Source organism: Streptosporangium sp. NPDC001681, assembly GCF_040298085.1.
Classification (GTDB): Bacteria; Actinomycetota; Actinomycetes; order Streptosporangiales; family Streptosporangiaceae; genus Streptosporangium.
Genome location: NZ_JBEOZN010000035.1, coordinates 1 through 57,671, shown reverse-complemented (window position 1 = coordinate 57,671; position 57,671 = coordinate 1). Strand labels below are relative to the sequence as shown.

General features: G+C 66.8%; 51 protein-coding genes and 1 tRNA gene. 31 read left to right on the top strand and 21 right to left on the bottom strand.

The features are described from left to right. Nucleotides 1–77: 77 nt before the first annotated feature. Nucleotides 78–497, top strand: coding sequence for an ester cyclase (locus tag ABT130_RS18165; RefSeq protein ID WP_350956716.1), 420 nt, complete (start codon nt 78–80; stop codon nt 495–497). A gap of 191 nt (nt 498–688) precedes the next feature. Here the strand turns inward: ABT130_RS18165 and ABT130_RS18160 are convergent, their stop codons facing one another. Next, the gene (locus tag ABT130_RS18160) at nt 689–1,654 is read right to left on the bottom strand and encodes a GNAT family N-acetyltransferase (RefSeq protein WP_350956714.1); all 966 of its coding nucleotides are present in this window, start codon (nt 1,652–1,654) and stop codon (nt 689–691) included. An 89-nt stretch (nt 1,655–1,743) separates the two neighbouring features. On the opposite strand from ABT130_RS18160, the gene ABT130_RS18155 reads away from it, so the two are divergent. Beyond that, the gene (locus ABT130_RS18155; RefSeq protein ID WP_350956712.1) at nt 1,744–2,181 is read left to right on the top strand and encodes a hypothetical protein; all 438 of its coding nucleotides are present in this window, start codon (nt 1,744–1,746) and stop codon (nt 2,179–2,181) included. After that, nucleotides 2,178–3,842 carry a GNAT family N-acetyltransferase gene (locus ABT130_RS18150; protein WP_350956710.1) on the top strand — a complete coding sequence of 555 codons (1,665 nt, stop codon included), beginning with the start codon at nt 2,178–2,180 and terminating at the stop codon, nt 3,840–3,842. The genes ABT130_RS18155 and ABT130_RS18150 overlap by 4 nt, the downstream gene beginning before the upstream one ends. 173 nt (nt 3,843–4,015) lie before the next feature. On the opposite strand, the gene ABT130_RS18145 is transcribed toward ABT130_RS18150, so the two are convergent. The 3 genes from ABT130_RS18145 to ABT130_RS18135 form a co-directional block, all read right to left on the bottom strand. Next, entirely contained in the window at nt 4,016–5,563 is a 1,548-nt protein-coding gene (locus ABT130_RS18145) for an SDR family NAD(P)-dependent oxidoreductase (RefSeq protein WP_350956708.1), read from the bottom strand. Nucleotides 5,564–5,579: 16 nt separating this feature from the next. Further along, nucleotides 5,580–5,655, bottom strand: a tRNA-Val gene (locus ABT130_RS18140). Between the two features lie 137 nt (nt 5,656–5,792). After that, nucleotides 5,793–6,095: a nucleoside triphosphate pyrophosphohydrolase gene (locus ABT130_RS18135; protein ID WP_350956707.1), complete on the bottom strand. Its 303-nt coding sequence runs from the start codon at nt 6,093–6,095 to the stop codon at nt 5,793–5,795. Nucleotides 6,096–6,506: 411 nt separating this feature from the next. Between ABT130_RS18135 and ABT130_RS18130 the strand changes: the two genes are divergently transcribed. The 6 genes from ABT130_RS18130 to ABT130_RS18105 all read left to right on the top strand — a co-directional run bounded on the left by ABT130_RS18130 (nt 6,507) and on the right by ABT130_RS18105 (nt 18,272). Beyond that, the gene (locus ABT130_RS18130) at nt 6,507–8,876 is read left to right on the top strand and encodes a DUF262 domain-containing protein (RefSeq protein ID WP_350956705.1); all 2,370 of its coding nucleotides are present in this window, start codon (nt 6,507–6,509) and stop codon (nt 8,874–8,876) included. A gap of 735 nt (nt 8,877–9,611) precedes the next feature. Continuing rightward, complete coding sequence (locus ABT130_RS18125; RefSeq protein ID WP_350956703.1) at nt 9,612–10,913, top strand: DNA sulfur modification protein DndB; 1,302 nt, start codon at nt 9,612–9,614, stop codon at nt 10,911–10,913. Between the two features lie 624 nt (nt 10,914–11,537). Next, the gene (locus ABT130_RS18120) at nt 11,538–12,677 is read left to right on the top strand and encodes a cysteine desulfurase family protein (protein ID WP_350956738.1); all 1,140 of its coding nucleotides are present in this window, start codon (nt 11,538–11,540) and stop codon (nt 12,675–12,677) included. Nucleotides 12,678–12,730: 53 nt separating this feature from the next. Further along, a complete protein-coding gene (locus ABT130_RS18115) occupies nt 12,731–13,831 on the top strand; it encodes a DUF4007 family protein (RefSeq protein ID WP_350956701.1) in 1,101 nt (366 codons plus the stop codon). A 2-nt stretch (nt 13,832–13,833) separates the two neighbouring features. After that, entirely contained in the window at nt 13,834–17,439 is a 3,606-nt protein-coding gene (locus ABT130_RS18110) for an ATP-binding protein (RefSeq protein ID WP_350956699.1), read from the top strand. Continuing rightward, entirely contained in the window at nt 17,436–18,272 is an 837-nt protein-coding gene (locus ABT130_RS18105; RefSeq protein WP_350956698.1) for a phosphoadenosine phosphosulfate reductase domain-containing protein, read from the top strand. The genes ABT130_RS18110 and ABT130_RS18105 overlap by 4 nt, the downstream gene beginning before the upstream one ends. Before the next feature lie 279 nt (nt 18,273–18,551). On the opposite strand, the gene ABT130_RS18100 is transcribed toward ABT130_RS18105, so the two are convergent. Continuing rightward, nucleotides 18,552–19,847: an NsdA family TPR-like regulatory protein gene (locus ABT130_RS18100; protein ID WP_350956696.1), complete on the bottom strand. Its 1,296-nt coding sequence runs from the start codon at nt 19,845–19,847 to the stop codon at nt 18,552–18,554. 366 nt (nt 19,848–20,213) lie between these two features. On the opposite strand from ABT130_RS18100, the gene ABT130_RS18095 reads away from it, so the two are divergent. Further along, nucleotides 20,214–20,705, top strand: coding sequence for an ATP-binding protein (locus ABT130_RS18095; RefSeq protein ID WP_350956694.1), 492 nt, complete (start codon nt 20,214–20,216; stop codon nt 20,703–20,705). 590 nt (nt 20,706–21,295) lie between these two features. On the opposite strand, the gene ABT130_RS18090 is transcribed toward ABT130_RS18095, so the two are convergent. The 3 genes from ABT130_RS18090 to ABT130_RS18080 form a co-directional block, all read right to left on the bottom strand. Next, on the bottom strand, nt 21,296–21,736 hold the full coding sequence (locus tag ABT130_RS18090) for a GNAT family N-acetyltransferase (RefSeq protein ID WP_350915327.1): 441 nt from the start codon (nt 21,734–21,736) through the stop codon (nt 21,296–21,298). A 194-nt stretch (nt 21,737–21,930) separates the two neighbouring features. Further along, the gene (locus tag ABT130_RS18085) at nt 21,931–23,112 is read right to left on the bottom strand and encodes an HNH endonuclease (RefSeq protein ID WP_350956692.1); all 1,182 of its coding nucleotides are present in this window, start codon (nt 23,110–23,112) and stop codon (nt 21,931–21,933) included. 193 nt (nt 23,113–23,305) lie between these two features. Further along, nucleotides 23,306–23,845: an RICIN domain-containing protein gene (locus tag ABT130_RS18080; RefSeq protein WP_350956690.1), complete on the bottom strand. Its 540-nt coding sequence runs from the start codon at nt 23,843–23,845 to the stop codon at nt 23,306–23,308. A 346-nt stretch (nt 23,846–24,191) separates the two neighbouring features. On the opposite strand from ABT130_RS18080, the gene ABT130_RS18075 reads away from it, so the two are divergent. Beyond that, nucleotides 24,192–24,680: a P-loop NTPase family protein gene (locus tag ABT130_RS18075; protein WP_350956688.1), complete on the top strand. Its 489-nt coding sequence runs from the start codon at nt 24,192–24,194 to the stop codon at nt 24,678–24,680. A 128-nt stretch (nt 24,681–24,808) separates the two neighbouring features. Then, nucleotides 24,809–25,324, top strand: coding sequence for a DUF4240 domain-containing protein (locus ABT130_RS18070; protein ID WP_350956686.1), 516 nt, complete (start codon nt 24,809–24,811; stop codon nt 25,322–25,324). Nucleotides 25,325–25,329: 5 nt separating this feature from the next. Here the strand turns inward: ABT130_RS18070 and ABT130_RS18065 are convergent, their stop codons facing one another. Then, nucleotides 25,330–25,614, bottom strand: a complete 285-nt coding sequence (locus tag ABT130_RS18065) for a putative quinol monooxygenase (protein WP_350956684.1) — start codon at nt 25,612–25,614, stop codon at nt 25,330–25,332. Nucleotides 25,615–25,912: 298 nt separating this feature from the next. On the opposite strand from ABT130_RS18065, the gene ABT130_RS18060 reads away from it, so the two are divergent. From ABT130_RS18060 to ABT130_RS18020, 9 genes are all read left to right on the top strand, one after another. Further along, a complete protein-coding gene (locus ABT130_RS18060; protein WP_350956682.1) occupies nt 25,913–26,824 on the top strand; it encodes a helix-turn-helix domain-containing protein in 912 nt (303 codons plus the stop codon). Nucleotides 26,825–27,112: 288 nt separating this feature from the next. Next, nucleotides 27,113–27,598, top strand: a complete 486-nt coding sequence (locus ABT130_RS18055; protein WP_350956680.1) for a hypothetical protein — start codon at nt 27,113–27,115, stop codon at nt 27,596–27,598. Nucleotides 27,599–27,686: 88 nt separating this feature from the next. After that, nucleotides 27,687–27,938 (top strand): AbrB/MazE/SpoVT family DNA-binding domain-containing protein, encoded by a 252-nt coding sequence (locus tag ABT130_RS18050; RefSeq protein ID WP_350915349.1) that lies wholly within the window; start codon nt 27,687–27,689, stop codon nt 27,936–27,938. Between the two features lie 3 nt (nt 27,939–27,941). Beyond that, nucleotides 27,942–28,352 (top strand): type II toxin-antitoxin system VapC family toxin, encoded by a 411-nt coding sequence (locus ABT130_RS18045; RefSeq protein WP_350956679.1) that lies wholly within the window; start codon nt 27,942–27,944, stop codon nt 28,350–28,352. 334 nt (nt 28,353–28,686) lie between these two features. Further along, nucleotides 28,687–29,640: a serine hydrolase gene (locus tag ABT130_RS18040; RefSeq protein ID WP_350956677.1), complete on the top strand. Its 954-nt coding sequence runs from the start codon at nt 28,687–28,689 to the stop codon at nt 29,638–29,640. Nucleotides 29,641–29,806: 166 nt separating this feature from the next. Beyond that, nucleotides 29,807–30,148, top strand: coding sequence for an ArsR/SmtB family transcription factor (locus ABT130_RS18035; RefSeq protein WP_350915353.1), 342 nt, complete (start codon nt 29,807–29,809; stop codon nt 30,146–30,148). Nucleotides 30,149–30,404: 256 nt separating this feature from the next. Then, nucleotides 30,405–30,923: a SigE family RNA polymerase sigma factor gene (locus ABT130_RS18030; RefSeq protein WP_350956675.1), complete on the top strand. Its 519-nt coding sequence runs from the start codon at nt 30,405–30,407 to the stop codon at nt 30,921–30,923. Beyond that, the gene (locus tag ABT130_RS18025; RefSeq protein ID WP_350956673.1) at nt 30,920–32,029 is read left to right on the top strand and encodes a hypothetical protein; all 1,110 of its coding nucleotides are present in this window, start codon (nt 30,920–30,922) and stop codon (nt 32,027–32,029) included. Before ABT130_RS18030 ends, ABT130_RS18025 begins: the two co-directional genes overlap by 4 nt. Before the next feature lie 106 nt (nt 32,030–32,135). Beyond that, nucleotides 32,136–32,648: an O-acetyl-ADP-ribose deacetylase gene (locus ABT130_RS18020; RefSeq protein WP_350956671.1), complete on the top strand. Its 513-nt coding sequence runs from the start codon at nt 32,136–32,138 to the stop codon at nt 32,646–32,648. Between the two features lie 95 nt (nt 32,649–32,743). On the opposite strand, the gene ABT130_RS18015 is transcribed toward ABT130_RS18020, so the two are convergent. Further along, complete coding sequence (locus ABT130_RS18015; protein ID WP_350956669.1) at nt 32,744–33,754, bottom strand: GNAT family N-acetyltransferase; 1,011 nt, start codon at nt 33,752–33,754, stop codon at nt 32,744–32,746. Nucleotides 33,755–34,096: 342 nt separating this feature from the next. On the opposite strand from ABT130_RS18015, the gene ABT130_RS18010 reads away from it, so the two are divergent. Continuing rightward, nucleotides 34,097–36,130: a hypothetical protein gene (locus ABT130_RS18010; protein WP_350956668.1), complete on the top strand. Its 2,034-nt coding sequence runs from the start codon at nt 34,097–34,099 to the stop codon at nt 36,128–36,130. A 4-nt stretch (nt 36,131–36,134) separates the two neighbouring features. Here the strand turns inward: ABT130_RS18010 and ABT130_RS18005 are convergent, their stop codons facing one another. Next, complete coding sequence (locus tag ABT130_RS18005) at nt 36,135–36,587, bottom strand: DUF4345 domain-containing protein (RefSeq protein ID WP_350956666.1); 453 nt, start codon at nt 36,585–36,587, stop codon at nt 36,135–36,137. Beyond that, nucleotides 36,584–37,402: an NmrA family NAD(P)-binding protein gene (locus ABT130_RS18000; RefSeq protein WP_350956664.1), complete on the bottom strand. Its 819-nt coding sequence runs from the start codon at nt 37,400–37,402 to the stop codon at nt 36,584–36,586. The genes ABT130_RS18005 and ABT130_RS18000 overlap by 4 nt, the downstream gene beginning before the upstream one ends. 140 nt (nt 37,403–37,542) lie before the next feature. On the opposite strand from ABT130_RS18000, the gene ABT130_RS17995 reads away from it, so the two are divergent. The 4 genes from ABT130_RS17995 (at nt 37,543) to ABT130_RS17980 (ending at nt 43,145) form a co-directional block, all read left to right on the top strand. Continuing rightward, the gene (locus ABT130_RS17995; protein ID WP_350915371.1) at nt 37,543–38,541 is read left to right on the top strand and encodes an AraC family transcriptional regulator; all 999 of its coding nucleotides are present in this window, start codon (nt 37,543–37,545) and stop codon (nt 38,539–38,541) included. Between the two features lie 507 nt (nt 38,542–39,048). Next, nucleotides 39,049–39,495, top strand: a complete 447-nt coding sequence (locus ABT130_RS17990; protein WP_350956663.1) for a hypothetical protein — start codon at nt 39,049–39,051, stop codon at nt 39,493–39,495. A gap of 34 nt (nt 39,496–39,529) precedes the next feature. Further along, nucleotides 39,530–42,271 carry a M48 family metalloprotease gene (locus ABT130_RS17985; RefSeq protein ID WP_350956661.1) on the top strand — a complete coding sequence of 914 codons (2,742 nt, stop codon included), beginning with the start codon at nt 39,530–39,532 and terminating at the stop codon, nt 42,269–42,271. 52 nt (nt 42,272–42,323) lie between these two features. Beyond that, nucleotides 42,324–43,145 carry a neutral zinc metallopeptidase gene (locus tag ABT130_RS17980; protein WP_350956659.1) on the top strand — a complete coding sequence of 274 codons (822 nt, stop codon included), beginning with the start codon at nt 42,324–42,326 and terminating at the stop codon, nt 43,143–43,145. A gap of 30 nt (nt 43,146–43,175) precedes the next feature. On the opposite strand, the gene ABT130_RS17975 is transcribed toward ABT130_RS17980, so the two are convergent. Further along, nucleotides 43,176–44,237 (bottom strand): class I SAM-dependent methyltransferase, encoded by a 1,062-nt coding sequence (locus ABT130_RS17975; protein WP_350956657.1) that lies wholly within the window; start codon nt 44,235–44,237, stop codon nt 43,176–43,178. A gap of 206 nt (nt 44,238–44,443) precedes the next feature. Next, nucleotides 44,444–45,337, bottom strand: coding sequence for a phosphatase PAP2 family protein (locus tag ABT130_RS17970; RefSeq protein ID WP_350956655.1), 894 nt, complete (start codon nt 45,335–45,337; stop codon nt 44,444–44,446). A gap of 471 nt (nt 45,338–45,808) precedes the next feature. Between ABT130_RS17970 and ABT130_RS17965 the strand changes: the two genes are divergently transcribed. Together ABT130_RS17965 and ABT130_RS17960 are read left to right on the top strand one after the other, a co-directional pair. Continuing rightward, complete coding sequence (locus ABT130_RS17965; protein WP_350956654.1) at nt 45,809–46,501, top strand: response regulator; 693 nt, start codon at nt 45,809–45,811, stop codon at nt 46,499–46,501. Next, nucleotides 46,495–47,706 (top strand): sensor histidine kinase, encoded by a 1,212-nt coding sequence (locus ABT130_RS17960; protein WP_350956652.1) that lies wholly within the window; start codon nt 46,495–46,497, stop codon nt 47,704–47,706. Before ABT130_RS17965 ends, ABT130_RS17960 begins: the two co-directional genes overlap by 7 nt. On the opposite strand, the gene ABT130_RS17955 is transcribed toward ABT130_RS17960, so the two are convergent. After that, the gene (locus tag ABT130_RS17955) at nt 47,655–48,356 is read right to left on the bottom strand and encodes a hypothetical protein (protein WP_350956650.1); all 702 of its coding nucleotides are present in this window, start codon (nt 48,354–48,356) and stop codon (nt 47,655–47,657) included. The genes ABT130_RS17960 and ABT130_RS17955 overlap by 52 nt on opposite strands. Nucleotides 48,357–48,651: 295 nt before the next feature. On the opposite strand from ABT130_RS17955, the gene ABT130_RS17950 reads away from it, so the two are divergent. The 3 genes from ABT130_RS17950 to ABT130_RS17940 all read left to right on the top strand — a co-directional run bounded on the left by ABT130_RS17950 (nt 48,652) and on the right by ABT130_RS17940 (nt 52,098). Beyond that, on the top strand, nt 48,652–49,245 hold the full coding sequence (locus tag ABT130_RS17950) for an RNA polymerase sigma factor (protein WP_350956737.1): 594 nt from the start codon (nt 48,652–48,654) through the stop codon (nt 49,243–49,245). Continuing rightward, entirely contained in the window at nt 49,238–50,275 is a 1,038-nt protein-coding gene (locus ABT130_RS17945; RefSeq protein ID WP_350956648.1) for a CU044_5270 family protein, read from the top strand. Before ABT130_RS17950 ends, ABT130_RS17945 begins: the two co-directional genes overlap by 8 nt. A gap of 113 nt (nt 50,276–50,388) precedes the next feature. Beyond that, a complete protein-coding gene (locus ABT130_RS17940) occupies nt 50,389–52,098 on the top strand; it encodes a heparinase II/III family protein (protein WP_350956646.1) in 1,710 nt (569 codons plus the stop codon). 146 nt (nt 52,099–52,244) lie between these two features. Here the strand turns inward: ABT130_RS17940 and hydA are convergent, their stop codons facing one another. The 6 genes from hydA to ABT130_RS17910 form a co-directional block, all read right to left on the bottom strand. Further along, the gene (gene hydA / locus ABT130_RS17935) at nt 52,245–53,654 is read right to left on the bottom strand and encodes a dihydropyrimidinase (protein WP_350956644.1); all 1,410 of its coding nucleotides are present in this window, start codon (nt 53,652–53,654) and stop codon (nt 52,245–52,247) included. Next, nucleotides 53,651–54,055 (bottom strand): allophanate hydrolase-related protein, encoded by a 405-nt coding sequence (locus tag ABT130_RS17930; RefSeq protein WP_350915395.1) that lies wholly within the window; start codon nt 54,053–54,055, stop codon nt 53,651–53,653. The genes hydA and ABT130_RS17930 overlap by 4 nt, the downstream gene beginning before the upstream one ends. 10 nt (nt 54,056–54,065) lie before the next feature. Beyond that, nucleotides 54,066–54,869: an ATP-binding cassette domain-containing protein gene (locus tag ABT130_RS17925; RefSeq protein WP_326637650.1), complete on the bottom strand. Its 804-nt coding sequence runs from the start codon at nt 54,867–54,869 to the stop codon at nt 54,066–54,068. After that, on the bottom strand, nt 54,866–55,726 hold the full coding sequence (locus ABT130_RS17920) for an ABC transporter ATP-binding protein (RefSeq protein ID WP_350956642.1): 861 nt from the start codon (nt 55,724–55,726) through the stop codon (nt 54,866–54,868). Before ABT130_RS17920 ends, ABT130_RS17925 begins: the two co-directional genes overlap by 4 nt. Then, complete coding sequence (locus ABT130_RS17915) at nt 55,723–56,592, bottom strand: ABC transporter permease (protein WP_350915399.1); 870 nt, start codon at nt 56,590–56,592, stop codon at nt 55,723–55,725. Before ABT130_RS17915 ends, ABT130_RS17920 begins: the two co-directional genes overlap by 4 nt. Then, nucleotides 56,589–57,671: ABC transporter permease (locus tag ABT130_RS17910; protein WP_350956640.1), on the bottom strand; the 1,083-nt coding region annotated here is incomplete at its 5' end. The genes ABT130_RS17915 and ABT130_RS17910, both read right to left, overlap by 4 nt.

Sequence of the window (57,671 nt, the reverse complement as noted above, 5' to 3'; positions counted from 1 at the left end):
GGCTTCCGTTAAGAGGTGGCCGGCCGGAGGAGAAAAGCCGCGTCGTATGCATCCACTCGCGGCGAGGGGGCGACACCATGACCGATGCCCGGGAAGTGCGCGACAGGTACACCGCCGCGTTCAACGCCCATGACATGAACGCGCTGCTGCGCACCGTCAGTCCGATCGGGGTGACCGTCAGCCCGGAAGGCCTGTCCCAGGGGCACGAAGAACTCGCCTCATACCTAAGACAGTTCTGGGAGGCCTTCCCGGACGTTCACGCAGTGGTCGTGGAGTCGTTTGACGTCGATGATGTGGCGATTGACGAGCTGTTGATGGTGGGCACCCATACGGGACCGTACATGTTGCCCGATGGGCAGGTGATCACGGCGTCGGGTCGCCCCATATCGCTACGCTGCTGCTACATCTGCACGATTGAGAACGGGCTCATCGTGAGCCTGCGCCTCTACTTCGATCAGTCAGAGTTGCGCGCCCAACTCGGTCTCCCCTGTGAGTGACCTCCCGGTGGGGCGTCTCCGAACCTTGACCGGGCTTTTCCTGGCCGGAACGCCTGCTCCCCGCCGCGGGGCCACCTGACGCTCCGTTCCTCAACGGAGGGCGCGAGCGGCCGAGAGCCTGAGGCTGTCAGGGCGGCCTCCCCGGCCTCCTGGACCGGTGTGGATCTGTGCTTCCGATGAGGAACCTCGCACTAGGAAACCAGCGGGAGCCCGTAGACGACCGTACGGTGCGCTATCTCGAACCCGGTGCGGGTGTAGATGCCAAAGGCCCCGGTCTGGTTGTCCGCGTCCACCCCCAGCCCGGCCTTGTCGTACCCCTGCGCGCGGAACTCGCGCAGCGCGTGCGCGAGCAGCGCGCTCGCCACCCCACGCCCCCGCCACTCGCGCAGGGTGCCGATGATCTGGATCCACGCCTCGCGGACCCCGGTCACCTCGGTGTCGGCCTCGAAATAGTGGGTGAGCAGAATGCCCACGCTCTCCCCCGACGCGTCCAGCGCGACGAAGGACCCCTCGGGCCGGAACACCTTCACCCCGACGATGGTGTTCCGCCAGGACTCCGGGGTGTGCTGGACACTCCCCCAGTGGTCGACGAACGAGCGGTTACGCACCTCCCGGACGGCGTCCTCCAGATCATCCCGGTAGGCGACGATCTGGAGCCCATCCGGCAGCGAGACCTCCGGCAGCTCGGCACCCAGGTCGAGGGCCATCCCGTAGAACCACCGGGCCGGCTCCATCCCGGCCCTGGTGACCAGCGCCCGCAAGCCCTCGTTGCGGGTGTCCACCTCAACATAGAGTTCGAGCGGCTGCCCGGGAAAGCGGCGCTCGTGCAGCACCGGGGTGTTGCCGACCGCCCACTCCAGCAGGTGACCCCCCAGCCCTCGGCGCCGATACTCCGGATGCACCCCGCCCCACAGGCTCATCCGATGCACCGGCTCGGCCGCGGCCCGAGCCATGGTCACCCCGTACGCGACCAGCCGGCCGGACTCCCACGCCCCCAGCGTGCCCTCGACGGGATCGAGCAGCGGATTGACGAGCTCCTCGGCGAGGTCGTCCGCGGACTCTCGCCCCCCGACCTGATCCACCGCATCGATCGCCACCAGCAACTCCGCCCACGCCCCGACGTCGTCCTTGCCCAGCGGGGCCCACTCGACGGTCATGGTTATCGAGCGTAGAAGCAGACCACCCGGCCCGGCGACCGATTTTCCCGCGACGAGGCTCTCGACACCGGGACACCACGGTCGCGACCGTGATCGGTCAGGGGCGCACGCTCACCGTCATCGCCCGGGAGGTCATGCTGACGCTGCTCATCGTCCACGGTCCCATGAGTGCCGAGGACCTCGATCGGAACATGATTGAGGTCCTCGGCCAGGAACGGGGCACCCTCGGTGGCCTCGCCCAACCGGTCCTTGACGAGCGAGTGGCCATGCGCCACCGGCCGTGGGCACTCGACTGCCATCACCTCGCGCGCCCGCTCGGCGCACCGTTCGCGCTCACAGGGCAGGGCACCGCCACCGCCACAAGGCCGCGTTGCGCGCCCACGCCCTACGGCCACGCCAAACGCTCGGCCTGGGCTGACAGCAAAGGATGCCGCGATATCCGATGGCCCGTTCATATCCGGACATGGCACTGTATGACGATGTCCGAGAAGGTGAACGTCCGCGAAGCCGTCCGAGCGGCATCATGAGCTTCGGCACCTACGCGCGCCGGGTCCGGAATCAGGATCTGCCGTACGGCCTGCGCTACACCTCCCTCAGATACGCGGTCGAGCGTTACATGCCCGTTGGATACAACGCGACCTGGGACTACATCACCGGCCGCGCCGGACGGATACGGACGGACGAGACCGCCCTGCTCCGCGCGCTGGACATCCTGGAGACCAGTCGGAAAGCCCGGCTGGCGGAGATGGCGGCGTTCACGCTGCGCCGTACGACGGAGAAACGTGATCGCCGCACCGTATCCGCCGACGAGCACCGTTACCGGCACGGCTGGCGCTGGCCGGGCCCTGACGCGCACGAGGCGATGCACCAAACGGTGCAAACCCTGTGGACCCAGTACGAGCGGCTGCCCTTCCCGGAGGTACCGCCCGCGGACAAGGCCGATCTGGCCATGCTGGACTTGACCGTCGCGGGCTGCGTATGGACCTACCTGCGCCGGGGCGGAGCCCTGCATCCCGACCATCGGGACATCCTGCGGTCCTGCCTGGCCGACCTGCGTGCCGTACGGCTCGGCTACTCCCTGTCCTTCTCCGAGGCGTTCACCTATTTCCTTCGGCTGCGCAAAATGGCCGAACTCGTGGCATACGACGCGCTACCGCTCGTACGTCGGGCATGGCACGGCGACGCGGAGCGGATCGCGGACGTCTTCCTGGCCGCGCGTGGCCAGATGACCTACCTGCCGCGGCTGCACACCGACGAGGAGACCCGGGCCTGGATCGCCGGGGTCGTGGTCGCCCGCCACGAGACATGGGTGGCCGAACTACACGGCCAGGTCGCCGGATTCGCCGCACTGGACGACCAGTGGCTGGCACACCTGTACGTCGCGCCGGAGGCCCAGGGCCACGGCATCGGCTCAGCCCTGCTCGCCCAGACCAGGAAGGTACGGCCCGGCCCGCTCAATCTGCACGTGTTCCAGCAGAACACCGGCGCCCGCCGCTTCTACGAACGGCACGGCTTCACCCTGGTGGCGCTGGGAGACGGCGGCGACAACGAGGAGAACCTCCCCGACGCCCACTACCGGTGGCGAGCCAGCGCCGAGCCGCGGCAGCCGGAACCGGCTGGCGGGCTCAACGAATCCCTCACGTGCGCCTTCCCTCTCGCACTGGCCGACGACGTTCGCACTGCTGTGGGGGTCATGCCGATCGCCGGACACTGCCCGGCGACGTCCTTTGAGGTGACCGTCGGCGAGGACCGCGTCGCCGTTCCCGAGCGGATCTACCATCCCGAACCCACCTCCGAGGCGCTCAGTGCTCTGTCCCCCGTCCAGCGGGTGATCCTGCACTGCCTCTACACCCGTCACCACGACGGGTTCGTCCGGCAGCGCCACCTCGCTCAGATCGTCGGCTCACTGGAGCCATGGGTCATCCCGTACGTGGCGCGACTGGTCGGAGAGTACGTCGTGGAGATCGTGGGGGATGTCCACCGCATGTTTGATGATCTCGGTCGGCCCGGCTCCGCCGTCCACGCCGCCTACGGGCGATTTTTCGCCGACAATCCGGACTTCCTGACAGTGACGGAACAGCGGGTGATCAGCTACTGGAGCTGCTACCACACCAGCGCCTACCCTCGGCTGCGCGAATACCCGGGCTACCTGCTGGTATCGGCCCTACGGGCGGCGGCCTCGGCTTGATCGAGCGGATTCGTTGGCCGCCACAGCCGTCCGCCGGGATCAGCCTCGGCACCCGCCGGGCCGAGAGGATTGCCACTGACGAACAGTCGCCCGATACCTCCGGCGGACAGCACCCGGTCAACGAGCATCGCGAGCCCGCGACACCTCCGTACGATCCCGGTCATGAGGTCCGCCTACCACGGGGCCTGCGCGTAATCCTTGAGGAAGACGCCGTGCACCGGGTCGCCCGCCTCACCGCGCACGATCGGGTCGTAGACCCGCGCGGCACCGTCGATGACGTCCAGCGGCGTCCGGCGGTCGAGCCACTCCCGCACCGGCACCGGGTTCTCGTCGGTGATCCAGCCGGTGTCCACGCTGCACATGTACACACCCTGCCGTGCCAGATCGGCGGCGCTGGTACGGGTCAGCATGTTCAGCCCGGCCTTGGCCATGTTGGTGTGCGGGTGACGGCCGGTCTTGTTCGCCACCGCGAACTGTCCCTCCACCGCCGACACGTTCACGATGTACCGGCGCGGAAAAGGCGCGGCGAGCAGCAACGGCAGCAGCCGGTCGATCAGCAGGAACGGCGCGACCGCGTTGACCAGCTGAACCTCCAGCAGCTCGGCCGGGTCCACCTCACCGATCCGCACCGACCAGGAGTTGCGCACCGACATATCCGGCAGCAGACCGGACGCGTCCGGCACTCCCAGATTCACATCCCCGGAAGGCGAGACCGACAGTCGCTCGGCCTCGTCCACCGAAGTCGAGACCAGCAGACCCCGGGTCTCATCCCCGAAAGGGGGTACCGGAAGACCTGGCAGATCCCAAGCCCCATCACCTGACGGCACCGAAAGACCCAACAGATCCCGGAGCCCGTCACTTGGCGACGGCAGCGAAAGACCCGGCAGACCCCAGCCCTCATCACCGGAAGGCGGCAGCGGAAGACCCGACGGAGCCCGGTTCCCGTCACCGGAGAGTCGCACCGTAGGACCCGGCGTGAACCCCGGCACCGTCGACGCCCCCGGCGGAAGTCCGGCCCGCTCCCCCTCGACCAACGCGGCGTAGGCCGACAGCGGCCGGCGCAGGGTCTGCGCGGCATTGTTGACCAGGATGTCCAGCGGATCCCCGGCCGCCAGGAACCGGTCAGCGAGCGCGATGACCTGGCGAGGGTCGCACAAATCGACCCCCACGACCTCCAGGCGCCCGCCCCAGTCACCCGCCGCCGCGAACCTGCTGACCGCGTCGGCCGGAAAACGGGTGGTCACCGTGACATGGGCGCCGTCACGGAGCATCTTCAGCGCGAGCTGATGCCCTATCTTCGTCCGCCCCCCGGTGACCAGCGCCCGCCGCCCCGACAGGTCGGTATGGGCCGTACGACGGGCCGCGTTGAAGGCCGCGCACGAGGGGCAGAGCAGGTGATACAGGCTGCCCACCCGAGTGAAGTGCTCCTTGCAGACATAGCAACGTCGCGCCCTGCGCAGCTCTCCGGCCGGCTCTCCCACCGGTCTCTCCGAGAGGGGAACGTCGATCACCCGGTCCGGACTGCCCATCGCGGTGGCCGCCAGCACCGCGGCGTCGGCCTCCTTCGCGGCATGATTACGCTCCTGCCTGCGGCGCTGCTGCCCGTCACGGACCAGTGCGAGCGCCGCGTGCGCGATCCACCTGCGATCCGGATCGTCCAGCGGGAGCCGCCTGGCCTCGCCAAGCGCTCGCAGGACCGTCCAGACGGTCTCGGAGTCCACGTCATCCTCCCGGGGGTGGGGCCGGTTGGATTCGAACCAGCGTCCTCTTCCCCTGTGAAAGAAAGCGCGACGGCCAACTGCGCTACAGCCCCCGCGCAGAACGGCTCGGTTTCGAACCGGCACCTGTGTTCACCCTACCGAGAAGATCAACCTATTTTTGATCATTCGCCGGACTCCGGAGGGCCGCGTTAGAGATGGGAGGAAGGACCACAGATTGCCCCGATCACCGTCATCCTTCGAGGTAGACACGTCCGAGGAACGCCCCCCGCTCGGCTCGTTTGACCTCGGCGACCTTCTCGATGTCCGCCCACTCGTGCCCGTGGACCTTCGCGATGGCCCGCAGCACTTCGAGCACGTCGGCGATCTCCTCCGCCACCTCGGTGACCGTGGCCTCGCGCAGCTCCGCCGCCTCCTCGAACAGCTTCTCCAGCAGCGCCTCGCGGTAGTCCGCCTCCCCGAGCACGGTCACCAACGGTTCCCCGCCGTGCTCCCGAATGATCTCCGGAATCCTGTCCCGCACGAGTTTCCCCACCTCAGAGCACTCCTCTCAGCCCGCACCCAGCTTCTTTCGGAAGCCCACAAGAATGCCAAGCTTCTTGTCGTACGGGCTCCGGTACATAAGCGGCGAAAATTCACTTTAAGGACAGGGGTCAGAAGCAGGGACAGCGTTCTTTTCTTGATCAATGAGATCCGCTGGCGAGAGCACAGGCACGAGACACAGGAGCCCCTCTTGCTTACTGACCGCACTAACAGTCAACTACACAAGTTACTTGAATACCAGCTTTTCGGACATCCTTAATGCCGGATATGCCCACACATATCACGGGATGAGCATTTCTTCACGATCGTAGATCGTTTGACTCCATAGAGCCCTTACCGTACGGCAAAGCTATGGCATAGTAGATCTGCAAAGCCCTCCCCCCGACGGCTCAGGAGCGAGCAGATGCCTATAGAAGCCAAAGATATATTCGAGGCAACATCACGCAGCTTCCGAGAGCTGATGAGCGAGAACGGGCTTGGGTTGTATATACCACCCTATCAGCGTCCTTATGGGTGGGACAAAGATAAGGTCGAAAGGCTAATCGACGACACTCTTCATGGCCTCGCAAGGCTCGGCCAAAGCGATGATAGCTTCACTTTTTTGGGTACAATTATTACGATCCATGACACCAATTACTCCACCATGCATCCGATCATAATGGACCAGGTTCCCGCAAAAGTCCTAACGGTCATTGACGGTCAACAGAGGATCTGCAGCCTCGTTCTCCTTTCCATTTGTTTACACAATCAAATAAAACTCCGTCATTCAAAAATTTTTACTACACCAGACCAAGACAAAGAGCCGTACGAGGAATGGCTAAATGGCCAAACCCTTGAGATTCTAAAGAATCTCTCTGCAACCATATTCGAGCGACAGTCGTACGGCGACACGCCAATCTATCCGCGAATAATACGCGCTTTTACTGACCAGTGGTCCAAAAAGGCCAACCAGTCAGTATATAAATCACCTATCGCACATCTAATATCAACATATTCGGCAACAATAGATGACGGCAACCAGGACAAGAAGGTTATTGATTTTCGTCCTAGTTCACGAGCCGACTTCATAGAAGGAGAAGTCGATCTTGTCAAGAGATACTCAGAAATCCGAACGATAATAAATTCCCTCGCAAGAGCCGAGTCAAATGAGAGCTTCGAGGATCTGCCAACCCTGAAGGAAATAGCTCAGAAAAAAGATCTCCAGAAAGCGCTACTCAACCATGAATTTCCCGACTACGTACTGGATGCGATGCAAGTATCTCCTTCTCGTGAATTTTCTGAGCTGATTCGCCTTCTCATCCTTGGGGCATATGTTCTGAATCGAATCGCGCTCACCGTAGTAAAGGGGAAGAACGAGAACTATGCCTTCACGATTTTCGAGTCTCTGAATACCACTGGCGAGCCACTTACGGCCTTCGAGACCTTCAAACCACGTGTTGTCAGCGCCGAAGGGCTTGGCGCTTACCGAGAATCAGAGTCTCGCAAATATATAAACGACATCACAGACTATCTCTCGAAATTCGCAGTAGGCACACAGTTGCAGAATGCCACACGGGACCTACTTATTTCATTTGCGCTTGCAGAGACTGGCGAAAAGCTACCCAAGCGACTTGCGGATCAGCGAGTTTACCTGAAAGACCAATATGAACGCCATGCCCAAGACTCTATCAAACGACTAAAATTCGTAAAACATCTTCGCGATACTTCTGATTTTATACAACATGTGTGGGAGCCAGAGCAGGGCGGAACTCCTAATTTCCGCAGACTCCCCACGGGGGCAACAACGGACACTATGCAACTATGCATCGCCTTCCTGAGAAAGTTTAATCACAGCATTGTGATTGGACCACTGGTGCGTTTCTACAGCAAAAGCCTAAACAGTCCTTCCTCGCTACAGCCAGAAGCCATACAAGATCTGGAATCAGCTATCCAAGCCATAACAGCTTTCTCTGTTTTCTGGCGCGCTTCACGCCGAACGACAGGAAACATAGATCAGGAATACCGTAAGATTATGACTGGTGTTGAAAGTACCCATATAGGCCCCCTTGCAAGAACGCTCCGCAAAGGGATATCTGGCAGCCGCGAGCCGGGAATAGACTTAGCCGGCCTGAGGCAAGAGTTGGTCTACCGACTTGCGCACGCCAAGAACGTTCAGATCGCAAACAGGCAGCAATGGGTCGATACCTCTTCACTGCTTCCAACCTATAAAATCAACCAGGCATTGACTCGTTTTCTACTGCTCAGCGCTTATCACGATACAGTGGAAGACAAGGAACAGCCAGGGCTAATAAATGTTGGCAAGGAACAGTCCAGCCCTTCCCTGACATTCTGGGGGTGGCGCGATGAAATTCATCTCAGCGTGGAACACGTAGTACCTCAAGACCAGAACGCATCATGGGGTGAGTACCTTGGCAACGACAAGGAGGTTATCCACAGAATCGGCAACCTAGTGCTCCTCCCCCAAGCCGCAAATAGTTCTGCAAGCAATCGTGGATGGAGCGAGAAGAGGGTGCTATATGCCGCACTCGGGGCGCGGTCAAAAGAAGATGCCTCAAAAATTTTTACAGAGGCATCAAAAGAAGGTATCGAATTTTCCGAAAACACCGGAAATCTCGTAGAGCTCTCCAAGTACATGCCCCATCTAGCAGCATTAGGCGAGAAGAACGACAAATGGGATAAGGATTTCATCCAGACAAGATCTCAGAGATTGCTTGAGCTTGCTTGGATGCGTTTGCGCCCATGGCTCGGCCCCGAAGATTTCCCTCCTGTTTAAGCGCTGGGGCTCCAAGAATTCTTTCGCTGCTCGCCACGGTGTTGGTGCTTAGTTCAGTCCCATGGGGCCAAGGCCCTAGATCGTCAAGCAACATCTGTTGAAAAGCATCCTGGATCTGCGACCGGGCACCTACCCCACTCCGATCGATGCCGATAGCAGGGGCAGCACGATGCTGATTTTGCCACGTCCACTATTGCATGTTTGTGGCTGACCAGGGCTATTACAGCGACCAGCTCACCAGGTAGGCCCAAGAGGCCTGTCGGTACAAATCTCACTGTGACAACGGTGTGCGCTTTGCCTGGCAGTGGGACTACCTATCACCCACGTGAAGTAGCTCGATTGTTGCGCCATGATCCGCATACTGTCCTTGCACCATGCCCAGAGCGACCCTGCCAGGAATCTTCAGACGCTACACCTGGACTCTTAGGTGTGTCAGCCTGATCGCCACACTACCTGTGTGTCTGTGACGCTGTCGGACCAAAGAGTCATAGATGGTCATAGAAGCTCATTGGTGCATGAATCCGACAGTATATCGAAACACTTCCGTGCTCAATGCGCGAACATTCCTTTGTAGCTTCTGTAACACTGGTTGGATGTTCAGCGCCTCTCTCGGCGGAGAGCGGTGCATTGCAACCCTGGCCGAGCCAAACGACAGTACCGCAGTAGAACACACATATGCCCCTACTCACTTCAGGCTCCCCGAACGATCACTAAAAGCCAAAAAGAAAGACGACAATGCCTTCCAAAACTGTAGTCCCAGCCTTTCAGGCAAAGGTCGGTAACTGGACCTACTACTCCTGCCTTATGAGCTACGCGACAGTTGCCCGCGAGATCAATTTCGCCCACGAGCTCGGCGGTAACAAAGATCTCGGGACCATGATTCAGCGTGGCGTTGGCGCCCGCACCGAGGAGATCACTAACTACCTTCTCACAAACGAAAACCGCTTCCTGGGCGCTATTATCGTGGCCGCCTGGGGTGGCGAGCCTAATTACATCCCGGTCGAGATCGAAAAAAGCATGGAAAACCAAGGCGTCCTGGATGGGATGGATCGCAACTTCGGCGTTCTGATCCTCGATGGAACGCACCAGTTCTTCGCGCTCGATGGTCAGCACCGCCTTCGTGCCATCAAGGATGCCGTTAAACGCGATCCTATGCTCGGCAAGGAAGACATCAACGTCATCGTTGTCCCACACCTCGACAGCGAGGAAGGACGTCGTCGCACGCGTCGGCTCTTTACTAATATCAACCGCAACGCCGTTAAAACAACCGCAGGCGAGAACATCGCACTGGACGAGGACGATGGCTTCGCAATCCTTACCCGCCGCATGCTCGACGAGCATCCTTTCCTCAAAGGTGACGGAGTCGTCCAGATCTTCACGAAGCAGGGGTACGATGGCGAGCTCCGCTTGGCCAGCCGCCAAGTTGGAGTTACTGCCAACTCCTGGACAACAATCGGTGTGCTGTATGACTTCATCACGGAAATCGGATTCAAGCTAGACCCGAGCATGAATCATGCTTCTCAGCGCGCTAAGGACGAGATTCTAGACGAAAGCTATGATCTTGTCACTCAGCGTATAGACGAACTCCTCATAGCGTGCGGCGACCTTCAGAGCCGCTATGAAGGGAGTACTGCTCCTCGTGAGCTTCGTGCCCCAAAGGGACGCGACGGTGAAGGACATGCATTTATGCGACCCGCTGTTCAAATGCAGGTAGCCAAGGCGGTTCGTCACATCATGGACGAAGGGCTAATCGACTGGTCAGAGTTGCTCAACCGGCTGGAAAGGCTGGATTGGCGTATAGCTTCTTCTCCGTTCTCAGCTGTGTGGTTGGACACGCCAGACAGTAGCCGCAAGGGCAAGATGATCACTGCAAAAGAAAATGCACAGCTACTCTACGAGCTTTTGCTCGTTCATCTGGCGCCAAACTCTCGGGCGCAAATCGATAGAGCCCTCAAATCTTACCGGACCCTTAAAAATATTCGTTATCCGGTCGGCGCCGATCAGCTCGCTCAGCATTTGCCCGGCATCGAATCATAGGGAGCCAGTCTCTGTCCTTACGCTTCCACTCTCCGTAGTCCCCACACATAGCCTGCCTATCTTGATCCCCACCTGCGGCACAACCATGAAATCGGGCTGTTCTGACCGTCGAATGGCATGTTCAGTATCGACCATCGAGATCTCTGGCACCCTGAAAAAGTTGCTCACCGACCAGCAGCAGATGCTCAGGGGGTACGAGCTCTCACGAGACCGCGAACGGACTCTTTCTTTACCGGACTCCTAGCTTCGACACGTTCGCGGTCTCGTGTCGACTTCGCAGCTCTCGCGAGGTCAGTCTCAGAACCAAACGGTGCATGTAGCGTCATATCGCCCAAGCCCAGATAGACTGAGGCTCATGTAGATATGCGGGAAGTTTTAACCCTTATGGCAGGTTATTAGCCTTACGCCACTAACAACTTGTTGTTAATCGACCACAAAACGTGAACGCCACTGCTTCCAATGACCGGCCTCGCCGCCCTTGGGCGTTGGTTAGGATCCCAAGGCACTCCTGGTGAGGTGAGAGATCTCAGTTACGGTGTCCTCCAGGTGTGAACGTTGGAGCATATCGCTGCTAGAGGGGCAGGGGCCATGGCAGGTGAACCGAGGGGCTCGAACGTGATCTACATGGATTACAACGCCACCGCGCCGCTGCGCCCGGAGGCTCTGGAGGCCACCCTTCTAGCTCTTCGAAGCGTCGGCAATGCTTCCAGCGTCCACCACCTAGGGCAGGACGCCGCCACCCGAGTCGACACGGCCCGTCGTCAGCTCGCCGAGCTGCTGAACTGCTCTCCCAGAGAGATCATTTTTACGTCCGGGGCGACCGAAGCGAACAACTTGGCACTGCGTGCTGCTTATGCCAGTGAGGGGTTGTTGGTGACCACTGCCGTTGAGCACCCGGCTGTGCTGGAAGCAGCTCGCGCCATCACGGGGAACACTCCCGAGACACTCACGGTGCTGCCGGTCGATGAGGACGGAGCCATCGACTTAGAGCTCTTGCACACAGCACTCGGCAGCGGCAAGGTGACTGTCGTCACAACCATGCTTGCGAACAACGAGACCGGCGTCCTAACCGACCTACTGCCCATCATCAAGGCAGCTCACGAAGCTGGGGCTTTAGTTCACACCGACGCCACGCAATATGTTGGCCGGCTTCCTCTCGACCTCAACGAGGTTGAGGTCGATCTGCTGTCTCTTTCGGCCCACAAATTCGGTGGCCCCCAGGGCGTGGGGGCGCTCTTCGTTCGCCGTGGTACGCCCCTGGCACAGCGCCCCTTACTAATCGGCGGTGGCCAGGAGCGTGGCTGGCGTGCGGGCACACTGAACGTAGCAGGGATAACTGGGCTTGGTGCAGCAGCTCAGGCCGCGCGGCTTCAGCTTGAGCAGGAAGCTGTCCGTACCTCTGAGCTGCGCGACAGCTTCGAGGAAAAACTGATTTCCCGCGTGCCCAACTGCCGGATCAATGGCACTCGTGTGCCCCGTCTGCCAGGCGTCACCAGTGTCACCTTCCCGGGCCTGCCAGCGGACGCTGTTCTGGCCGCTATGCCAGAGGTAGCCGCCTCCGATGGCAGCGCCTGCTCCTCCGGAGCCCCCGCCCCCAGCCATGTCCTGCTCGCCATGGGCCATAGCCGCGAAGACGCCGACTCCACCGTACGGTTCTCATTCGGCTATGCCACCACCGAGCACGACATCGAACGGGCTGCAGAAGCCATCGTCCGCGCTGTAATGCACGTCCAAACGGTGATGAACACTACCGAAAAACCTTGATCTGCCTTACCCCCGCACCCTCGCTTAGCTCGCTTTTCGAAAGGTTCTACCGCATGTCAGATAGTCGGCTCGTTGAAGCCGCCGAACCGAGGTTTGCGCGTCACGAAACTTTCGCCCCGCGCTTCGGATGGCTCCATAAGGCGTACATGCAGGTCAAAGAGAACAGCGAGATCTTTCACCGCGAGGACGCACCGGTCCTTCTTGGCGTGGGTAAGAACATGGTCAATGCCATGCGGTACTGGTCGCAGGCTTTCAAGCTCACCCAGGAGCATTCCCACGAGGAACCGTCTTACCGTGCCCTCGTCGCCTCCCCTACGTGGCGAGCCCGCTGGCTGCTTGACGAGGACGGCGCTGACCCCTACCTCGAAGACACGGGTAGCCTCTGGCTGCTGCATTGGTGGCTACTCTCGTCCGAACCTCAGATGAAGTGCTTGGCTCCCGCCTGGTACGTGATGTTCCACCTCGCCCCGTTCTCCAGGGTCACCGCGGCCGAGATGTCCGCTGTCGTCACCCGCCATGTCCGCGAGAACTACAGCGAAGACAAATGGCCCGCACCTGAGTCGATCAACCGCGATGTCGACTGCCTCATCAAGATGTACGCCCTCGATCAGGAGTTCAACCCGCTCTCCCCCGGCAGCTTCGAGGACCTGTTGGCCTGTCCCTTCCGCGAACTGGGCTTGCTGGAAGGCCAAGGTAAGGGCAAGGAGCGGACCTGGCACTTCACCAGCGGGGCCCGATCCAATCTGCCGGCACCGGTCTTGGCCTATGCCTGCCTGGATTACGCATCCCGATTCTCAGCGGGTGCCGGATCGATTTCACTGGCCCGGCTTGCCAACGAGCCTGGCGCCCCCGGTCGCGCGTTCCGTACACGGGAACCAGAGTTGATCAAGGCCATCGAGTCTCTTGTCAGCGAGCATCCTGATCTGCAGCTCGTCGAGGCTCTTGGCCAGCAGAGCCTGGCCTTTACCAGGGCACCACAAGAACTCGCCTGGGATGTTCTTGATGAGCACTACGAACAAGTTCGAAAGCGTGACGGCTTCCCGACGCCGCAGGAGTGGACCAAGCGGTACCCCGGCCTTGACGGCGGCAACCAAAAACGCTCACGTAAGAAGCTGCCCCAGCAGGCGCTGGAACTGATCGAGGAGAACGCGTAACCATGGCGAAGAAGAGCTCTCTACTCGCTCGCCAGGCCAAGGCCGCTCCTCAGATTCCGGCGGGCATCACCCTGGTCGGCTCTGAACTGCGCTCCACCAACCTTGAGCGAGATGTTCGCGAAGAGCACCTGGGCTCCCCTTACGTGGGAGCACGTGCCCTGGATGTCTTCGAGCGCGTCACCAATGCCGTTGCCGATCTCAAGCGCACCCGCGCCTGGTCCTTCACTGGCCCCTACGGCTCAGGCAAGTCCACCCTGTCGAACCTGTTCGATGCTTTCCTCGGGCATGACCAGTCCCGCCAGGCCGAAGCTCAGGCAGCGGTCGCCGCGACCAGCCCCGGCCATGCCACGCGGTTGGCTCGGGTACGTGATGAGCTTGCTCCGACAGGCTTCCTGGGTGCGATCGCCACCGCTCGTCGAGAGCCCCTAGCGGCAACTGTGTATCGGGCTCTGCAAACCGCCGTGGCGCGCAGGTGGCAGGAGCAGCCTCCGGAAGGTGTCGCGCAGGCTTTCGCTGCCTGCTCGGGGCGTGAGGTGCCAACGACGGAAAATCTCATCGATGCCGTCACCGCATTGTGTGCTGAAGCCCCCCTCCTGCTGATCATCGATGAGTTCGGCAAGACACTTGAGCATCTAGCCGTTAGCGGCGATTCCGGCAGTGCTGAGAGCGACGTGTTCCTGCTCCAGATGCTCGCCGAAAAGGGTGCCGGTCGCTCAGGGCTGCCACTGTTCATATTCACCCTCCAGCATTTGGCATTCACTGACTACGCGGCACGCTCAAGCACCATCCAGACCCAGGAGTGGGCCAAGATCCAGGGGCGATTCGAAGACATCACCTTCGCCCCGAACCTCGGTGATGCTGTTCATTTGATGCGGCGCCGCTTGGACCTTTCCGCGGTTCAGGAGCAGGGCCGTAAGCTCATTCAAGAGCAGGCTCAAGCATCAGCAGAAGCATGGCGTGGTCATGCCCTGAATGCCATCGTGGACATCTCCGCGGAGACGTTCGCCGGCCTCTACCCGCTGCACCCGATCACGGCTATCGCTGCTCCGCTTCTCGCAGCTCAGATCGGGCAGCATGACCGCAGCCTGACAGGCTTCCTCGCAAGCGATGAACCGAATACGGTCCGCCGTACTCTGGAGACACTGTCAACGGACACGCCCGAATATGTCTCCACGATCCGCCTGCCACAGCTGTATGACTACTTCTTCGCCTCCGGCCGTACCACCATCCTGGCCTCAACCAACGCCAGTCGCTGGCTGGAGGTCGACAACCGTCTTAACGAAGCACACGGTCTACCGCTCGAAGACCAGGATGTTCTCAAAGTCATCGGCATTCTGAACTTGATCGATGCCGATGGCGTACTGCGCGCCACTCCGGCCATGATCCAGTTCGCACTACATGACCCGGTCGATGCCCCAGACGCCGAACGTTTCGCTGCCTTGCAAGAACGGTTGCAGAAGCTTGTGGACGACGGGTTCGTCGTCCATCGCGCCTACAGCAATGAGTACCGCATCTGGCAGGGCACCGACGTCGACATCGACGCGCGGGTCAGGGAAATCGCTACCCGTATCGACCCCACCGATGTAGTCCAGTACTTCAACAAGCATTTGGGGGCGGTACTCCCGGCCGCCGTGGTCGCCGGCGGACACAGCCAGCGCACCGGAATGCTGCGCTACTTCATCACTGCGGTCAGTCACCAGACAGAGAAGCTGGACGGCCCCGAGGTCATAAAGAACGCAGCAGACGGATTGATCGTCTATCACCTCGGGTCGCTGGAAAACAGGCCCCTGGTCAACTCTCCGCTTCCCGTTCTGGTCGGCACCACAGAGAGCCCCGAAACGGTCCTGCAGGCAGGCATCAATCTCGTGGCGCTGGAGGAGCTTCTAGAAGATGATGCCCTTGACCACGTGGCTGCCCGAGAGGTCGCGGAGCGTGCTGCGACCATCTCTCGGAGTATCGGCATGCTGCTGAGCGAGGCGTTCAGTCCTCTGAGCCCGCGGTCCACCTGGTATCTCTGGGACAAGGGCACCGAGACCAACAGCGAGCCACGGGAACCCATCAGAGCCCGGAGTTATGCCGGTCTGGTTTCCAAAGCCTGTGACCAGGTCTACTCGTTCACCCCGCATATCCGTAACGAGATGGTCGGCCGCCATCAGCTCAGCAGCAATGCCGCCCGCGCCCGCCGTGAGCTGCTCACCGCTATGTTGCAGTATTCAGGGCGTCCCCTCCTTGGGTATGACAAGGACAAGTACACGCCTGAGCGGGCGATGTACCACGGCGTCGTGGAGTACCTCGGGCTCCACCGTGCCGCAGGGGAGTCCAGCAGCGACACCCAGTCCGACAGCATCCTTACTCATGGCATCTCGCGCCCGAGCTCGCAGAGGAACGACAGTGTCATGGCTGTCTGGGAGGCTCTCGAAGAGACGCTGACCAACGCGAAGCAGCCCACTCCCATCGTCGATATCTATCACCGGCTGATGGCTCCTCCTTATGGAGTCAAGGCAGGTGTCGTTCCGATCCTCGTGGTTACGGCGCTCATTCTGCGTGCTCAGGACGTTGCTCTGTTCGAGGAGGGCAGCTACTGCCAGAGGCTGACTCCGGAGATCGTTGAACGGCTGAATGTTCCATATCCGGAGCGCTTCACAGTCAAAGCCTCTCCTGTTGGACAGGGGCAGCGTCGCGTCGTGGTCGAGGGCCTGGCCCTGGCCATGAACGTTGATATTCCTCGTTCTCTGACAGCGCGTAACCCCAAGCTGCTCGCCGTCACACGAGCGATGCTGGAACGCGTCATGGTCCTTCAGCCCTACGCACGACAGACCCAGCGCCTTAGTCGAGAAGCTCTCGCAATCCGCGAAGTCCTGTCCAAGGCGACCGATCCTGACCAGCTGGTCTTTGTCTCTCTGCCTAAGGCCCTGGGCTTTGAGCCGATCCGAGAGAACACCTCAGAGGATGAAAAGAGCGCCGACACCTACGTCTCACGTCTGGTCACTGCTCTGGACGAACTTTCCGGTGCCGGTGCCACCCTGCGGCAAGAGGTCGTGGCGACGATCAGCCACGAGTTCCGGCTGCCGGCAAAGCTCGAAGAGCTGCGGTCGGGCCTGACCGAAAGGCTTCACGGTTTTGCCAACGCCTCGCTCGAACTCAACTTGCAGGGATTCGTCTCTCGCGTACTCAACGAGAACCTGCCAGATGATGACTGGCTTGACCCGATCATCATCCGTCTCACGAACAAGGCGCTCGGTGACTGGACCGATCGAGACATCAAGAGCTTCCCTCGGCAGGTCAAGGAAGTCGCACGTGCCCTAGACCGTGTCAGCCACCTCTACGAAATGCACGAAGCTCCGGTCGCTGATAAAACGGTAACCAAGCCTCAGCAAATCGAGACTCATCTGCTGACGCTCACCACTCCCCAAGGAATGGAGGAGCGCACCCTCATCCACGTGCCAAAGCGGTCTCGCCAGGCTGCTGATGAGCTTGTTGCCAGTGTCATAAAGCAGGCTGAGGAAGTACTAGGCCCTGACGGCGCACGCATCCTGCTCGCCGCCCTAGCTGAAAGCCTCGCCGCAACCGACACCGATACTCCCCCTCAGAAGAAAGAGAAGCTGTGACTAATATCACAAGCTCTAACGGGAAGACGCGTCACGTCCTCGGCTTATCCGGCGGCAAAGATTCCTCCGCGCTCGCCGTCCACATGCGTGATCGCGTGCCTGACATGGAGTACTTCTTCTGCGACACCGGTGCGGAGTTGCCGGAGACGTACGAGTACCTCAACCGGCTTGAGGCAGCAGTCGGCAAGCCGATCTTGCGACTCAACTCGACGCGCGACTTCGATCACTGGCTTGAGATCTACCAGGGAACCCTCCCCAGCCCTCAGATGCGCTGGTGCACCAAGAATTTGAAGATCAAGCCGTTGGAAGAGTGGGTGGGGGACGACGAGGTGATCTCCTACGTCGCGATCCGCGCAGACGAAAACCGCCTCGGATACGTCAGTACCAAGCCCAACATCACCGCGGTTTTCCCCTTCCGCGAAGACGGGATCGACCGAGCAGGCGTCGACCGCATCCTCGACGAGGCCGGCATCGGGCTTCCGGACTACTACGAGTGGCGTACCCGCTCCGGTTGCTACTTCTGCTTCTTCCAGCGTAAGCACGAGTGGGTCGGCCTCAAGGATCGCCACCCGGAGCTGTTCGAAAAGGCCATCCAGTACGAGGAGAAGGTCAACTACCGACGCACCGCTATGCAGGAGCGGCAATACACCTGGTCTCAGGGTGAGTCACTGCATGAGCTGATAGACCGACGGGACGAAATCGAGGCAAAGCACCAGACAGCTCTAGAGCGGGCCGCAAAGCGTGTGAAGCCGAACCGTCCACTGCTGGATATCCTCTCCGACGCTCACGATGAAGACGACGACGAGGCCGGTTGTGCCGTGTGCCACCTCTGATTTGATGTGGCGAAGGGGCCTGCCTACGGCGTACGCCAAGGCAGGCCCCTTCGTTGACTAAGTCGATTGTTGCCATACTCCTTAGCCGATCCGAACCACGATTGACAGAACATGGAGGTCGCCAGGGTAGAGGTTCACAATCGTAGAAGCCCTTTTCGTCCAACTTCTCGTAAAGCGCGTTGAATGCCTCACGCAGTGACGACGACGCGGAGGCCGCGCCTACCCCAAGGTCGTGGCCGGCCCCAGCAACGACGGCGACGCACCGAGGCACGGCCACGGTCACACTGTCAGAGTGGACAGCCGCTGGTCGAGGTCGCTTCGGCGGGTGTCGTTGGGCAAGCGATCGCGAATGGCGAGAAGCTTGCCGATGTTGCGTTGGGAGGGAGCCTGCTCAATCAGTGGAATCGCCTGGTGGAGTAGGTCGCCGGCCTGGTCGGCGTTGCCGAGGTCGTTCTGGACGTGGGCACGCCTGATCAGGTAAGTGGCGTAGTCTCTGCGGCGAGTCGGGGAGAACTCTGCTCGGGCCTTGTCCAGGTGGGAGTCCGCGCGTCGCAGGTTACCCAGATCGAGGTAACACACGCTGACTTGATCGTGGAAAGCCCCTTCGTCGAACCATCCGACCCATGCTGGATCGTCTGCGCGCGTACCACGCCCGAAGTGGGTGTCGGCGATGCCCAGCAGGCGATGGGTCTCAGCCTCGTCGCCAACGCTCGCGTGAGCACCGGCCAGACGTACGGCCAGCATGCTGGCGGTTCGTGGCGTGATTTCCCCGGCGCTCTCATAAGCAGTGCGGGCGATGGTCAGGCAGTCGGAGAAGTTCCCGAAGTCCTTGCACTGCAGAGCCATCGACTTGAGGATGTTCGCGCCCACCGCGCGGTCACCGGCTGCGTGCGCGGAGTGGACGGCGGCAACCCAGTAGCGCTGGGCCGCGGAGTGCAGTCCCTCGTCGAAGGAGGCGAAACCTGCCAGACGTCCGAGTTCCGCGGCCAGTCCATGAAGACGCTGAGCGACGGCCGCGCTGTAGGAGGATTTCTCCAGCACCTCCACAACCATGCCGAGTTCGGCGTCGATCAACCTACGTGACCGTTGCCCGCCATAGCTGTCTCCCAGCATTCGTAGGCGAGGCAGACCTGCCTCGATCTGGGCCACGAACTTCTCGGTGACCTGGCCGCCGCGCAGTACAGACATCAGCTGAGCCGGTTCGACATTGAGCCAGTCGGTCGCGAACCCGGCCAGGCCCGCGCCGGTCAGCCGCATGAAACCGCGTCGGTCCATCATCGCCTTTTCCAGTGTGTGGTTGAGAGCGAGCAGGCTGCCCGTCTGGTCCCAGGAGAAGTCGACTCGGATGGGGTCGCCGACGGGCAGCCAGCCGGGCCATGGCTGCATGTGGAGAAGCTCTTCGGAGACCCCGAGTTCGGCCGCCAAAGCGAGTTGTGTCTCACGATCGGGCACCACTCCCCAGTGCTCCCAGCGCCATGCCTTTTCCCTCCTTCGTGCCATATTGCCGACTCGCCTGGCGATGACGTTCACCAGGTCCTGATAGGTCCATCCGCGTTCGGCGCGGACGTAGCTCAAGGGGTGTACGAAAACTCCGCCGGGCTGCGTGGGCGCTGGTCCAGGCATTCACATCCCCTCCTTCCTCGAACTGTAAATCTGATTAATCCACTCGGACAGGCCGTGAGGGGCTTCCCACCAGAGGGGACAACCGGGGACAACGAGATTCGCCTGTTCATGAGGTGGGTGACAGGGTTTTCTGGAGGCCGTCGCCCCCAGTCTGCCTTCGCCGCATCACACTCCGCAATCAATTCCTTACAGCTAGGCGAATAGGGCGACTATTCCGCGAATGCACTGATGAGCAGGACCTACCCGCCATGGGTGACCCACCGAAGCCGGTTTCCGTCGCCGGTGAAACGTCTCCATTCCCACTCGTTAGGAGCAACGATGCTCACCGAGCACGTTCCCGTCCCGGACCCCGGCGAGCACGGCAGATCTCATGGTCGCTTCCGGATGACCGCGTGGTGCCTGCCTCGCTGTAATGCCGCCCGGCGGGCCCGGGAAGTGTTCCGTGACCAGCTGGCCAAGCTGCCGCTGGCCGCCGACGTGCTCGATGAGCTGGAGATCGTGGTCTCCGAGCTGGTCACCAACGCCACCCGCTACGCCCCCGGCCCCTACGAACTTCGCCTGCTACACGACCACGGCCTGCCCATCCGCGCCGAGGTCGTCGACGCCGGAGCCGGAACCACCCTCATCGAACACCTGTTAAACCGCCCCCGGCCCCTCCCCGAACGCATCGACGACCTCGAACTCGGCGGCCGGGGCCTGCGCATCGTCACCGAACTCACCCACGGCCGCTGCGGCACCCAATGGACCCGACTGTGCGGCACCGGCCAACTCGGTACCGGCGTCTGGTTCGACCTCCCCACCCAGCCCTGACCTCCCCCGACCTCCGGGCAGCCGGGATCCCCCCGATCCCGCTGACCCCGGAGCCGGTCCACGCCGACTCCCCCGTGCCAGGCGTGGACCGTACAGGGGCCGGCGTCCACGGACCTGATCCCACCCTCGTCCGGGACGCCGGCCCCCACCCCTAAGCCACAACGGAAAGCGACGGTTCCCCATGGCCACCCCGGTAAGTGAGCCCCTCCGCCCCAAAGGCCGCCGCCGTCGCGGAGCAGACCTAGTACGTACCGACCTCCCTGCCACGGAATCCTCAGCGAACACGGACAATGCCACCGATCTGGCCCGCGACCTGGAGTCTCGCCACCCCGGCTGGGTCATCCTCTGGCGCCGCTGGGCCCGCCGCTACTGGGCCTTCCCCACCTGGCTCCCCAACGCCCCTGGTCCCCTCGAAGCCAGAAACGCCCAGGACCTGCTGACCCAGATAAACGACCTCGAAGTCCAGCACTCGCCACGAAGCAGCAACGCCTAACCCTCACGTGGAAAGTGAGGTAAGAACTTCGATGGGCGTGGCTCTTCTGGAGGGAAAGTGTGGATCAGGCCGTGAGGCCACATCGGGTCTGTTCCAGTCAGGAGAGCCGCAAGTCGATCCAGGGGATGGTGTCTCCGGGCAGCAGGTATCGCTCGATCTCGACGAAGCCGTGCTTCAGCGCAAACCGCAGTCCGTCCTCGTTGGAGGACAGGACGACGGTCTCGATCACCTTGGCCCCCAGTTCCCGGGCCTGGTTGAGCCCGCGCGCATACAGTTCCTCGCCGAACCCCCGCCTGCGGTGAGCGGCGAGCACGCGGGCGATGACTGTGGCCGTCAGTGTTTCGTCCGTCGGCGGGCGCACCGTACTGCAGCCCACGAGATCGTCACCGAGGTACGCGATCTCCAGGTGGTTGCGCTGGGCACGTTCCCGTACCTCGTCCAGAGAGAGGGAGTGGGTAGGAATGATCACGTTGTGGGCGTACTGCCAGTCTTTGAGCGTGGCGTCGCCGTCCGGCTGCTGGATGCGAAGATCAGACATCGCAGCAGGAGACCCCAGGATGCCTCGGACGTCAACTCTGTTGGGTGGCTATACCGTGATTAAGCCGTGAGGTCGTAGTCCTGCTGTTCGGGGGCGTGGTAGAGGCGCTGGTGCTCGCGGGTGGCATGAAAGCACCAGTAGGCGTCGAGGCCGCCGTTGGCGGTCACGGTGCGGAGTGTGAGGACGGCTTCGGCTCAGCTCTGCTCTGCGATGACCTTCCGGTGGTAGTCCAGGTGATCCTGGTTGATCTCGTGGTTCTGGGCGACTCGGAGATGGCCGAGTGAGGCGCCGGACGTCAGGTCCGTCACCGTGAGGTCGGCTTGGACGGTGATCGCGCCTCGGTCGAGCAGGACGTGGTGATTGGGGCAGAGACACAGCAGGTTGCCGGGCTCGTCGGGGCCGTTGTGCGGCTTTCCGAGTGGGCGGATGTGGGCTCCCTCCGCGTAGAAGCCCTGCTGGAGAGTGAGACGGTCGCCGCAGATCTGGCAGTGGTAGTCGTGCGCGCGCTTGATCTGCTCGGCGATCAGGGAGTCGCGGATGACGCGCTCCACAATGGACTCGACACGGCCAGGCGTAGGAGACCCATCGCGAATGCGGCCGGTGTCGGAGGTGACCGCGTCCAACCCGACCCTGGCGAGAAGCGCGTTGTGGTCGACGCCATGAAAGTACGCACTGAGAAGCCGCACGACGATCTGGGCCCGAATGTCCGGCTGACCGGTGACGATCCCATACACCCATGGTCGCAGGCCGCTGTCCGGCTGCTGCTCTTTCATCCACTGCTGCGCGGGCCGGCCACTGGCATGCGGCACATTCGCGTGGCCGGGCAGATCCCACAGGCCGTGGTGGTAGAGCCACAACACGGGGAACTCCGGGTTGGGCCGATCCTCCTCAAGACCGAACTCCTCGATGAGCCATCCGAGCTCGCGGTAGGTGCTCTCCCACGGCGTGAGACGTGACTCGCCCCGAGCCGCGCGGCCGATCGCCCAGAGCAGGGTCAACGGCTGATGCCGTTTCTGCGCACCGGTCGTGGGAGACACGGCGGGCTTGAGCGAGTCGACCTTCTGCAGGAGGTCTTCGATGGAGGGCACTTTGGCAGCCTGCCCCGGTCTCGTCACCTCGAAGCCGAGGTCGCCGAGCACCCGGGCAACGGTGGCGTTCCCACCGGAGAACTCGTCAGGACGCAGGGGGCTGCCGCTGACCCCGCGGTAGGCGACTCCAGCGATCGCCTTGGAGTCATACCGCTTGCCGCCGTAGACGAGGAAGTAGTGGATGGCCCGGCGGTAGCCGTACTCCTCAAGAAAGGCGTCACGGCCCAGCTGGTCGAACTCGGCGATGGCCGCGAGCACCATCTCACGTCGAAGCTCGGAAAGCACCACCCCACGAGCCTATTGCGGATATCACCTGAATTCCCGTTAATTTCCGGCGGAATTGGACTTCATGACGAGCTGTGCGATCTCCGAAGCACCGGCCGAAACTTGTTCAGGTCAACCAGGCGGCAGCGCTCCGCGCCGCCGCCCAGGATGCGGACGGGGGGGTCCCGGCCCTTTGTGTTTCCGGCGTGGCTGCTGGTCAGGCCAGGGTGTCCTTAACTTTGATCATGCCGTCATCGACCACGAACTTCTGGTTGGTGTTGGTGTTCGCGCATTCCCACAGGTGCACCGGGGTGCCGTTGGTGCGGGCGCCGTTGGCGTCCACGCACATCGGGGTGGCGGAGCCGAGGGTGTCCTTGACCTTGATCATGCCGTCATCGATCACGAACTTCTGGTTGGTGTTGCCCGCGAAGCATTCCCACAGGTGCACCCGAGTGCCGTTGGTACGCGTGCTGTTGGCGTCCACGCACATCGGGGTGGCGGAGCCGAGGGTGTCCTTGACCTTGATCATGCCGTCGTCAATCACGAACTTCTGGTTGGTGTTGCCCGCGAAGCACTGCCACAGGTGCACCGGGGTGCCGTTGGTGCGGGTGCCGTTGGCGTCCACGCACACGGCAGGTCCGGCGACAGCAGTGTGGGCAGCGGGCTGCTGGACGGTGGCCTCGGCGGGCAGGGCGGTGACCGCACTCGCGGCGACGACGGCGATGGCGCCAGACAGCAGATGGCGGGCAAGCAACATGGTGCCTCCTGGGCAAGTTCGATCAGTACCCGAACACCATCCCGTAACCGAACGCGCTTGATCAACTACCCGGCGCCACGGTTGGCTGTCCGTGTCGCTCTGCAGTCCGCCCCGACCAGGGAACTTACCGACATGGCCGTCGCATTGACGTACACCCGTGCAGTAGTCCGGTTGTAGAGGTTGAGCGAGTGTCCGGCACGGCCGTTCGTTTGATGATCGGGTTCTCGACAAACCAGATCGTTATCGAGCAGCCACTCCCTTGAGCCCTCTGCCGCGGAATCGCGATCAACGACATGGACGAGCCTGAGACAGGACACCGACTCCAGCGTCAGGTCATCATGGGAGCGTGAGACGGGTAGTGATCCTCGGTCGTGGCGGCGCGGGCAAATCGACCCTCGCCCGCCGCCTGGGCGACGTGACAAAGCTGCCCGTCATCGAACTGGACACGCTGTTTTGGGAGCCCGGTCTCACCGCGACGGCTCCCGGCCGGTGGGCGGCTCGTCAACAGGAACTGGTCCAGCAGGACGCCTGGATCCTCGATGGCGACCTTGGCCCCTACGACGACGCCCTCGACATGCGACTCCGGATGGCCGACACCATCATCGTGCTGGACTTTTCCTTCCCACGATGTGCCTGGCGGACGATCCGGCGAGGCCGCGAACGTGCCGACTTCTGGCGCTGGGTCTGGGCCTACCGGCGACGCAGCCTCCCCCGCATGACGCAGGCAATCACCGCGCACGCTCCTCACGCGGACACCCATCTGTTGCGCACCCCCCGCGCGGTCCGGCGATTCCTCGCCCAGCTCTCCAGAGACGGCCAGGGCCACAACCGATAGCCGTCCCGAGATCCGCGCACTCCAAGTCACCGCTTCATCGGGAGTGGGTCAGAGCCACTAATTGTCAGTGCCTCCTGGTTGGGTGAGCGGCACAGCTCGCAGGGTTGGTCACGAGAGGGGCGATGAGCATGAAGAACGAGGAAGGTTTCTGGGGCCTGGTGGAGGCGGCCTGGGCGCCGCTGGGGGTGGACGTCAATCAGGCGCGTCGGGAGCTGGCACATCGGACGCCTGCCCCCGACGAGGACCCTTACGGCAAGCCGCCGTTTTCCGTGGTCGAAGCCGCTCTGAAGGAGTTCCTGAGCAACCTCGGCTCCGTCAGCGAGGGGTTGTCGGCGGACGAGTTGACGGACCTCGATCGGGTGGTCGAGGCCAAGCTCCATGCCATCGACCGCGCGGACATCCATGCGGTCACCGACGGTTCCGATGACGGTTTCCTCTATGCGCGCGGCTTCATCGTCGCGCTGGGCCGCGACTTCTACGCCGCGGTGGCCAAGGATCCGAAGAAGGCGGTGCTGGATGCCGAGTGTGAGGGGATGTGTTACTTCTTCGCCCACCTGCACCGCGAGCGCCATGGAGCTTTCCCGGACACCGGATCGAAAATCTCACGCGAGTCGTTTTCGAACCCGGCCGGCTGGCCTGGCTGACCCACTCAGGCGGGGCCGACTCCGGAGATCTGGTAGCGGGCCACCTCGGCGTCGCGAATCATCACCGTCTGGTCGTCGCTCGGCCCGGAGCCTCGGAAGGCGTCGAGACTCTCCTCGGACTCCCAGCACTCGTAGACGTTGATCCGATCGGCTTCGACGAGGTCGGCGCCGAGCGCGAAGTCGAGGCAGCCGGACGAGGCACGCGCCTGCTCGACCACGCTGACGCAGCCCCGCAGATAGGCGTCACGAGCACCGGGATCAACCCTGATCCAACCCGAAATGATGATCACGCCGCCACCGTACGGATCGCCACCGACAGAATCGCCACCGCACAAGATCAAGCGATCACCGCGCCCTTGTCCTCGGCCACCGGACCACTGATCCTGCCGAGGAGGGCCATCCCTCGCCGGATGCCGGTCAAGGGCCGGGGCCGGGGCCGGGGCCGGGGCCGAACCGGATCGTACGCCGATTCCCGCCCGGGCAGGTCAATTCGGAACCGCGACCTGGCTCGGTGACCGATGGCCATCGACCCGAGGAACCGTGCAATCGATTTGACTCTCCAGTGACTGGAGGGTTCATGCTGCTGCGGTGAACGACCGCGACCAACTGCTCACCATCGGACAGCTCGCTGACCGTACGGGCCTGTCGGTGCGTACCATCCGCTTCTGGTCCGACATCGATGTCATCCCGCCGACGCGCCGGTCGGTGGGCGGCTTCCGCCTGTACGACATGGAGGCGGTGGCCCGGCTTGACCTGGTGCGAACGCTACGCGAACTGGGGCTGGACCTCGACACCGTCCAGAAGGTCCTTACCAGGCAGTGCACGGTGGCCGATGTCGCGCGGGCACATGTGCGGGCGCTGGACACCCAGATCCGCTCCCTCCATCTGCGCCGGGCAGTGCTGCGGTCGATCGCCCAACAGGAAAGCACGACCGAGGAGATGATGCTCATGCACAAGTTGATTCGCCTGTCCGCTCAGGAACGGCAGCGAATGATCGACGACTTCGTCGACCGTACGTTCGACGGCATCGACCCACAGGCGCCAGGGGCCCACATCGCGGCCTCGATGCGCCAGATCCCGGCAGAGCTGCCGGACGAACCCACCCCGGAACAGGTGGAGGCCTGGCTGGAACTCGCCGAACTCGTGGGTGACGCCGGCTTCCAGGAACGCGTACGCCAGATGGCGGTGGCCGGCGCCACACCCGGCGACGAGTCCGGGCCGCAGCCGTACGACCCCACTCTGATCCTCGAGCACGCCGGGAGAGCGGTGGCTGACGGCATCAGCCCCGAGTCGGCCGAGGGGAGGGCGATCCTGGATCGGATCGTGGATCCGGAGCTGCCCGCCGGAGACCGTACCCGGGTGGCCGACCAGGTGGAGACGTTCACCGACCGCCGGGTGGAGCGGTACTGGCAGCTCGTGGGCGTGCTCAACGGCAGGCCGCCGTTTCCGCCCGGTGTCCCTGCCTTCGAATGGTTCATCGCCGCGCTGCGCGTGTCCTGACCCGACCCCGGCTTCAGCCGGGCCGCCCCAGAGGGAGGGCTCCGTCCCACCCCTGGGCGGTCGGCGCCGTGGCCACGAGCATCCCGGCTCCGAGGTCCAATCCCGGGCCGGTTCGCCTTCGTAGTCGGCCGGCACTATTCCTCCAGGAGATGCCGGGTGGCGTCAGTGCGGTGCTCGGCGAACTGGTCGACAGCGTCCCTGCCGGGGGCTCACAGCGCCCTGGCCTTCTTTCGGTCCGCAGTGGACAATCCACACGAGAGGATCTTTCTACATCGTGGAGGATGGAGCATGGCCGCGATCAAATGTGGTCTGCCGGCCATCGGCGCACTCGTCATGCTGGCGGCGGGATGCTCGGCGAGCAGTCCGGCACCCAGAGCCGAAGACGCCCGGCCGTCGGCCGGCGCGTGCGTCTCCACCGTCACCCGGGACGCGCTGCCCACCTGGGCGAGGACAGGGTTCAGCGATGACGGCTCGGGCGTGCCCCACGTGTTCGGCGAGCACGGCGACATCATCGCCGTGCTGTTCAACTACCCACTGACGGCCTCCACCGACCCTGAGGTCACGAACAAGATTCTCTGGGTCTCGCGGCTGCCGCAGCAGCCGATGCGGCCGCTGACCATCAAGGCGATGCTGGACGGGACGACGACGTCGGTGGTCCGCGAGATCGACGGAGGCCCCGGGCCTTCGTCGGTCAACCTGCCCAAGGCGGGGTGCTGGCGTCTGACGTTGAACTGGTCCGGACACAGCGACGCCATCACGCTCAGGTTCACCTGACCGGCGAGGGGTGGTGACTTTTCGAAATCACCCACACACCCAAGGTGACGCCGTTTAGCCTTTACTTGTGATGGCTACCGTAAAGGTTATGGAGCACGGCAAGAGAACACGTGCCAGGCGTACGGGGCCGGCGCGCATCTCCAGCAAGAACCAGGTGACCCTGCCCGCGGCGGTCCTGCGCACGCTCGGTCTTCACCCAGGGGACCTGGTGGACATCGCCGAAGAGGGTGGCCAGATCATCATCCGGCGACACCGCAGCCGTCTCGACGGGGTGATCGGCACCATCCCCGGCTTCACCGAGGCCGTGGACGTCGAGACGAGTCGCGAGAGCTGGAGCTGACCGGTGCCGACCGTGATGCTCGACACCAATGTCATCGTCGGCCTGCTCAATCCTGACGACGCGCTGCACGGCCACGCCGGTGACGCGGTCCGCCGCTGGGAGGGCAAGGCGGCCTCGTTCGCCGTCTCCGTGATCACCTGGAGCGAACTGCGGGTCGGTGCGGTCCGCAAGGGGGCCGCGGCCGAGAAGATGCTTGAGGCGTTCCGTGCCGCCGTCATCGACCGGATCGTCGAGGTGGACGAGGCGACGGCCGAGAGCGCGGCCCTGCTCAGAGCCGCGGACCTGACAATCCGGGTACCGGACGCCCTCATCATCGCGACCGCCCGCACGGTGGGGGCCGACGCGCTGCTCACCGCGGACCGGAAATTCCCCGGCATCGCCCCGGAACTCGTCGAACTACTACGGCCGAGTTGAACCGTGGCGCGGAATCGCGCGATGTCGGCCTCGCCTGTCCGAGATCCTCTTTCATCGGTGGACAGCGGCGTACCTGCGACACGTCCCGGCCCTGGTCGTGTCTCGTCAGCCTGCCTCCAGGGCACCGAGCAGGAAGGTGATGACCGGTCACCCCTCTCCGGCAAGGAAGGCCCCTCCCCCTTTCGAGGTCGACCACTTCTCGGTGAGGCGCCCGGCGGATCATCGCCTCACCGGTCGGCGGTCGACGCTCATCATCGGGCGGTGACCATGGCCGCTACCCGTCAGCCTCAAAACTCGATATTCCGAAATTTCGAATTTATGGTTAAATCGAGGAATGCAATCCATCCTCAGCATGCTCCTGACCACAGTGCTGGCGGCCCCGATGACCGGCGCCGTCGCCGCCCCCGCCGAACTCAAGGACGTTGAGGCCGTACTCGCCTACATCCAGGCCCACCCCGACGACGTCGCGCTGGTGACCCGGGGCATCAGCCACAACGCCGATCGCCTCACCCCTGTGGCGTCGACCACCAAGATCATCCACCTCGCCGCCTACGCCGACGCCGTCCGCAAGGGAAGGGTCAAGCCGGGCGAACGCGTCTCCATGGCCCTGTGGAACGCCTACCACCTGCCCGGCACCGATGGTGGTGCCCACGAAGCGGCGCTCGAACGGCTCAAGCCCGGTGCGAGCGTCACGCTCGACCAGGTCGTCTCCGCCATGATCGAGGAGAGTGACAACGCCGCCGCCGACCTGCTGCGCGACCGCCTCGGCCCCGGCGCGCTGCGCAAGATCGCGCAGACCGGCGTCGGTACCATCAACGGCGAGATACTACGCGCCTTCGGCGGCTGCACGCTGCCCGCCGACGTCTGTCTGAAGAACTACGTCAAGGCCGGTACGCAGGTGCGGCCCACGCTCCCCGGCTTCGCCCAGCAGGCTGCCTGGGCCGAAACCGTGACCCGCGTCGAACCTGGCGTGCTGCGCGAAGTGCTCACCGGACTCAGGAAGGACAAGACGGCGAGCAAGCACCTGGAGTGGCCGATGCGCCAGCCCGGTGCCGACCCCCGCACGCTCCTCATCGGCACCAAGGGGGGCGCGCTGCCCGGCGTCATCAGCGAGGCCATGTACATCGTCCGGCCAGGTGAGAAGCCGCGCGAGACCGTCCTCGCACTGCGGCGACTGCCTGAGGCGACCTGGTTCTCCGGGATGCGCAGCTATGCTCATCAGCAGTTCATCGTGCGGATGGCGACCGATCCCGTCTTCTTCGCGAAAGTCCGCGCAGCGTTGAAGTGAGGAAACCCTGACCAGTGTCGACGACCGGCTCCAGGACCTCGAGGCGCGGGTCGCCGCCCTCGAGGCCGCGCTCACCGTCCCCAAGCCACCGGCGGCCGGCGACGACACCGGCCTGATCACCTACGGCGGCCAGGCCAGACTCGGCGGCTACCAGTGGCTGTGGGAGGTGGCCCGCAGCCCCGGCTGGTTGCTTCAGCAGCCGACCGGGCCGTTGGCCGCGGTGCTGGCCGCCGCCGGGCATCCGGCGCGCTTCGAGATCCTGCAGTTGCTGGTCGTCGGGCCCAAGCCGGTCGCCGACCTGCAGGCCGAGCTGGCCCTCGCCTCCCCCGGCCAGCTGTACCACCACCTCAAGACGCTGGCCTCGGCCGGGCTGGTCGAGCAGCCCGAGCGGGGAGTCTACCGGGTACCGTCACATGCGATCTTCCCCGTGCTGGCCCTGGCCGCCGCCGCGATCGACGTGGCCGAGCGCTCCGGCGCTCCGGTGAAACCTCACGATCTTCCCGGCTGAGGTTCAGCGGGGGCGCGAGATCCACCCCGCCGACACTTCCGCTGCGACGGACACTCAGCGGAAGTGCCCCATCCGCGGACCTTTCAAGCCGTGACGTCCGATGACCGGCATGCCGAGGCCTGTGGACTCGCTGTGTTGGCGGGCGAACTGCCGCATGGTGATCCTCGAAGAGCGGTGGCTCCGACACGAAAAAAGAGAAAGGGCTACAACCATTCGCCCGGCAAGTCGCGTTGGGAACGGGCGAGAGGAGCTCACTTTGAATCACCACGACGGCTTCCGCGAGTTCGTGCTCGCCCGCCAGCAGGCGCTGATGCGAACCGCCTACCTGCTCACGGGAGACGCCCATCTCGCCGAGGACCTGCTGCAGAGCGTCCTGATCAAGGTCGCGGGGCAGTGGCCCAAGCTGTCCAGGGGCGGCAGTCCGGAGGCGTACACGCGCAAGGCGCTGGTCAACCAGTACATCTCCTGGCGGCGCCGGCCGCGCCTTGAGTTACCCAGCGCCGACCCGCCGGACCGCGGCGCCTCCTACGACGAGGCCGCACTCGACCGGATCGTGCTGCGCCGGGCGCTGGCCAAGCTGACCCCCAAGCAGCGTGCCGTGATCGTGCTGCGCTTCTGGGAGGACCTCACCGAGCCGCAGACCGCCGAGGCGCTCGGCTGCTCGGTGGGCACGGTCAAGAGCCAGGCCCATCACGCGCTGACCCGCCTGCGCACGCTCACGCCCGAGTTGACGCACCTGCTGTCCGATTCCGAGATCAGGGAGGTGGCCCAGTGAAGAGGCTGCGTGAAGCGCTGGACGATATCGCCAATGAGGCCCCCCTGGTGGACCTGACCGACCTGGCCGACCTGGCCGTCGCCGGCCACCGGCGCAGGCGGCGTACCACCCTGACGCTGGCCGCCCTCGCGGCGGTCGCGGTGCTCGGCGCGGCGACGGCGGCCGTGGCGCTGCCCGGGTCGCGCGGCGGCGACACGGCCACGCCGCGGAGCGTGGAGGCGGTGCCCGATCTGCCCGACGGCAGGACAGGAGCGCTCAGCCACGCGTACCAGACGCAGTGCAAGGTCGACGCGGAGCGGCTGCTGCCACCCGACTGCAGCGCCATCGAGTGGCGGGTGGTCACCCGCACCGGCACGACCTACCGGGTGCCGCAGGCGCTCGTCAGGAACACCAAGGATCGACCCGTACCCGTCGCGATCAGCCGGGACGGGCGCATGTTCGCCTACTACAGCCGTCAGGCCCAGGCGCACGTGGTCCGCGACCTGGTGAGCGGCTCCGAGGTGACCTCCTCCGTCACGGTGAAGGAGGAACGGATCGGGGCGGGATCCATGCTCGTCCTCTCCGACGACGGCCGCTATGTGATCTTCGACCCTCGGGAGGGGAGCAAGGATCCCGGGCTGCTGATCGACATGCGGACCGGCAAGACGGTGTCGGTGCCCGGCAAGTTCGAGGCGATCAGCATCAAGGACGGCGTCGCCGCGCTGGTCCGGTACGTCAAGACCGACCTGTGGCTGATGCCCGTCACCGGCGGAGGCACGCCGGTGCGCTTCGACGGCGCGTTCATCATGTTCAGCGAGCTCTCCCCGGACGGCCGCACGGTGGCCGCCTTCGAGTGGCGGAAAGACCAGAAGCACAGGTTCACCCTGCTCGACGCCAAGACCGGGCGGACCCTGCGGAAGGTCGCCATCCGCGGCCTGCCGAAGGACGGTGGCGTCTCCAACACCGCTCTCTGGCGGAGCGGCTCCGAGGTCACGATCGTCTACTGGGACAGGAAGTCCCCAGGCACCTACGCGGTCGACGTCAACACCGGACAGGCCCGGCAACTGGCCCGCTACCCCGGCAACTTCGCGCACCTGACCCTGCCTGGAGTCGTGAACAACCAATAGCCACTCAGGATGGGGCGGTCGGCTTCGAGCAGTTCCTCACCGAGACCCGCGTCAAGCCAGTGGAATCGGCGCCGGAAATCGAGGTTCCGCTGGCAGACTCGGCTTCGTGCAGATCACGCTGGTCCAGGGGGACATCACCGCGCAGCCGGTCGACGCCGTCGTCAACGCCGCCAACTCCTCGCTGCTGGGAGGCGGCGGGGTCGACGGGGCCATCCACCGGCGCGGCGGCCCCGCGATCCTGGCCGCCTGCCGCGAGCTGCGCGCCTCGCACTACGGCAAGGGGCTGCCGACCGGCCAGGCCGTCGCCACCGTCGCGGGCGACCTGCCGGCCCGGTGGGTCATCCACACCGTCGGCCCCGTCTTCTCTCCCGCCGAGGACCGCTCGCACCTGCTGGCCTCCTGCTACCGCGAGTCGCTCCGGGTCGCCGACGAGCTGGGCGCGACCAGCGTCGCGTTCCCCGCGATATCCACCGGGATCTACCGCTGGCCCATCGACGACGCCGCCCGCATCGCGCTCGGCACCGTACGCACCTCACCGACACAGGTCACGGACCTGCGGTTCGTACTGTTCACCCCGGACGCCTACGCCGTCTTCGAAAGGACGCTCGGCGCCGGGTGAGGGGTGGCGAACCACTGACACAAAGGCTGCCGTGCCTGCCTCTCCAACACACCGGTCGCCTGAGCCCGCCGGCGCCTCCCAGCCCTGACGAACCCTCAGGTGCCGTGAGGGTCCCGGGGCCGGGCGTCGAGCACGCGGACCATGAGCCGTTCGCGGACGCCGGGGTCGTTGGTGTGCGGCTCGGACTCGCCGGTGGCCTCGAAGCCCAGGCGCCGGTACAGCCGGGCCGCCCCGTCGTTGCCGTCCACGACCCACAGCTCGACCCTCCGATGCCCGCGCTCGGCGGCCCACGCGACGACTTCCTCGACGAGCAGGGCACCGACCCCGGCGCCTCGCGCGGCCGGATCGACCCACATGCCGTACACCTCGACCGCCCCACCCCGGCCTTCGGGCACCCAGCCGCCGGCGACCCCGGCCACCCGGCCCTCAACGACCGCGACCGCCTTCACCCCGCGCTCCGGCAGCATCCCGGCACGCCACCGCGCCTCGTCGTACGCCTGTTCCCGCCCGAGCGAGGAGGAGAAGGCCTCCGGTGCGTCCGCCAGTGCCGCGAGCCGGACATCACGGAACGTCCTCCAGTCCTCGGTCGTCAGGCGGCGGACCTCGGCCGGACCCATCTGGAATTCATCTCGGTGCCCGGTCAGGGCCAGCTCGCCGACGACCTGATCGCCGCTCTTCTCGCCGGTCGGGCGAAAGCCGAGCCGGAGGTAGAAGCGCTCGGGCCCGTGCTCTCCCGGAGCCCAGGTAACCGTCGCGCGGGTCTGCCCACGTCTGCGGACCTCCGCGCACACGGACTCCACCGCGAAGCGGCCATATCCCCGGCCCTGCTGATCGGCGGCGATGTTCAGCCGCCAGATTCCACAGCGGGGCGTGTCATCCGGGTCGTCCGGGTTGAAACGGACCATGAAGAAGCCCATGACGAAGCCCACCAGCTGCTCGCCGTCGAAGATCAGTCGAGGCCAGGCGATCTCCGGCTGCGCGTACGCCTCGGCGAGTGACCACGCGACCGGGTCCACGAACTCCTCCTGGTCGGGTCGCACCTTCAGCCGGCACGCGGCCTCGACGTTGTCCGCGGTGACCTTCTCCAGGCGAAGCGACGAAGACATGCTGACAACCTACAGATCGTCTCCGAGAACTCAACGGGTTAAATGCCGCCCGCCCGGTCAGGCTCTTGGGCGCGGATGGTTCATCCAGGTCCCTGGGATCTGGATGTCGTAAAAGGGAACCCGGGACCGCCTCGCAGCGGTCTCGCTCATGGTGGCTTCTGCGGTGATGGGCGAAACCCTTTGCGCCAGGGCAGTGGAGGCACAAGCCGCCTCGTCATCGCGTCCAGGCTGGGCAGAGACACCTTCTCGGGACCGCTGCCCCTTACTCCGGCAAGACCTCGGTAATCCTTTCCTGGACGCAAACGATCAAAAGGTGGCAGTGTTTGGGCAAAGGGGGGCGATGTGCGGGTTGAGGACTTGTCCGACGCGGAGCGCCGGGTGTGGGAGGCGTTTCCACTCGGGGAGGAGGTCGACTTCAGCACCGGGAAACCGGAGGAGGACGACCCGGCGGCAGGGGCGGCCTGGGACGAGGGGCGGACGGTCCGGGCCAGGGTGATCGCCGCCCTGCTGATGAGCGAGGAGCCGCCCCGCTCGCACCGGATCCCGGCGCTCCGGATCAAGGGGGCCCGGATCACCGAGCGGGTGAACCTGGCCTACTCCACCCTCCGCCACGCCGCGCGGTTCCTGTCCTGTTTCTTCGAGGAGGACCCCAGCCTGTACTGGGCTCGCTGCCCGCAGCTGAGCTTCAGGGGCTCCCACCTGCCGGGCCTGTCCGCTTCCAACGCGCAGATCGACGGGCATCTGCGGCTGGAGGGGTGCGTGTTCACCGGCCCGGTGGAACTGCGCGGGACCCAGCTCGCCGGAAGTCTCGCGCTGAGCCACGCGCGGAGCATGGACATCGACTGCGACCGGCTCCAGGCAGGGCGGGGCATCGCCGCGATCAGGCTCAGCGCCGCGGGCCGGGTCAGCTTCACCAATGTCAAGGTGAGCGGCACCGTGATTCTGGATCATGCCCGCCTGGCCGCTTCGGACCAGAGCGCATTGGAGCTGGACGGACTACTCGCCGACGGGAACGTCTTCTGCCGGTGGATGACGGCCACCGGGATGGTCAGCCTGCGCAACGCCAGGGTGGCCGGGCCGTTCGGCTTCACCGGGACCACGATCGACCACCCCGGCCAGATGGCCTTCCTCGGTTCCAGGATCACCGCCGAGGGCGGGCTGTACCTGGGCGCCGGGTTCACCGCGACGGGCACCGTACGACTGGCCAACTCGCGGATCGACCGGGAGCTCAGCCTGAGCGGCGCCCACCTGACCTGTCCCGGCGGTGACGCGCTCCAGGCCGCGGAGCTGCAGGTCGAGGGGAGCTTCGACGCGGACGAGCTCAGCGCCGAGGGGCGGGTGGATCTCTCCCAGGCGCGCGTCTCGGGGTCGCTGAACCTGACCGGCACGAGCCTGTCCGCGCCCGGCGGGGTCGTGCTCGATGCCGACGGGGTGAGTGTCGGCGGCGGGCTGTCGTGCACCAAGGGGTTCCGGGCCGAGGGCGCGGTCCGTCTCGCCGACGCGCGCATCGGGACGTTCGCCGATTTCAGCGGTGCCCGGCTGAGCAACCCCGGCGGCCAGGCGCTCGATCTCGCCGGGGCGAGCGTCGGCGCCGGCCTGGAGTGCGGGCGCGGCTTCGTCGTGGAAGGCGAGCTCACCCTGATCGGGACCCGGATCGACCGGTATCTGAACCTCCACGACGCGACCCTGTCCGCGCCGGGCGGCCATGCCCTGGCCGCCCGGCAACTCCAGACCCGCGAGCTGGACCTGCGCCCCCAGCGGACGCCCGAGGGCGAGGTCGACCTGCGGCACGCCCAGATCGGGGTCATCCGCGACGACCCCGCGACCTGGTCGCCGCGCCGCCAGGACGGTCTCGGCTACGAGGCCCTGGAACCGAGGCTGCCCGCCGCCCGGCGCCTGGCCTGGCTGCGGGACGACCCCGACGGATACGTGCCGCAGCCGTACGAGCAGCTCGCCGCCACCTACCGGCGACTGGGTCAGGACGTCGACGCCCGTACCGTGCTGCTGGTCAAGCAGCGGCGGCAGCGCGCCGCGCTCCCGTGGCACGCGCGGGTCTGGGGATGGCTGCAGGACGTCACGGTCGGGTACGGCTACCGTCCGGTCCGTGCCGCCCTGTGGTTTCTGGCCCTGCTCGTCACCGGCGCCGTCGTGTTCGCCGTGCACAACCCGCCCCGCGCCGAACCCGGCAAGGGTCCCGTTTTCAACGCGCTGTTCTACGCGCTGGATCTGCTGCTCCCGGTGATCGACTTCGGGCAGGAGAAGGCGTACCAGCCCGTCGGCGCCGGCCAGTGGGTCGCCTACGGGCTGGTGATCGCGGGCTGGGTGCTGGTCACCACCATCGCCACCGGCATCACCCGCACCCTGTCCCGCCACTGACCGCTCAGGCCGAGGTCTCTCGTCCGCCATGGCGGCGGTACCGCACGAGGACGAAGACGCAGGCCAGCCCGATGGTTATCTCCAGCGCGGCCGCGAGCACCAGCCCGCTCGCCGGTATCCCGTCCAGCGCGATGCTCAGCAGGCGGGACAGACCGTAAGCGAGGTAGGTCGCGGCACCGACGACCGTGGCGGTGAAGGCCAGCCGTGCGACGAACGCGCCGAGCATGATCAGCACACCGGCCGCCAGCAGTGCGCCGCCCGCGGCCCGGGTCTCGCTGAGCAGGCCGGCGTCGCTCCCGAGTTCGATGCCGTTGGTGCCGTGGAAGGCCGCGGGCGCGAACAGTGTCGCCGCGCCGATCCCGATCGCCACCACACCGGACACGAGCAGGACGAGTCTCAGCGGTCTCGCGTTCCGCATCTTCACCGCTCCCTCCGGCAGGTACGGCGGGCTCGTCATCTCCACACCCCGGAGGCGGCGGCCGTACGACAGAAGTCGGTGAAGTCGCGGGGCTCGCGGCCGAGTGCCTCGCGCACGCCGTGGGCCGGCGAGGCGTTGCGTCCGTCGAACACCTCTTTGCACAGGTCCGTGAGCAGGTCGGCGTAGCCGAGCCCGACGCTCTGCTCCAGGGCGGCGTGAAACACCTCCGGGGAGACGGCGACGTACTCGACCTGCCGGTCCGCGACCTTCGCGATCTCGGCCGCGGCCTCGTGGAAGGTCAGCAGGCGCGGCCCGGTGAGCTCGTAGAGCCGGCCGGAGTGACGGTCGTCGGTGAGGGCGGCGACCGCGACGTCGGCGATGTCGTCGACGTCGACGAACGGTTCCGCGACCTCGCCGGCCGGCAGCGCGATCACACCGCCGAGCACCGAATCCCGTAGGTGGCCCTCGCTGAAGTTCTGCGAGAACCAGCTCGTCCGGATGAGCGTGTGGCTCAGGCCGGACTCGCTGACGATCCGCTCGCAGCGCTGCGCGTTGGGCTCGCCCCGGCCGGAGAGCAGCACCAGCCGCTGGACGCCCGCGTCGGCCGCGCACGCGGTCAGCTCCTCGATCGCGGCCGGGGCGCCGGGCGCCGCGAGGTCGGGAAAGTAGGAGATGTAGACGGATTCGGCGCCGCGCAGCGCCTGGGGCCAGGTGCCGGGCCGTTCCCAGTCGAAGGGCGGGTCAAGGTGGCGCGAGCCGCCCCTGACCGGGTGGCCGCGCTCGGCGAGCCGTTGCACGATGCGCCGGCCGGTCTTGCCGGTCGAGCCGATGACGAGGGTATGGGGTCGCCGCATGCTCCGGATGCTCCTTTGGTTGCTGTTGAGTCCAGTCTTGTGCGGCACTTCTGGACTAACAATAGAAAAAAGTCCGTCCCTCTTTGCTGTTCGTCCAGCCTTGTGGACGGCTGGTCGAGAGCGGTGACACCATGACGGCTATGCCGAGTGCCCCTCGCCCGTTCCCGGCTCCCGCCGACCTGCTGGGTGAGACCCTGCACCTGCTCCGGCTGACCGGCACCCTCTACTGCCGTGCCGAACTCACCGCGCCGTGGGGGGTCGACGTACCGGCGCTCGACGGGTCGATGACGTTGCTGGTCGTCACCGCGGGTCACTGCCGGCTGGAGATCGACGGAGCCGAGCCACGCCTGCTCCGGCAGGGCAGTCTCACCCTGATCCCGCACGGCACCCCGCACCGGCTGCGGAGCGGACCCGACGCCGACACCGAACCGCTCTTCGACATACCGGTCGAGCAGGTCAGCGAGTGTTACGAGATCATGCGCCACGGTGGCGGCGGGGATTGCACGCACGCCACCTACGGTGTCGTGCGCTTCGACCATGTGGCGGCCCAGCGCCTCGTCTCACAGCTTCCCGAGGTGCTGCACATCGACGCCTGGGACGACGACGCCAACTGGCTCAACAGCACGCTCCAGTTCATCTCCCGCGAGGCCCTCGCCCTGCGACCGGGCGGGGAGACCGTCATCACCCGGCTCGCCGACATCCTCGTCATCCAGGCGATCCGCTCCTGGCTCGACTCGGCGCCCGAGGCGAATCAGGGCTGGCTGGCCGCCCTGCGCGACGAGCAGGTGGGGCGGGCGCTCGCGTTGATCCACCGCGCGCCCGAACGGCAGTGGAGCGTCGCCTCGCTCGCGCAGGAGGTCGGCATGTCGCGCTCGGCCTTCTCGGCGCGCTTCACCGACCTGGTCGGCGAGCCCGCCATGCGCTATCTCGCCCACTGGCGCATGCAGTTGGCCCGTATGCACCTTCGGCAGACATCGGAGCCGCTCTCGGTGGTCGCCCGCCGCTTCGGCTACCGGTCCGAGGCGGCGTTCTGCCGCGCGTTCAAACGGACCTTCGGCGTACCGCCGGGGAACGCCCGCCAGGCGGCGGAGGACGCGAGCCTGACGGCGCGGTGGTGGGAGAGCGCTTCAGCGCGCTGATCCACCGTAACCGGACCGGTGATCTCCGGCCCTCTTGCGCGGCACAAGAAGACAGAACGTGAACGGTCACGGGAAGGGCGCCATTCCGTGGCGGGAAAATCCGCATGACTCCAGCGTCCAGTGGTGACACATCAGCTCCATTGACGCCTTTGACTGCAGGATTCAGGTGAGAAGAACTCCAGCGTAACCGGCCGAAAACCCATACGAGGACCGGCCGTTCCTTGGCCGCGTTACCGCCCACTGAGGCCTACCCGACGGCCCCACCCATGGGTCTCCTCGTTTCAGCCGGTGCGACGGCCGGCCGGAGCGTTCATATCGCGGACCGAGGGCTGTAATTAATGGTCATCACAAAGTCCTATCGAAAAGAATCGGGTGCGTGTCAAGCGAAAAGGTGCGACTTAATCTGGACATCTTGGCTCGGGAAGGCAGGGCGGCGTGGGTATGGCCTCGTATTCAGGGTGGAATCCGCGCGAGTTGCGCGGCGGACGCGGGATTGTCATCCGTGTCGTGGCTGATGTGGTGGGTGAGGTGGCACCCGAGGAGTTGCCTCTGATCAGAGCTCTGAACTCGGTCGGCTACGCGGACGCGGTGCGCCGCCTGCGGCGTGCGCGGACGCGGAAGGAGCCGCTGGGCTTCGGGCTTGAGGAGGTCACGGCCCTGGTCACCGCGGTGGTCTGGATCGCCGTGGACGAGGTGCTACGCGAGTCGGTGAACGGAGTGCGGCAGCGGGTGGCGAACCGCCTGCGGACCCTGCTGCGCAGGCCGGCCCCCGAACCGGTGGTCCTGCCGCTGACCCGGGAGCAGCTGGCCTCGGTGCACGCTCGGGTGCGGGAGCTGTCGGTCGAGGCGGGACTGGCCGAGGAGCGCGCCGGTCAGATCGCCGACAGCGTCGTCGCCCGGCTCGCTCTGGAACTTCCTCCGAACACGACGCCTCCGGAGGTGACGGAGGGGTGACGGAGGGGTGACGGCGATGGCCGGGAATGACCGCGTGACCGACGCGGATCTGGCCACCTCCGGTACGACACTGCGTTTCGCGTTGCTGATCCTGCTCCTGCTGGCCAGTACGGCTTCGATGATCGGTGACACCATCCTGCCGGTCATGGTGACAAGTCCCGGTGCCGGTTTCGGGATATGCATGCTGGCGGCGGGGATCGCCTCCCAGGCCCCGGCGACAGCGGTGTTGAAGGTCCTCCTTACACAAGATGAGGCGCTTCAGATCTGTTATGCCCGGTTCGGGGCCGAGACGACACCCTGGTGGCGTCCCACGGCCGCAGCGGCCGCCGTGGTGCTGGCCGCCGCGGTGCTGTACCTCGTCCTGCCCGCCTGGAAGTCACGGCGTGGCCGGGGGATACCGGTCGGGGAAGGCCCCGAGGACGAGCTCGGGCGACTGCTGTCGGAGCTGGCGGCCCGCGCGGATGTGAAGGGTGTGCGGTTCACGGTGGATCCGGCCGTCGCGACGACCGGCGCGGTGGCCTTCGGGCGTCCCGGTCGCTACGTCGTGCGCCTGCACGGTGGGCTGCTGGCGCGCAGGTACGCGGACCCCGCCGGATTCGAGGCCGTGGTGCTGCACGAGCTGGCGCACGTACGGAGCGGCGATGTCCGCCTGGCGTACGCGACGACCGCGCTGTGGCGCGCCTTCCTGGTGGGAGTGCTTCTCCCTTATGTCGCGTTGAAGGCGTCGTTCCTGTTCACCGCGTTCACCTCCGGCGGCGGGTCGGTGCACTGGCAGGGTGCTGTCCCCTTCCTGTCGCGTGCGCTGATCCTGGCGCTCCTGCTGACGCTCCTGCTGACCCTCGCGCGCGCCGATCTGCTCAGGAACCGGGAGCTGTACGCCGACCTGGCCGCCGTACGGTGGGGTGCGTCGAAGTCGGTGTGGTCGAGGTACGACGACGGCCGCGCGCGCGGGCGCCGATGGATGATCGGAGACCTGTGGCGGACGCATCCGAGCTGGGAGCGGCGCAGGCGTTCGCTGAACGATCCCACCGCGTTGTCGGGTTCACTGGCCCTGCCGATGCTGCTGACCGGGATCGCCGCGCTGCTCACCACGACCACGCTGTCACCGATCCTGCCGGACCCGGCGATGGCGACGGTGGGCGTTCTCGTCGTCGCGGGTGTCGTCGCGGGCATCGTCGTCATGGCGTCGGGGCTGGCGGCGGCCCGTGCCGTGGCCGCCGGGCGGCGGCCGCCTTCGGGAGTGCGGGCCGGAGTGTGGTTCGGGATCGGGCTGCTCGTCGCCGCCCTGGTACTGCAGCGGACCAACCTGCGTAGCTGGCTGCCGGAGGCGCCCGAGGTCCTGCTCGTCCTGCCGGTCGCGGCGGTGGTGACCTGCTGGTGGAGTACGGAATGCGTGGGGCTGTGGGTCAGAACCCGAACCGCCGATCGCCCGTTCCGGCCCGTGTTGCTGACGGCGACGGTCGCGACATGGGTCGTCACGGCCGCCTGGCTGTCGTGGTGGCACAGCTACGGTTCCCTACTGCTACTGGGTGAGCCGTTCTCGCCGGCGGTGTTCCTCGACTGGCTGCGGTCCTTCGGCGGACCCGCCGAACCCGGTGGCGTGGTGCTGTCCGCGGTGTCCGAGGTGTTCCCACATCTCATCACTGTGGCCTTCGATCCCCTGTGGCGGGCATGCGCCGGGGTGCTGTTGTTCTACCCGCTGCTTGCTCTGGTCTGGCGTCCGGATCCGTTGACCGATCGTCCCTCGGTGTTGCGGCTGCTGTGGGCGGCGGTGGCGGGAGCGGCGGCCGGTTGGGGGGTGATGATCGCCGCCATGGCCTACATGCACTCCTGGCAGCCGCCTTCGCTCACCGGGGCGGCGCAGTACACGACGGTCTACCTGTGGTTGCTGTTCGCCGCCCTGATGACGAGTGTCGTCGTGGCCGCGGCACTGGTGAGCTGGACCGCGCGCCGTTACCGGATGGTCACGGGTCTGATCGCGGGGGGCCTGGCGTCGCCGGTGGCTCTGGGCGGTGCGCTGATCATCGGGTCCTACGACGGGTGCCTGGGGTCGTTGAACACGTTGTCGTCCTCCTGTTCCTGGAATCCCGCCCCGATCTGGGATGTACTCAAGGTCGATGTGCCGTTACTGATCGGCATGACCATGCCCGCGGCGGCGGTGACGGTTCTGGTCTTCGGGCTCTGGAAGAACCGGTTTCGTGGCGGATGGTGGATGACCAGGGGTGGCGGAGGGCTGGGGACGCGGCGGATGGCGGTCGCCTCGCTGTCGGTGGTGGTGTTCTTCCTGGTGTTCTTCTTCGGCACGTGGGCGGGCCCTGCCGGGGGGCCTCCTTCGACCGTTCGCACTTTCACAGCCGAGGACTTTCTGGATCAGGTCCCGCCCTTCGTGGAATCCGCCGAGTTAAGGAGGGAGCAGAGGCGCGCGTGGGTCGCCGGTGGCATGGATCTGTTCCGCGGGCTGGTGAGGGATTTCGGCTCCGTCGATGAGGCCATGGGTGCCCAAGGGTTTGGGCAGCCCGAGCGGATCGTCATGGCGCTGAGGACGCTCATCGCCGGAGTCGAGCGGGCCGGGCGGTATTTTCCTGTTCCCGACGCGGCAGAGCAGCAGGTCTGGGCCGAGGTGCTGGCGAGCATGGAGCGGGAGGCGACCGAAGCGCTGAACGCTCTGGACCGCGAGGATCAGGCTGCTTTCGGGGAGTCGATGAAACGGTTGAGGACATCCATGGAGCAGATGGTGGATCTCGCCGAACGGCTGGCGACGACGGCACCGGGATGACGGGATGGGTTCCGCCCGATTCAGGGCGCCGGGAGTTCTAAGCTGTCCGATCATGCGCTTCCTCCCGCCCCGCGCCGGTTCCCGGCGACCTCTCCGACGCTGGGCCCTGCTGTCCGCCGTGTGTCTTGCCGTCCTGCCCGCCGGAGTCGCGCAGGCCGCCGCCCCCAAACCCTCGTTGCCGAAGCAGGCCACCGCGCCCCAGCCCTCGTTGCTCAAGTCCGGCAGGCTGGCGGCCACCTCGTGCCCGGAGCCGCCGCTCATCGACAGAGGCGTTCCGCAGCCGGGCGAGTACCTCACCGCGGTCATGAAGTGTCTGAACACCTCGTGGTCCGCCCACTTCGCTCGGGCCGGGCTGCGGTTCCGCACGCCCACGGTCCGCCTCTACTCCGAGCCCGCGCGGCGCGTCTGCGGAATACCCTGGCCCCAGGGCGCGGACGCCTTCTACTGCACAAAACGGGCCACGCTGGTGTTCCCGCTCACCGGTGCCTGGATCGAGGATCGGACCGACCTGTACCCCTTCAAGGTGGCGGCCCACGAGTACGGCCACCACCTGCAGAGCCTCACCGGCGTCTGGGACCGCTACGAGAGGCGCGCCCACGCCGACCTCCCCCGCCAGTTCGAACTCCGCCGCCGCTACGAGCTCCAGGCCGACTGCCTGTCGGGGGTGTTCCTGGGCAGCGTACGGGACTCGCTGCCGCGTACCGAGCAGGACTGGAAGGCACTGTCCGAGACGCTCCGCGCCAGCGGTGACGAGGGTGAGCGCCACACCCACGGCAGCGGTGCCAACCGGGTCCGCTGGTTCGAACGCGGCTACCGTGCCCTCTCCCCCGCCGCCTGCGACACCTGGACCGCCGCCTCATCCCGGGTGTCCTGACCCGCGGGGGCCGGCGCAGACCGACGGCCGCTACGGTTTCAGTTCCAGGACCAGGTTGAACGGGGTGGCGGTCGCCTGGCGGGGCCGGGTGAAACCCGCCTGCCGGGCCACCTCGAAGAGTCGTTCCCGCCCGGCCTGCGCGCCCAGGGCCTCGGTGCCGCCCTGGGCGAGCGCGTTGGGTACGCAGATGGTGGCCGAGGCGTTGAAGAAGAGCCGGCCCACCGGGTTGAGGTCGTCCGGCAGCCGCCCGTGCGCGAACGGCTCGACCAGCAGCACGGTGCCGTCGGGTGCCAGGGTGGAGTGCACGTGCCGTAGCGCGGCAACGGGGTCGCCCATGTCGTGCAGGCAGTCGAACAGGCAGACCAGGTCGTAGCCGGTCCCCGGATAGTCGTCGGCGTAGGCCGTCTCGAAACTCACCCGGTCCGTGACCCCGGCCTGCAGTGCCAGCTCGCGGGCCCGCACGATCGAGGGCACGTGCGCGTCGAAGCCGGTGAAGCGCGAGTTCGGGTACGCCTCCGCCAGCACGATGGTCGAGGCGCCGTGCCCGCAGCCGACGTCGGCCACCAGGCCCCCGGCGGTCAGTTTCCCCTCGACGCCCGAGAGTGCGGGAATCCAGCTGTCTCGCAGGTGGGCGGCGTATCCGGGGCGGAAGAACCGCTCGGTGCCGTTGAACAGCGCCCGGTCGTGATCGGGCCAGGCCAGGCTCCTGGCACCCCGGTAGGCCTCCGCGATCCCGGCCTCGTCGCGGTAGACGGAGGAGATCAGTTCGGCGAGCCCGGTCATGAACACCGGGCTGGTCTCGTCGGCGAACACCGTCGCCTGCTCATCGGTCAGCGTGTAGGAACCGTCCTGGTAGCGGACGTATCCGGCACATGCCTGGGCCGCGAGCCATTCGGCGACGAGCCGCTCGTTGGTGCCGGTGCGCCAGGCCAGGTCACCGGGGCTGAGCGGGCCCGCCCCCACCATCGCCTTCCACAGGCCCAGCCGGTCTCCGAGCACGACCGTCGCCGCTCCGAAGGCACCCCCCAGGTCGAGCACGACCTGGTCCACGAGCCTCTGCAGCCCGGCCTCGTCCATCGGAGCCTTCCCCATCGGTCCGTGTGATCGCCCGCGGGACTCAGGGCGAACTCCGTACGGGCTCTTCGAGTCCGCCCACCACGCGGGAGAGGTCGGCGAATCCCCGCGCGACCACCGTTCCCATCGTAGTTCCGGCCTTTCGCGCATCCCGGAAACGGATGTTCAACGTCGCGCAACGGCTCCTTCGGCCTCGGATCAAAACGTCCGGCATCGAAACGGGATCAAAAGCGTCCGCTGTGCTGGCCGTTGTCCGATGTCTGCGGCAGGTCGGCCCGGAAAGGACGGAAGTGATGTGGCTCAGCGGGCAGATTCCCCACCGGCTGCCCGTGCTGGAGGGAAGGTCCGGCTCGGTGCCTGCCCGCGGGGGCGGCCGGACGGCGACCGTACCGGTCCTCGGGGTCGGAATCGTTCCGGCCCAGGCGCTCCATCAGCGGCGACACCAGCCGCAGCGCCGGCGACGTGAGCGCGAGCAGCACCGCCACCACCACGCCTGCGGCGAGAATCACACCGGCGAGCACGTCGTGCGGGTAGTGGACCCCCACCATCACCCGGAGCAGCGCCGCCACCGCGGCCAGCGGCAGGGTCACCGCGGCGAGGCGGGGACGGAGCAGGGCCAGCCCGACCGCGAGTCCGGCGGCCAGGGTGGCGTGGTTGCTGGGAAAGGACCAGTCCCCCACCTCCGGGCACTCCGCGATCGCCGCCGCGGCTCCCGGCACCACCCGGCAGGGGCGTTCCTCGATCACCATCAGCTTCACCGTCTCGCTGATCGCATAGGCGGCGACGGTGCCCACGCCGATCATGACGGTTCCGGCGACACCGGGTACGTCCCCTCGGCGCAGGGCGGTCCACCACACTAGGACGAGGATCAGCCCGAGGAGCACAAGGGTGCCGTCGGTGGCTATCTCCATCGCCGTGCTCGCCCACGAGGGCGCGTTCGCCACCGCCTCGGTCACCGATCGGTACCCGGAGGCCGAGGCGCCTTCCACGACCTTCGCCGGACCGGCCCCGCCCGTGCCCTCCGGTGAAAGCCAGGCAACGACACCGGCACCCACGCCCAGCGACACGGTCGCGCCCAGCAGCCGGTTGCGGAGATTGTTCCCAGCGTCAGTCTTCATAGCGGTTGATCATAAGAAGGACCGTGGGATAACACCTAAATGAACAGTGATCAAACCTGAGATGAATCTCAGTTCGGCCGGTACCGCCGCCGTCACCTCACCGGATCGGCGATCACCGCGAGCAGCGGCACCGGCTCCTCGGCCGGGCCTCGGCGACTCACCGAGCGGCGGACCCCTGGGCGGTGCCGGCAACCGGCAGTGCTCGCTCGGAGATACTGCCAAGCGGACTCCACCCGGGACGCGACCTGCCGCTGACACCCGCACAACGCTTCCGCATGGCTCCGTCGTGTCCGAGCCGACATGACACGTCCGGTGAATCCCGTCCGCCAGGCCGGCTCGAATACCCATCCCAGGCGCGCGCCGTCCGCTATGCGGCGGAGCCCGGGTCCGCCATACGGCGGACGGCCGGTCATCCGCGTCTCGTACCGGCAGAGTGGCCGACGGGCGGGCGACCTCGGTAGTCTGCCGTGCATGCCTGGTAGGACAAATGGTCTCGCGAGGATCAGGCTGGTCATCGCGGACGACCAGGCCATGATCCGCACCGGGCTCCGGTTCGTCGCGGAGACCGCCGCGGACATCGAGGTCGTCGGGGAGGCCACCGACGGGCTCCAGGCCCTCTCCGTAGCCCGGCGACTGCGACCGGACGTGCTGCTGATGGACATCGCGATGCCCCGGCTGGACGGTCTGGGCGCCGCCCGGCGGCTGCTCGCGGACCCGCATCCGCCCAGGATCGTCATGCTGACCACCTTCGGCACCGACGAGAACCTGCACGCCTCGCTCCGTGCCGGAGTGAACGGCTTCCTGCTCAAGACCTCGCCCCCCGAGCAGCTCATCGAGGCGGTACGGGTGGTGGCGGCCGGCGACGCGCTCATCGACCCGGCGGCCACCACGCGGGTGATCGCATCGTTCGCCGCACGCCACGAGCCGGTCGCGCCGCCCGAACTGGCCACCCTCACCCCGCGTGAGCTGGAGGTGCTGCGCCTGCTCGCCCGAGGGCTGTCCAACCTCGAAATCGCGCGGGAGTTCCAGATAGGCGACGCGACCATCAGGACCCACGTCGCCCGGCTGCTGCACAAGCTCGGCCTGCGCAACCGGATCCAGGCCGTCGTGTTCGCCTACGAGGCCGGGGTCGTGCGACCCGGGCAGCAGGGCCTGCCGTGCTGAGGAGACTGCTCGGCGACTGGCGGCCGACCCGGCTGGATCTCCTTCTCTCCCTCGCCGTGGGGATCACCGGCCTCGTCGAGTCCTTCGGCCGCCAGGGCTCCCAGCCCGGCCAGATCAGCGATCCGGTGCCGCTGGCGGTGGGGGTGGTCGTCACCGGGACGCTGCTGCTGCTCCGGCGCAGGTTCCCCACGACCCTGCTCCTCGCGCTGATCTCGATCGGCCTGGCCGTGCGGGCGGTGGCGGGCCACGAATACTACGCCGCCTGGCACTTCTACTCGACGCTCATCCTGGTCCACACCGTGGCCAGCGCCGCGGAGCTGCGGAGCCGCCGCGGGCTCGCGGGGCTGGCGTGCGTGCTGGCGGCGTACGTCGGCCTGCAGATGCAGGTGTTCCAGAGCAACGACATCGCCGAAGTCATGATCACCGCCGTCTTCATGGGCGTGGCGTACGGGAGCGGCATCCTGCTGCGTCACCAGATCGACCGGACGTTGCGGCTGGCGGAACGCGCCATCCGCCTGGAGATGGAGCGCGAGGAGCGGGCCCGGCTGGCGGTGGCGGAGGAACGGACCCGGATCGCCAGGGAGCTCCACGACATCGTCTCGCACAATGTGAGCGTGATGACCCTGCACACCGGCGGGGTGCGGATGCGGCTCGGCGAGGACCACAAGCTGGAGCGCGACATGCTGCTCGGGGTCGAGCGGGCCGGCCGCGAGGCGGTCGAGGAGCTCCAGCTCATGCTGGGGGTGCTCCGCGGCACCGGCGACCCGGACCCCGGCGCGTCCCAGCCGGGCCTGGAGCGGCTGGACGAGTTGGTCACGCAGGTCAGGGAGGCCGGGGTGGACGTCCGCCTCCGGATCACCGGCGAGCCGCGCCCCCTGCCGCCGGGACTCGCGCTCTCCGCCTACCGGGTGATCCAGGAGGCTCTGACGAACGTGCTGAAGCACTCCCCCGCCGCCGGTGCCGACGTCGTCATCGCCCACAGCCTGACCGGGCTGGATGTGGAGATCACCAACGACGGCACCGGGGGCGGGCGCGGCTCGGACGGGCAGCGCCCGGACGGGCAGCGCCCGGGTGGGCACGGTCTGGTCGGGATGCGCGAGCGGACCGCGATGCACGGTGGCGAGCTGTCCACCGGTCCCGTCCCCGGCGGCGGTTACCGGGTGGTCGCCCGATTCCCGCTGGACGCCTCGGCGACGACCGGCTGAGCCGCCTCCCGCCCGGCCCACTCCGCGTCGCTCATCCGCAGCATCCGCAGCCCGATCCCCCCGGAACCGGCCAGGTAGAGCAGGCCGCCCACGACCGTGCCGATCGGGAAGATCAGGGTTCCGAAGACGCCCGCGATGATCGCGAAGGGTGCCCACCACGGCCCGTGGCCGGCGTAGGCCAGGGCCAGTCCGAGCAGGAACAGGCCGAGCAGCCCGAGGAAACCCGGGATCTGGAACCCGAAGGTGGCGCCGGGATCGGAGAGCGCCTGCTCGGCGAGCATCTCGCCCTGCCGCCCGCCCAGGGCGCGTTCGAGCCGGGAGTAGAAGAAGTCCACCAGCATCAGCCCGGAGAAGTTCACCACGCCGAGCAGCGCGAGACCGCCGGCGAGGTGGCCGAAGACGACTCCCCGGTGCCGGATGAGGTGGATCATCCCGATGATTCCCGGGATCATCAGCACCCAGCTCCAGTGCAGCAGCGAGGCGCTGACCGAGACCTGCTCCGGATACCTGCCGTAGACGCCGGTGGTGTCACCGCCCTGCCGCAGGGCCGGGTCGACGATGGCGCCCGCGATGTAGAGGAGTGGCGCGACGATGAGGCACACCCCCGCCGCCCATCTGCGGAACCCGAGTGGATTGGAGAGTGATGGCATGAGATCTTCCCTTGCGTTCCGGCCCGCACCGGGGCGGGCGGGGATGAGGCCGGGAACGCTAGGCGACGACGCGGCACGCGTCGTCCTCCTCATGGCCTATCGGCGCTCCGCTGTCCGGCGGACCCCGTCCCCCCCGATCGCGACACGAGCCCGGCGCCCCACGCGCGGGGCTCACCACGCCGGGCGCGACGCGCGGATCCGGACCGTGAAAGCGAATCGGCGGATCGGGCGATAGAGAGGGACCGCCGTTCGCGTTCGAAGGATTGCACATGACGGGAAGACCATCGTGACCGCGATGTCCTGGGCCGCCCATCCGGCGGAGGACGCCCAGGTCGTCCGGCTCTCCCTCGACGAGTCCGAGCGGTTCAGCGCGATCTTCGACACCTACTTCGGCGAGATCCACCGCTACGTCGCCCAGCGGCTCGGCGCCGACGCCGCGGAGGACATCGTCGCGGAGACGTTCCTCACCGCGTTCCGCAAGCGGGCGCAGTACGACCCGTCGCGGGCCGGTGTGCGGGCCTGGCTGTACGGCATCGCCACCAACCTCATCGGCAGGCACCGCCGCGTCGAGGTGCGAACGTTGCGCGCACTCGGGCGCCACGGCCCCGACCCGGACACCCCGGGGCACGAGGAGCACGTCGCCGTGCGAGTCAGCGCGGAAAGCCTGCGGCCGAGTCTCGCGGCGGCCCTGGCCGGGCTCCACCAGCGAGATCGCGACGTCCTGCTCCTCGTCGCCCTGGCCGGGCTGAGCCACGAGGAGATCGCCACCGCCCTGGGCATCCCGTACGGGACGGTCGGCTCACGGCTGAACCGGGCCAGGAAGAAGCTGCGCGCCACGCTGGGCGAGACCAACCCGATGCTGGAGTCCGAGGAGGCCGATCGTGGATGAGCTGAAGACGGTCCGCGAGCTGTACGGCGAGCCGCGGCTCGATCCGCTCCTCAAGGCCAGGGTGCGCGGGTTGCTGACCGGCGAGCCCAGGAGGCGGCGGTGGCGGCTGTCATGGACCGCGGCCGTGGCCGGCCTCGCGACCGCCGCCGTGGCGGTGGCGATCGCGGTTCCCGGCCTGACCGGGGAGGCGGAGGCGCCGAACCGGGTCGCGACGATCTCCGGGCGATCGGTCCTGCTCGCGGCGGCGACCACCGCCGAGTCGGACCCCGCGTCGGCGAACGCCTACTGGCGCGTCAGGAAACTGCACCGGCAGACGTACCCGGAGCAGCTGGGCAGGGGGGCGAACCGTTACTGGGTGGTGGAGTCACGGCTCACCGAGCAGTGGGTCGCCAGGGACGGTCGGGTCTGGTCCGCCTCCCGGGCGCTGGGGGCACGCCCGGGAAGCGCGGCCGACGAGGAGGCCTGGCGTCGCGACGGCTCCCCCACCGAGTGGTCGAGCCAGGGGGAGGTGCTCTCCACCTCGCCGGAGAAGGGCGAGCTCAGGGCCATCACCGGCAGGGTGCCCTTCAGCATGGCCGGTCATGAGATGACCTTCGAGCAGCTCCAGAGGCTCCCGGTCACCCCCGCCGCGTTGCGGGACTGGGTCACCGAGGCGGTGCGCGACGTTCCGGCCGGCACCATCGACGGTGTCGTCGCGGACGCGCTCAGCGGCCTGCTGTGGAGCAAGCCGTCGCCGCCGGACGTGCGCGCGGCCGCCTACCGTGCGCTGGCCGAGCTGCCGAACATCCGGTATCTGGGCAGCGCCACGGACGAGCGGGGCCGGGCGGGAGACGGGTTCTCCTTCACCGTTCAGCCTCCCGGGGCGCGGAACGGCGCGGCCGTGCAGCGGACACTGATCATCGATCCGGACAGCTCCCAGGTGCTCTCCTCCACGGTCACCGGCCGGCCGGGGGTCAGGGGTGAGCAGGTCGAGCTGGTTCTGGAGGCGGGCTGGACCGATGAGCGGCCCGCCGTTCCCGAACTTCCCTAGCCCGCCCGGGTTGCCGGGGGGAACCACGCCTTCACGCTGACGACCCGTTCGCCCTCGTAGTGCCTTCACGAGTGCGCGCGTGGGTCGCCCGAGACATCCTTTGGAGCAATCGCTTGTTTTGGCATGCCCGTACGGCGCTCGACCTGATCAGGAATCGTCCCGGAGCGCCCTCCCTGGCGACGAGCGAAGGACCGATCATCTGCCCCGCCGACCGGTTTCCCGCGATCAAGGTGTCCGAGGTCATGGCGGGCCGGGTCAGGCTCGTCGGCCTGCCCCCCGTCGACCTGGGCACCGACATCGACTGGCGGATCGACCCGCACCGGAACCGCTCCTGGACGCTGAACCTGCACGCGCTGCGGTGGATGGGAGGGCTGATCGCCGAGTACGAGCGCTCCGGCGAGGCGGAGTACCTCGACCGCGCCACCTGGATCGCCGAGGACTGGGCGCGCGCCAATCCCCGTGGCGCGACCGGTATCAGTCCCTGGGCCTGGGCCGAGCACCCGGTCGCGCTACGCGCCCCGGTCCTGGTCTGCCTCAGCGCGCACGTGCGCGACGACTGGCTGTCGAAGAGCCTGGTCGAGCACGCCGAGATCCTGTCCGACCCCGCGCTCTACCGGCGGGGTCACAACCACGGCCTGGACCAGGACATCGCGCTGCTGACGGTCGGCTGCCGTCTCGGCCAGGAGCGGTGGAAGGACCTGGCCGTCCGACGGATGACCGACTCGGCGGAACTCGCCATCGACGCGCAGGGCGTGCTGCACGAGCAGGCTCCGAGATACGGGATATACGTCCACCGGCGGCTGGGCACCGCGATCGAGGCGATCAGGGCGTCCGGGGCCGAGGTCCCCGCGGGGCTCGTCGCGCGGCGCGACTCGCTGGAGACCTACATCAGCCATGCCACCCAGCCCGACGGCCGCCTGGTGCCGATCGGCGACAGCCCGGCCGACACGCGCCCGAGCGGTTTCCGGCATGGGAAGGACACCGTGCAGGTGTTCGACGACGGTTACGTCTTCGGCAGGACGGCATGGGACGACCCGGAGTCGGCCTTCTACTCGATCAGGTTCGGTACCGGCCGCCGGCTGCACGGTCACGAGGACCATCTGGGCGTCACCTACCACGCCCACGGCCGGGACATCCTGGTTGAGGCGGGTTTCCATTCCTACGAGCGGACCGGCTACCGAAGGTGGACCATCTCCCCCGAGGCGCACAACGTGCCCGTCGTGGTGGACGCGGACCTCCGCGAGGGGACGGCGACGCGCCTGGTGAGCTCGTCCGTCGCCCCGGCGCGGCAGTGCTACCGGTTCACCGACACCGCGTACGGCGTCAGCCGTACGCGGTCGGTCCTGGTCGGCCACGGCGCCGACCTGATGGCCGTGCTGGATTCGGTCCCGGCGGGGTCGGCGCTGCGCAACCTGTGGCACTTCGCCCCCTCGCTCACGGTGGTCTCCAACCGCGACGGCCAGGTGGTCCTGGCCGACGGGGAGTGGCGGGTGACGCTGCTCCAACTCGCGATGCCCTCGGGCCGGCCGCTCGGCGGGCAGACCGTGCGGACCGAGACGATCGCCCTCGGCTACCTCAGGCAGGCCGAGGCGACGACGGTCCTGTCCCCGCCCGCCGAGTCGGTACTCACCCTGATCGTGCCCGGCACCGGCGACCCCGAGGTCGCCCGGTCCGGCGGACGGCTGAGCGTCCGCACTCCCGGCGGCCACGTCTCCCTACGCTGGGACCCCGACCTGGGTTTCGCCGACCGGGTTCCGGTACACCCCGACGATCGCCCCGACGACCGCTTCGGTGCCGATCAGGTGAACACGACGGTACGGTGACCGCTGAGAAGGACGCGCCGCCGAACATACCACTGGACGGCCCTGGCCAACGTGCGGGACTCGACGCCCCTGTCCGGCGCCACCGGGTCCTCCGCCGATGCCGATGGGATCGCCCCGGCCGGCGACTGCCGGCCGGGGCGCCGTCGTCACGGGGCCGTGCGCCCCAGTGCCGGGGTGAGCGAGATCGGTCCGGCGGGCAGGTGCCGGCCGCGGGGGACGGGGTCGGCCAGGATGCCGTCGTGGACCACGACCCGGCCGCCGACCAGGACGGTCCGCGGCCTGCCGGTCAGGGTCATGCCCTCATACGGCGTGTAGTCCGTCGCCATGTGCAGGTCGCCGGCGCTCACCCGCCACCGGGCGGCCGGATCCCAGATCGCGATGTCGGCGTCCGAGCCCGGCATCAGCGTGCCCTTGCGCGGGTACAGGCCGTTGGTCCTGGCCGGGTTGGCGGCGGTCAGCTCGACGAACCGGGTGGCGGGCAGCCCGGCCCCGGCGACGTACTCGGAGAAGATCACCGGTAGCCGGGTCTCCACCCCGGGCAGGCCGTTGGGCATGGCCCGCACGTCGGTGCGCCGCGACTCCTTCTGCGCCACGTCGTAGCAGCAGTGGTCGCTGCCGATCGTGGTGATCTCCCCGGTGAACAGGTGGCGTCCCAGCGCGTCGACGGCCTGGCGGGAGCGGAGCGGCGGGCAGCAGACGAACCGCTCCGGAGTGGGGCCGTCATAGTTGCCGTCGTCCAGCACCAGGTGGTGGGCGACCGACTCGGTGAACGCCGGCACGCCGCGCCGCCTGGCCGCCGCCACCAGCTCGACCGCCTCGGCGGTGGACTGGTGCACGAAGTAGACCGGTGCCCGCAGCGACTCGGCGATGGCCAGCACCTCGGCCACCGAGGCGGTCTCGGCCAGTTCGGGACGGGTCGCGGCCATGTGCCCGGCGCCGATCCTGCCGCTCGCCGCGCACCGTTCCTGGGTGTCCTCGATGATGTGGTTGGCCTCGCAGTGGATCACCACCATGCCGCCCAGGTCGCGCAGCGTCCTCATGGTCCGCAGGATGGTGTCCTCGCCCGCCATGGTCTCGCCGCGGTAGGTGGTGAACATCTTCACCGTTGGCATGCCGTCCGCGACCAGCGCACCGAGCTGGTCGGGCACGGTCTCGTCCCACTCCACGACGCAGGCGTGCAGGGCACTGTCGCACAGCCCTCGGGCAGCCTTGGCCCGCTGGGCGTACGCCGCGTCGGCGGGTGCCTGGCCGGGCCGTGGGATGGCGAAGTCCACGATCGTGGTGGTGCCGCCGAACACCGCGGCCGTCGTGCACCTGGTGTAGTCGTCGAGCGAGGTGAAGTCGCCGGAGGTGAAGCCGACGTGGCAGTGCGGATCCACCCCGCCCGGCATGACCAGCCGCCCGGTCGCGTCGACCTCGGTCGCGGTGCCCGGCGCGGACGTGCCCGGCTCGGCCAGGGCGACGACGACACCACCGGCCACGAACACGTCGGCGGGGGCGGACCAGCCCGCCTCGACCACCGTGCCGCCCCGCACCACCAGCTCGGCGTCTCTCATCCGATCGCGCCCTGCGTCCGGCCGGACGCGAGGTAGGCTCGCCAGCCGCCGGCCGTGCTGATGTCGGTGACCCCCGGCAGGGTCAGCGACCCGTCGCGCATCCGCATGGACAGCGATCCGCTGCCGTCGGCGAGCTCGATCACGCTCAGCTCCAGCTCCTCGGGCTCGTTCGGCAGCAGGTGCTCGCGCAGGATCTGGTAGCTCACCTCGTACAGCTCGCCAGGCACGGCATGCCCGTCGGAGGTCACCGGGTACAGGCCGGGGAACTCGTCGCGCACCGAGTAGAACCGGTAGCGGGGGGCGGTCTCGACGGGTCCGACGAACACCGCGCCGCTCAGCGCGGTGTTCAGGCTGCCGCCCGACATCGCCTGGCCGTTGACGAACATCCGCAGATTCTCCACGGGTCCTCCTTCAGTACTGGGGTTCGGCCGCGCGGCGGGCACGCTCGGCGGCGGGGTCGGGGATCGGGACGGCCGCCAGCAGCGACCGGGTGTAGGGGTGCTCCGGCGCCCCGTACACCTGCTCCCGGGTGCCGATCTCAGCGAGCCGTCCCTGTTCCATGACCGCGATCCGGTCGCAGAGGTAGTAGACGACCGCCAGATCGTGCGCGATGAACAGGATCGACAGGTTCAGCCGCAGCCGCAGGTCCCGGAGCAGGTTGAGCACCTGGGCCTGGACCGAGACGTCCAGGGAGGAGATCGGCTCGTCGCAGATGAGCAGCCGGGGCTCGACCGCCAGGGCCCGGGCGATGGCGATGCGCTGGCGCTGCCCGCCGGAGAACGACCTGGGGTAGCGGTCCAGGTGCTCGGCGGACATGCTCACCGTCTCCAGCAGGGCCGCCGCGCGCTCCCTGCGCCGGCGCCGGTCCGGCTCAAGACCGTGCACGACGAGCGGCTCCTCGAGCAGCTCGGCCACGGTCATCCGGGGGTTCAGCGACGAGTACGGGTCCTGGAACACCATCTGCATCTCGCGACGGAGCGAGCGCAGCTCCCCGCGGCCGGCCGCCAGCACGTCGCGCCCGCCGAGTTCCACCCGGCCGGAGTCCGGTTCGGTCAGCCGCGCCACACACCGCGCGGTGGTGGACTTGCCGGAGCCCGACTCCCCGACCAGGCCGAGCACCTCGCCCGGCATCATGTCGAAGGAGACGTCGTCCAGCACGCGCCTGCCCTCGAACGTCTTGACCAGGTTCCGCACCCGCAGCAGGGGCTCGCTCATGACGGGCTCACCGTTCCTTCCTCGGCCGTCTCCACCGCGGAGCCGATGGTGGCCAGCGGCCGGGACAGGTCTCCCCCGATCCGGGGCACGGCCGCGAGCAGCGCCCTGGTGTAGGGGTGGCGGGGCCGGGCGTAGATCTCCTCGACCGGGCCGCTCTCCACCGCCAGGCCGTGGCGCATCACCACCACCCGTTCGGCGAATCCGGCCACGATGCCCAGGTCGTGGGTGATCAGCAGGACCGCCATGTCCCGCTCGTCGGCCAGTTCGTGCAGCAGCCGCAGCACCTGCGCCTGGACCCGCACGTCGAGTGCGGTGGTCGGCTCGTCGGCGATGAGCAGCGCGGGTTCCGCGATGATCGCGATGGCGATCACCACCCGCTGCCGCATCCCGCCGGAGAACTGGTGGGGGTAGTCGTCGAAGCGCTGCTCGGCGTCGCGCACGCCCAGCCGGGAGAGCAGCTCGACGCCGCGCCGCCTGGCGACCTTCTTGGACACCCCTCGGATGACCAGCGGCTGCGTGATCTGCCAGCCGATCGTCATCACCGGGTTGAGCGAGGCGAGCGGGTCCTGGAAGACCAGGCCGACCCCCGAACCGCGGACCTCGCGCATCCGGCGCGGCGGCAGCGTCAGCAGGTCGGTGCCGTCCAGCTCGATCCGCCCGGTCAGCGTGGCGCCGGCGTCCAGTCGCAGTACGGCTCGCGCGGTGACCGACTTGCCGGAGCCGGACTCGCCGACCAGCGCGACCTTCTCGCCGCGTGCCAGCTCCAGGTCGACGCCGTGCACGACCTCGACCGGCCCCTCGGGCCCTGGGAAGCTCGCCCGCAGATCCCGTACGGCGAGCAGTGGTGTGTCCGTCATCGGCCGGCCCCCTCGCGGATCGTCGGGTCGTTGCGCACCCGCAGCCAGTCGCCCAGCAGGTTGAAGGAGATCGCGGTCAGCATGATGGCCAGGCCGGGGAAGGCCACCGCCCACCAGCCGTTGGTGAGGTTGTTGGCCGCCGCGGCGATCATCGCCCCCCATTCGGCGGACGGCACCTGCGCGCCGACGCCGACGAAGGACAGGCCGGAGATGACCAGCATCACCGCGGCGACGTCCAGCGTGGTCTGCACGTACAGGGTGTTCAGCGCGTTGGGCAGGATGTGCCGGAAGACGAGACGGGTCCTGGAGACCCCGAGCATCCTGGCCGCGTCGACGTACTCGGCGTCCTTGACGTCGCGGACCAGCGTGCGCACCAGCCGCGCGTAGCCGGGCCACCAGGTGAGGGAGAGGGCGATCACCGCGGACTGCAGGCCGGAGCCGAGCGCGGCGGCCAGGCCGAGGGCCAGGATGATCGACGGGAGCGAGAGGCCGATGTCGGTGATCCGCATCAGCACCTCGTCGACGACCTTCCCACCGAGGGCCGCGACCGTGCCGACCACGGTCCCGATCAGCGCCGCGGCGGCGATCACGATCATCGTGGCGGGCAGGGTGACCCGCGCGCCGGACAGCACCCGGCTGAGCACGTCACGGCCGCTGGCGTCGGTGCCGAACCAGTGGTCGCCCGAGGGGGACAGCAGGGCCTTGGACAGGTCGACCGCGTAGGGGTCGTGCGGCGCGATCAGCGGCCCGACGACGGCGAGGAGCACCATCGCCACGGCCACCGTCACCGCGGCGCGCTCGACGATCGGGACGCGGGGCAGGATACGGCGGCGCGCGCCGGTGACCGCCGTGGCGCCGGCGCTCACGCGTTCACCTCCGCGAGAACGGGTACGGCCGGCTCGCCCGTGCGGCGCTTCGTCCTGCGCAGCCGCGGGTTGAGCCAGAGCTGGATCAGGTCCACGGCGATGTTCGCCACCACGAAGACCACTCCGATCACGAGAACCGTGCCGATCACGGTGTAGAGGTCGCTCTGCAGGACGGCGGCGACCGCGTGGGCGCCGATTCCCGTCCTGCCGAAGATGGATTCCACCAGGACCGTGGAGCCGAGCATCCAGCCGAGCTGCATGCCGAGAATCGTGCTGGCCGGGACCATGGCGTTACGCAGGCCGTGCCGTACCACCACGCGGAACTCCGAGGCGCCGGTCGCCCGGGCCAGCGTGATGTAGTCGGAGTCCAGCGCGGTGATCATTGAGGAGCGCACCGTGCGGGCCACCACCGCGACGAACGAGGCGGCCAGCGTGAGGGCGGGAAGTATCAGGTGTTGCAGGGCGTCGCCGAAGGCGGGCAGGTTCCCGCCGAGCAGCGCGTCCAGCGAGGTCATTCCGGTGGTCCTCGGCACCTCCTGGCCGAAGGCGAGCTGGCCGGTCAGCGGCAGCAACCTGAGTTCCGCGGCGAAGACGAGCTGGAGCATGAGGCCCAGCCAGAAGACCGGGACCGCCGCGCCCAGCAGGGCGATGAGCCGGGCCGCGATGTCGGCCGGCCGGCCTCGCCGGTAGGCGGCGTACACGCCCAGCGGTACCGCCACCACGATGTTGATCGCCATCGCGGCGAGCACGAGTTCCACCGAGGAGGGCAGCATGGCCGCGATGTCATCGAGCACCGGCCGCTGGGTGAACACCGAGATGCCCAGGTCGCCGTGGAGCAGCCGGTCCAGATACCCCGTGAACTGCTGCCACAGAGGCCGGTCAAGGCCGAGCTGGATCCGTACCTGTGCCACCTGTTCGGCGGTCGCGTTACGCCCCGCGGCGGTCCTGGCCGGGTCGCCGGGCAGTACCTGGGTCATCAGAAAGGTGACGACGGCCAGGCCTGCCAGAACGACGACGCTGGTCACGAGCCGCCGTAGCAGGAAACGAGCCATGGGGTACCTCCCCTCAGTGGTGATCTC

Coding starts and splice junctions, on each gene's coding strand:
- ABT130_RS17965 (WP_350956654.1), top strand. CDS start 45,809: ATGCCTGGTAGGACAAATGGTCTCGCGAGGATCAGGCTGGTCATCGCG.
- ABT130_RS18095 (WP_350956694.1), top strand. CDS start 20,214: ATGCTCACCGAGCACGTTCCCGTCCCGGACCCCGGCGAGCACGGCAGA.
- ABT130_RS18115 (WP_350956701.1), top strand. CDS start 12,731: ATGTCAGATAGTCGGCTCGTTGAAGCCGCCGAACCGAGGTTTGCGCGT.
- ABT130_RS18000 (WP_350956664.1), bottom strand. CDS start 37,402: ATGCGGCGACCCCATACCCTCGTCATCGGCTCGACCGGCAAGACCGGC.
- ABT130_RS17925 (WP_326637650.1), bottom strand. CDS start 54,869: ATGAGCGAGCCCCTGCTGCGGGTGCGGAACCTGGTCAAGACGTTCGAG.
- ABT130_RS18080 (WP_350956690.1), bottom strand. CDS start 23,845: ATGTTGCTTGCCCGCCATCTGCTGTCTGGCGCCATCGCCGTCGTCGCC.
- ABT130_RS18050 (WP_350915349.1), top strand. CDS start 27,687: ATGGAGCACGGCAAGAGAACACGTGCCAGGCGTACGGGGCCGGCGCGC.
- ABT130_RS18015 (WP_350956669.1), bottom strand. CDS start 33,754: ATGTCTTCGTCGCTTCGCCTGGAGAAGGTCACCGCGGACAACGTCGAG.
- ABT130_RS17975 (WP_350956657.1), bottom strand. CDS start 44,237: ATGGGGAAGGCTCCGATGGACGAGGCCGGGCTGCAGAGGCTCGTGGAC.
- ABT130_RS18160 (WP_350956714.1), bottom strand. CDS start 1,654: ATGACCGTCGAGTGGGCCCCGCTGGGCAAGGACGACGTCGGGGCGTGG.
- ABT130_RS18005 (WP_350956666.1), bottom strand. CDS start 36,587: ATGACGAGCCCGCCGTACCTGCCGGAGGGAGCGGTGAAGATGCGGAAC.
- ABT130_RS18165 (WP_350956716.1), top strand. CDS start 78: ATGACCGATGCCCGGGAAGTGCGCGACAGGTACACCGCCGCGTTCAAC.
- ABT130_RS17955 (WP_350956650.1), bottom strand. CDS start 48,356: ATGCCATCACTCTCCAATCCACTCGGGTTCCGCAGATGGGCGGCGGGG.
- hydA (WP_350956644.1), bottom strand. CDS start 53,654: ATGAGAGACGCCGAGCTGGTGGTGCGGGGCGGCACGGTGGTCGAGGCG.
- ABT130_RS17920 (WP_350956642.1), bottom strand. CDS start 55,726: ATGACGGACACACCACTGCTCGCCGTACGGGATCTGCGGGCGAGCTTC.
- ABT130_RS18125 (WP_350956703.1), top strand. CDS start 9,612: ATGCCTTCCAAAACTGTAGTCCCAGCCTTTCAGGCAAAGGTCGGTAAC.
- ABT130_RS18070 (WP_350956686.1), top strand. CDS start 24,809: ATGAAGAACGAGGAAGGTTTCTGGGGCCTGGTGGAGGCGGCCTGGGCG.
- ABT130_RS17980 (WP_350956659.1), top strand. CDS start 42,324: ATGCGCTTCCTCCCGCCCCGCGCCGGTTCCCGGCGACCTCTCCGACGC.
- ABT130_RS18040 (WP_350956677.1), top strand. CDS start 28,687: ATGCAATCCATCCTCAGCATGCTCCTGACCACAGTGCTGGCGGCCCCG.
- ABT130_RS17970 (WP_350956655.1), bottom strand. CDS start 45,337: ATGAAGACTGACGCTGGGAACAATCTCCGCAACCGGCTGCTGGGCGCG.
- ABT130_RS18120 (WP_350956738.1), top strand. CDS start 11,538: ATGGATTACAACGCCACCGCGCCGCTGCGCCCGGAGGCTCTGGAGGCC.
- ABT130_RS17995 (WP_350915371.1), top strand. CDS start 37,543: ATGCCGAGTGCCCCTCGCCCGTTCCCGGCTCCCGCCGACCTGCTGGGT.
- ABT130_RS18150 (WP_350956710.1), top strand. CDS start 2,178: ATGAGCTTCGGCACCTACGCGCGCCGGGTCCGGAATCAGGATCTGCCG.
- ABT130_RS17950 (WP_350956737.1), top strand. CDS start 48,652: ATGTCCTGGGCCGCCCATCCGGCGGAGGACGCCCAGGTCGTCCGGCTC.
- ABT130_RS18110 (WP_350956699.1), top strand. CDS start 13,834: ATGGCGAAGAAGAGCTCTCTACTCGCTCGCCAGGCCAAGGCCGCTCCT.
- ABT130_RS18130 (WP_350956705.1), top strand. CDS start 6,507: ATGCCTATAGAAGCCAAAGATATATTCGAGGCAACATCACGCAGCTTC.
- ABT130_RS18055 (WP_350956680.1), top strand. CDS start 27,113: ATGGCCGCGATCAAATGTGGTCTGCCGGCCATCGGCGCACTCGTCATG.
- ABT130_RS18090 (WP_350915327.1), bottom strand. CDS start 21,736: ATGTCTGATCTTCGCATCCAGCAGCCGGACGGCGACGCCACGCTCAAA.